The following is a 56,044-nucleotide window of genomic DNA, read 5'->3' as shown; positions in this document are numbered from 1 at the left end:
CTGCAGCTCGTCGCCGCCTTCCTCGAAAGCGACGGCGTCCGCGACCTGTTCGGCCACGGCGAAGGCCTCCCACGCGGCCGCCATGGCCTCGGACCGGTCCGTCGCGTCCAGGGCCGCGTCCAAGGGCTTCAGCACATGTGGCAGTGACACCCCGTCATCTCCCTCATCCCCCTGCCTCATTTGGTCAGGCAGCGATCGTCTCACTCGGTGAAGGCGACGCCGTACGCCCTGTGAACAACCACCCACTTTCGTGAACGCGCACGAGGAGCGGTGACGAACCGCCAGCCCTCTCAAGAGCCCTTCGGAAGGCGTACGACGACTGGCCGGCGATCTGTGGCCTTGGAATCAGTCAGTCCCGGTGCCACACCAGCGTGTAGCGCCAGAACAGCCTGCGGCGCAGTCGTGCACCCGGCAGTGTGCGCCGGGCCTCGTGGACGATCTCGGCGAAGCTCATGGTCGCTGGTCGGACCGGTGCCGTCATCGAGGCCGGCGGGCATGCCGTGCGGCCCTTGTTCTTGATCCAGCCCGTGGCGGCGTTCAGCGGAACGGCGGCGGCACCGAGCAGATGGTCGCTGACGGTTTGCGCACGCTAGACACCGACGACCACCAGAGTTCCTCCGGGTGCCAGGTGCCGGCGGAAGTGGGCGAGGGCGTCGGTGAACGGCAGGTGGTGAAGGGCGGCGACGCAGGTGATGACGTCGTAGGAAGCGGAGGGGATGCCGGTGAGCGCGTCCGCGGCGGTGAAGGTCACTGGGGTATCCGCAGGGGTCAGTTCCCGGGCCCGGGTGACGGTTGCCGGATCGGGGTCGATCGCGTCCACCGCCGCGGCGCGCGTGGCCAGGAGCCTGGCCAGGTCGCCGGTGCCGGAGCCGACGTCCAGGGCCGTGCGGAAGCTCCTGGGGAGCTGCCGCAAGATCCACCGGTGGTAGTGGGCGTTGTGGTCCCAGGGGTGGGCGGCGTTGAACCGGTCGAGTGCGTGCAGGAAGCGACGCGGCAGGGTCGTCATGCCGTGAGTCCATCAGGTCCGCGTCCGGAAGCCGATGCCGTCGGGACGGGGCCCGTCCCGACGGACGCCCGGACCGCAGACGGCCGCACCGTCTCCCCAGGGCAGCCCCTCCGGGCATGCCGACGGTCCGGGCCGCGATGACAGACGTCCGGAGCCCGTTTTCCCTGGGCCCGCGTTGATCAGGGGCAGAGGAGCGGCCCGTCCTGGTGAGGTCGCTTGCGGTTCGGGTGAGCCGATGCCGTTGCGGGACGGCGATCGTGGCCCACACGTGGTCGCCTGGGCCAACGGATCGACGTCGCTCGGGTCTTCATCAGCCATGACCGATATGCCGAAATCTGTAGAAGTTGCTGAGGGCATGCCCCTGTGACCATAGAATCCCAGGTCAAAGAGTCTGCTCCCCGCACCTGCGGGGATGGCCCCGGCATCGTGGCTTTCTTCTCCGGCCTGGGATCCTGCTCCCCGCATCCGCGGGGATGGCCCCGTCGACCAGCAGCCGAGGCCACACGACCCGTGCCCTATTTGCAGGCGGGCGAATGTGCGCTCCACGACCCAGGGCTGATTGGCGAGCCCGGAGCCGTACTCGGTGTCGCGGCGGGCGATCGGCGGCTTCACGCCGAGATTCCAGACGGCGGTACTTGTCGTGGTCGTAGCCACGGTCGCCCAGCACCGCGTCCGGGCGGTTCCGGGGCCGGCCACGTTTGCCCCGCACTGGCGGCACGGGCTCAAGGAGCGGGATCAGCTGGGTCCGTGGTCGAAGATGTCCAGGACCAGACCGTGACTGTGCCGAATACCGGGGTGGGCGACTGAGCGAGCGGATACGGTTCCCCCGTGATGAAAATTGCCCAGACCACCATGAAACGTACGGGAGCCCTCGTCGCGGCAGCCACCGTGGCCGCGCTTGTCATCCCCTCCCAGGCCCACGCCGCTGCCGTCGCCTGCGGCGGCGGGGTCTCGACGCAGAACATCAGCGCCCGGGGTTGTATTTCCGCCGAACGCTGGAAGGACGGGAAGATCTGGTGGCGCGACATCACCGCCCACGCTCTCCTCACCAACTCCCGTTCCCACGCCTCATGGGTCGAATACGAGGCGTACCTCCACGTGCAGGGGGACGGCGACGACTGGACGAAAATGGGCAGCGGCCGAACCATCGTGGAGCGGCGTTCCACGATCGGCCCGATCGCCATCGCCACCAACACCCGCCTCTGTGGGCCCGTCAAAATCACGATCCGTGTCCACGTGAGGCCGGCGGGGGGCGCCTGGTCGAACTGGTCCAGCGCGGCGACCTCGCAGTGCCAGACCTGACGCTGCCTGACCTCGCACACCGCAGCGCCCCCGCCTCCGCTGTGTCTCCTTGGTGTCGCTTCGGTACTCGGTCTCAGGCGTGCGGCAGTCGCCCATCAGCGAGCGAAGGGGGGCATCTCAGAGCCTTCCGCTTCTCCGCGGCCAAGGGCTTCGCGGAGGATGGCGTGGTCCTGGCCGTCGACTTTGCCGCCGTGGTGGTAGGCGTTGAAGGCTGCCAGGTCGGGCGGCAGAGTGTCTTTCTCCATCTGCCGGGAGAACCCCAGGACGCCTTCCGCGTTCTGTTCGCTGGCGAAGGCCCGTCGGATCGCAGACGGCCGCGCCGTCCCCCAGGGCAGTGCCCCACGCAAAGCTCCGGGCTACGACGGCAGGACGTCCGATGCCAGTGTTTCGGTGCTCGCGGTACGTCTTCGGGGGCACACGGATTGACGCGAGTCCACACCACCCGTGCCCTATTTGCCGGAATCCGTGCAAGTCGCTGAAACACGCCCTCGAGACCCATAGACTCCCAGGTCAAACAGTCTGCTCCCCGCACGTGCGGGGTTGCCGTCTCATGGTGACGAGGAGCTCAACCTGCTCTGCCGAGCCCCGCGCCTCGGTCAGCGCGCGGTACGGATCATCACGGTGAGGACCGGCGAGGCCGGTGACGGCTGGCTATGTCCGATGTCCTCGTACCCCCACGACCGGTAGAGCGCGTGGACCTTTCCGTCCCCGGCGGCCGGGTTGACCATGAGCGTGACGAAGGGCTCGTCGCGGGTGGCGAGGAGGGCGTCGTGGATGCGCCGGGCGGTGCCGGTCTTGCGCCAGGCCGGCCGGACGCCGATCTCCTTCAGGGCCACGGCCGGGCGCTCGGTGTACGTGTCGGCCGGAGCGGGGCTGGTGCGCTGCCAGTAGCGGTCGCCGTGTTCGATGGTGTTGCCGTAGGCGTAGCCGACCGGGTGTTCGTCCGCGTAGGCGAGGACGGCCGTGAAGCCCGGCTCGGTGCCGTGTCGGTCCAGGCGCTCGCCGAACGCGGTGACCGCGTAGTTCGGCAGGTGGAGGAGCGGGGCGCGCACATCGGCGTAGACGTCGAGGAGGTCGCCGCGGGCGGTGTCGAGGGTGGTGAACGTACGCAGTTCGATGGCGGGCGCCGTGCTCATGCGGCTCTACCTTCTGGGCCCCCGTCTTCCTGGGCCCGCGTTGATCAGTGGCAGAGAAGCGGTTCGTCCTAGTGAGGGTGCTTGCAGTTCGACAGATTGTCGTCACTCTGATCCCCGCCACCTATGCCCGATATGCCGAAATCTGCAGAAGTTGCTGAGAACACGCCTTTGCCACCATAGAATCCCAGGTCAAACAGTCTGCTCCCCGCACCCGCGGGGATGGTCCCGCCGCCTGATCGGCTGCCAGAAGCCGTGTCAGCTGCTCCCTGCACCCGCGGGGATGGTCCCTGGACACCGCCGGACAGCTCGCCGACCCCGCCCTGCTCAAGCAGATCAAGCAGATCAAGGAGGTCGAGCGCGGCCGGGTCGACGCGTACGCCGAGCGCCGGGGCTCCTCGGCCCGCTTCGTGCCGGGCGGCCGCGTCTGGGAGGTCCCGGCCGACCTCGCCCTCCCGTCGGCCACGCAGAACGCTCGACGAGAACGACGCCGCCACCCTCGTCCGCAACGGAGTCAAGGCCGTCTCCGAGGGCGCCAACATGCCGGCAACCCCCGAGGCCGTCCACCTCCTCCAGCAGGCCGGCGTCGCCTTCGGCCCCGGCGAGGCCGTCAATGTGGGCGGCGTCGCGGTCAGCGCCCTGGAGATGGCGCAGAGCCACGCCCGTACGTCCTGGACGGCGGGGCGCGTCGAGGACGAGCTGACGGCCATCATGAACGACATCCACACCACCTGCCACGAAACCGCCGCCCGCTACGACACCCCCGGCGACTACGTCACCGGCGCGAACATCGCGGGCTTCGAAGCGCAGCTGCGGTCCCGGCCGTACCGCTCGTGATACCGGCAAGCACCGGTCCACGTAGGGAACTCGGCGGGCCGGACCAGGCCCCGCCGGAGCGCCGCGGTGCGGATGCGACCGGTCCAGGGCCTGCCGTCGAGCACGCGGGCCGTCACGAGCGCACCGTCCGGCGGTACAGCCGCGCCCGGATCCGGTAGCGGAGGGAGGCGCGCTCCTCGCGCTCCTCGATGGCGTCGGCGAGCAGTTCCTCGAACTGGGTCATCCGCTCGCCGGCGAACCACTCGGACTGGTAGTCGTCACCGTGGCAGACCGGGCACACGTGATCGTGCCCGGCACACTCGAGCCACGACGCGCAGCCGGCCTCACCGCAGTCCGGCCGGGTGGGGTCCTCGCCGGTGTCGGAGCAGTACGGGCAGCGTGTGAGGCGGTAGTCGACGGGGGCGCCCGCGTGGAGGTCGGAGTGGAGCTGGGCTAGCGGTTGAAGGCGGGCAGGGCGAAGCGTGCGACGAGTGGGAAGCCGTCCTCCCGGGCGCTCTTGGCGTTCACCGAGTACACGACCGTCCGGGACAGGTCACGGGTCGCCGCCAGCACTGTGTGGTAGCCGGGCCGCGACCCCGTCTTGCCCCAGATCTCCGTCCCGTTGTGGACGAAGCGCTGCCAGGCCATGCCGTACGTCGCGCCCTCGATGTCCGGCACGGTGAACATCTGGTCCAGCAGCGGCCGCGGCACCACTCGGCCCCCGAACAGGGCGACCAGGAAACGCTCCAGGTCGGCGGTGGTGGAGATCATGTTCCCGGCCGCCCAGCGGTCGGACATGTTCCACTCCGTGACGTCGGTGGTGACACCGGCGACGTCCGCGTACGCCCGGTTGTGCGGGCCGTGGACGCGCGGGTCGGGTCCGGCCGGAAAGCCCGTGTGCCGCATGCCCAGCGGACGGAAGATCCGCACGTCGGCCTGGTGCTCGTAGCTGTCGCCGGTCACCTTCTCGATCAGCAGGCCGAGCACCGTGTAGTCGATGTTCTGGTACACCTGCCGCTCGCCCGGTGCGAAGGCCGGCCCCTTCGCGACGGCCGTGGCGACCACCCGCTCCGGTGTGAGGGTCCGGAACCGGTTCTCGTACATCTCCTCCGTGGTCGAGCCGAGGTGCGCACCCGGTCGCAGACCGCTCGTGTACGTCAGCAGGTGCCGCACCGTGGGCGGCTCGGTGAAGGAGGACGGCAGCAGACCGGGCAGATAGCGGGTGACCGGCGCGTCCAGGTCCACCCGGCCCTCCGCGACGAGTCGGAGCACGAGCGCGGCGGTGACCGTCTTCGTCGTCGACCCGGCCCGGAACCGCGCGTTCTCCCGCGCCGGCGCGCCCGTCCTCAGGTCGCGCACACCGGCGCTCCCCGTCCAGCGGCCCTTCCCGCCCACCCGGACCAGCGCCGCCGAGACGTCCCCGTCCGGGATGCCGACGAGCGCCCGCTCCAGCGCGGCGGTGTCGGGCCCGTCGGCGGCGGCTGCCGTGACGGACGGGAGCGGGGACTGCGGCCGGGCGGGGGCCGCCCCGGCGAGCGGGCCGAGGACCAGGGCCCCCAGCACCGCGGACACGAGCACGGTACGGGCGCGGGCGCGAGTACGAACGTTCATGGGCCGAAGCTCCTACGTTGCAGAGGGAGTTGCGTTGCCGGGACGCACTCCATCCTGGTGATCACGCACGCCCGCGAGATCCTCCACACAGAGGAGACCACCCCCGCATATCCGGCCCCGCCCCCTCGGGGGTCACCCTTAGGGCCCCAGCCCGAGCACAGGAGCCTCCTCATGAACCCTGGATCCGTCCTGCCCGTCCTGCCCGCCATGCCCGGCGCCGCTCCCGTTCCCGGCCTGGAATCCGCGTGGCGGTGGTCGCCGAACCCGATGTTCACCTTCACCGCAGCCCTTTCCACCGACGGCCGGCACAACCTGCAGGTCAACGTACGAGGCCCTTACGACGAGGCGCTCGTCACGGCACTGCTCGCCCACGCGCGCGCCCACGACGACACCTTCGTGGGGAAGGGGCGGCCCCTGGTGGCCATCGGCGGCTTCCACCACGACGGGACGGAGTTCGACACCGTGGGCGTGGCCGCCTCCGAGGTGCACGGCTACCACGCCACCGAGAACCCCGAGCTGTCCGCCGTCACCTACGCCGTCTTCCCCGCCCACGCCAGTGAGATCTCCGGCACGGAGAACGAGGAAGAAGCCTGGGGCAGGTTCCGCAAGATGCTTCAGCCGAACAAGCTCGGCCGTACCGAGGTGCCGTTCGTCAAGATGCGCTACGACAACACCCGTACCCAGAGCATGAGCAAGGGCGACGCCCGCGGCTTCGCACTCCTGGGCACGCTGGTGCGGGAACTGGAACTGCTCGACGGCGCTCCCGGCAGCTTCGTCGAGTGGGAGAACCGGCACGGCGCCGTCTGGCGGGCGCACAGCACCGACGCCGGACTCGAGCTGACGCATGGCGCGAAGCAGGAACCGGTGGACCCCGGCCAACTGCGGGCCACGGCCCGCACCAGTGTTCGATAACCCACTGATCTGCACGCCTTGTTCGCCGAAATCCGCAAAGTGACCGACATCGCGGCATCCGCAGGGATGGCGCTCAACAATGGTGCTCAACAAGGCGTCCCGTCTGTTGACCCCACCGCTCTTCCTGACCGTCTACGGGACGGACAGCGAGGTCAGACCGCTGGCAGGCGCAGCGAGCGCAGTCGTTCGGCGACGGTGAACGAGTCGAGACGCAGGGCGCTGATGTCGGCGATCAGGTCCCGCCAGGCCTCGAACTTGGTGTTCACCCGCTCCCCGTGCATCCCGAGGTACGCCACGGCCACGCCGAAGCCGTACAGCTCGTTGCGGGCGGGCAGCGGCCGGAGCACGACGCACTCCTCCAGCATCACCGCGGCACGCCAGAAGGCGTCCGGGTGGTGCTGGTCGTGGCGGGGCGGGTCGACCTTGTGCCGGGCGGCCAGGCCGACGAACACGGAGTAGTCGTTGACCGCGAGGTCGTCCAGCAGCTCAGCCTGGCGTTCCAGGAACCACCGGTAGTCGACGTAGTACTCGGCAGGCACAGGTCAGGCCGCCCGCGTGGCGGTCCGGGCCGGTGCGGGGCCACCGTATTCGGCGTCGAACGCGGCGACGGTTTCCGGGTCGCCGGTGACCTGCCGGAAGATCTCCGCGCCCTCGGCCAGCGCACGCTCGCGCCGCTTCTCCTCGGCGACCTGCGCAAGGTAGGTGTCCAGGGGAAGTCCCGCCGCGTCGGCCAGGGCCCGCAGCGCGTCCGCGGTGGTGTCGTCGATCTCGATGCCAGCCATGCCTCGAGTATGCCGCGCGAGACCACGCCCAGGCCAGCCACCTGGAAATACTGCGCTGACCTGCGGGTTTCCGAGCACTTCCATCGGCTCGACGTACCCTCACGATCTGGATGACGGCCCGCGACTTTCCCCGACGGCCCACCCAGCACGCCAGCGACTTTCAAAGGCGACGGTGGCTTGCGGTTGCCGCTGCGGCAGCTTCTACCGTCCTTGACAGGGCCGGAGAAACCGGCCCGGCGACGCGATCGTGAGGGAGACAGCGATGGACTGGCCTATCGCGGAGGTCGCTCGGATGTCGGGCGTGACCGCCCGGACCTTGCGGCACTACGACGAGGTCGGCCTGCTGCCGCCCGCCCGGATCGGGGCCAACGGCCACCGCTACTACGGGGAGCACCAGCTGCTGCGGCTGCAGCAGATTCTCGTACTGCGGGCGCTGGGCGTGGGGCTTCCCGAGGTCGGCCGGATCCTCGCCGAGCAGGTCGACGAGGTGGACGCCCTGCGCGGCCACCACCGGCGGCTGCTCGCCGAGCGGGACCGGCTCGACGCCCTGGCCGGCACCGTCTCCCGCACGATCGCCGAACTGGAACGCTCCAGAAAGGACGGCAACCCCGTGACCATCAACCGACCGGAGAACCTGTTCGGGGGCATCCAGCCCTCCCAGTACCAGGAGAGCCTGCACGACTTCCCCGAGCACGCCGAGGAAGTCGCCCGCACGGTCGCCGCGATGACCCCGCAGGACATCGAGGCCGGACAGCGCGAGCGCACGACGCAGATGATCCTGCTGGCCGACCTGATGGCCGCCGGCCACCCGGTCGACGCCGCGCCCGTGCAGGCCCAGATCGACGCCCAGTACCAGGCCATGACCGAACTGCGGCCCGTCTCCGCCGAGGAGTACCGCGCCGTCGGACGCTCCTGCGTGGACAACAGCGCCTGGCGCGCCGCGTACGAGGCGATCGCACCGGGCCTGGCCGCGTACCAGCGCGACGCCATCGAGGTGTACGCCACAACCCGGCTCAGCTGACTGCTTTCCGGGCTGCCCCGCGAGACCGGCCCGGAGAGTAGTGGGTTCGTCGCACCAACAGGCTCACCTCGCCCGGCCTATCAGTTGCCGAGCGAGGTGCTGCCCGTCATCGTCACCATCGGACCCAGGCCGAATGAGTGCCTCCCCACGAGCGAAGTGATCGCTGCTGGCACTCGGGAAAGGGGATGGAACTTACGCCGGGTCACAGCCATCCGTCAGAGGTCAGCGAGCGGCGACGTTGTCCGTGACCCCGGTCTCGGGGGCTGCCTCGGCGTCGGGTTGGCGGGGTGCGGTGTTCTTCGGGCCGCGCAGGGCGACGTAGGCGAGCAGGGCGGCCATGACGGCGGCGCCGACCCACATGGACTGCTGCCAGCCGTCGACGAAGGACTGCTGCGCGGCGTGGATCAGATCCTGGGCGTGGCGTCCTGTGCTGGGCGCGACCTCGATGGCGTTGGCGATGCCCTCGCGTGCGGTGTCCGCGGCCCCGTCGGGGACGCCGTCGAGCTTGCCGTCGATGGCGCTGCGGTAGCCGCTGGCCAGCAGCGCGCCGAGCATCGCGATACCGAGAGCGGTGCCGAACTCGCGGGTGACGTCGTTGAGCGCGGAGGCGACGCCCTGCTTGGCGCGGGGCAGGGAGCCGGTGATGGCCTCGGTGGAGGGCGTCATCGACAGGCCCATGCCGATACCCATGACGATCATGCCGGCCAGGAGGGACAGGTAGCCGCCGTCCACGGATACGAACATCGCCATCAGCGCCAGGCCGAGCGCGGACAGGGCGACGCCGACCGTCATGGTGGAGCGGGCGCCGACCCTGGCGGCCACCTTGGGGGCCAGGCCCGAGCCCGTCATCATCATGACGGCCATCGGCATCAGCGCCACGGTCGACAGCAGCCCCGACATGCCGAGCACAGCCTGGAAGAACGGGAAGAGGACCACGGCGATACCGGCCTGGACACCGAAGACGACCAGCAGGGTGATCGAGCCGCCGGCCAGGCCGCGCTCACGGAACAGGCGTACGTCCAACAGCGAGGCATCGCGGCGGCGCAGCTCCCAGGCCACGAAGGCGACGGCGGCGGCGACGCCGACGGCCAGGCTGACCAGCGTGATGGGGGCGGTCCAGCCGCGCTCGGGGCCTTCCTGCAGGACGAAGATGAGACCAGTCACGGCGGTGATGGAGAGCACCGCGCCAATCGTGTCGAAGGAATGGGCGGAGCGTTCGCGGGAGTTGGGCACCGACTTCAGTGTCATCGCCAGTGCCACGGCCCCCAGGACCACGGGCAGTACGAACAGCCAGCGCCAGTCGGCGACGTCGACCAGCAGGGCGGAGAGGAACATGCCCACGATGCCGCCGCCTCCGGCGACACCGGTCCACACACCGATCGCCTTGCCGCGTTCCTCCTCGGGGAAGGTGGAGGTGATGACGGCCAGGGTGATCGGCATGATCATCGCGGCGCTGACGCCGGCGGCCACGCGGGCCGCGATCATCACCCCGGTCGTCGGGGCGAGTCCCGCGAGGACGCCGGCGGCGCCGAAGATGACCAACCCCGCGATCAACATGGGCTTGCGGCCCAGGCGATCACCGATGGCGCCGAGCGGCAGCAGCAGCGCGGCCAGGGCGAGGGTGTAGCTGTTGATCATCCACAGGACGGCGCTCTGCGAGGCTCCGAACTCGACGGCCAGGTGGGTCTGGGCGACGCTCAGCCCCGACACCGAGGCGATGACAGCCATCAAAGCGATCGAGACGGTGATCAGGATCGCGCGCAGCTGACGCGCATCCGGTACACCCACTGCGCCGACCGGCGATTCCGGCGTCTGTGGAGGCTGATGGGTACTCATGGTGTCCTTCCAAAAAGGGCATGCGGAATCAGCGCCGGGACAAGACCGGTCGCCAGTTGGGTGTGGTGGGGACTTGCTCACCGCGCGGACCGCTGGATGGCGGCCGCGCGGTTGTTCGGCAGCGGACGTACGGGTCAGCCGGTGGCCTTCTGTGCGGCGGCGAGGGCGGCGTCGGTGTCCGCCGCGGCCAGCATCGCGTTGATGTGCGAGCCGGCCAGCGCCCCGGCCGCGGCGGCGGCGCCTACCTGGGCGGCCAGGTCGGTGGCGTTGCCCGCCACCCACACACCCGGGATCTCGGTGGTGCCGGCCATGGCGGAGGCGAAGCGGCGGCCCATGTTGTCGGGCAGGTCCTCCATGGGCAGCTTCAGCCCGTCCAGGCCCTCGGTGCGGGCCTCCATCCTTGTGGCGACGGCCAGGACCCGCCGCTCGACGAGGGTGCCGTCGGCCAGGCGGACGCCCACAAGGGTGCCGTCGGTGTCGTTGACGACTTCCCTCACGTCGGTCTCGACGACGCGGATGCCCCGGGCGGCGAAGCGGGCGCGGGTCTCGGAGTCCAGGTCTGTGCCGCGGGTGAAGTAGATCAGATCGCCCGTCAGCTGGCGGAACAGCCAGGCGTGGTGAACGGAGAGCGGACCGGTGGCGAGGATGCCGATGGGTTCGTCGCGCACCTCCCATCCGTGGCAGTAGGGGCAGTGCACCACGCTGTGGCCCCAGTGCTCGGCCAGGCCGGGCACCTCGGGCAGCACGTCGCGCAGGCCGCTGGCCACAAGGACCCGGCGCGCCGTCAGGGTGCGGCCGTCGGCCAGGGTGACGGTGAACCGCAGGTCACCGTCGGCCGAGGGGGCGGCGGGTTCGGCCGTGGTCACCTCCCCGAAGACGATCCGGCCGCCGTACTGGCGTACCTGCTCGCGTCCGCGCTGGAGGATCTGGGGCGGCGGGGTGCCGTCCAGGACGATGAAGCCGTGCATGGCTGCGGCGGGGGCGTTGCGCGGGGTGCCGCTGTCGATCACGACGACCGAGCGGCGTGAGCGGGCCAGCATCAGCGCGCCGTTCAGGCCCGCGGCACCGCCGCCGATCACCACCACGTCCACGGTGTCGGTGGGCAGTGCGTCGCTCTCGTGGTGGGAAGTCTGCGCAGACATGTCGCGCCCTTTCGTCGTACCTGGCCCCGTGCCGGACCACCTGTGTTCGACGGTAAGCCCACATTGCACCAAGGGCATACCATGTTGCCCATGACGCAAGAAGATGGGCAGCTGGACAGCCTCGTACGCAAACGGATCCGCGCCCTGCGCGTCGCGCAGGGCTGGTCCCTGGAGCAACTGGCCACCCGGGCCAACCTCAGCCAGTCCTCACTGAGCCGCATCGAGAACGGTCAGCGCCGACTCGCCCTGGACCAGCTCGTCACCCTCGCCCGCGCCCTGGACACCACCTTGGACCAGCTCGTGGAGAACGCCGCGGACGACGTCGTCATCAGCCCGACGATCGACGGCGCCCACGGGCTGATGCGCTGGCCCGTGAAGGGCGACCCCGGCATGACCGTGATGCGCCAGCGGATGACCGACCCGCCGCCCGACAACCCGGCCCGCATGCGTGCCCACCCCGGCCGCGAATGGCTCGTCGTACTGTCCGGCACCGCGATCCTGATGCTGGGCCACCGCCGCTTCCGCATCGAGACCAACCAGGCCGCCGAGTTCCCCACGATGATGCCGCACGCCATCGGGGCCGAGGGCGGCCCCTGCGAGATCTTGGGCATCTTCGACCGCGACGCCCGCCGCGGTCACCAGAAAGACGCCGACACCGACGACTCCGAAGCCGACTGCACAGGTGCCCAGGGTCCCTGTACCTAGCGGGCCGTGGTCGGGTACCTGGCGGGCCGTGGTCGGGTACCTGGCGGGCCGTGGTCGGGCCGGCGGCCCCGGCAAAGCGCGCGATCTTGCGTGCGGGGCAGCGCACCGAACCACCTCTTTGCCTTATGCGCAACGAGGCATGCGACAGGCGCATGACCTGCTTACGGTGGAGTCATGACCCACACTCATCAGCACACCCCCCACCACGGCAACGGCGGTCACCACGCCGGCCATGGCCATGGCGGACACCATGCGCACAGCGACGGCGGTCAGGCGGAGATCCTCGACCTGGATGCCGAGGTGCTCGCCGAGCACATGGCGTCGATCACCGCCTGGCTGCCGCTGAAGGACCAGCCGCGCCACATCGTGGACCTGGGCTGCGGCACCGGCGCGGGCACTTTCGCGCTCCTCGAACGCTTCCCCGATGCGCACATCACTGCCGTCGACACCTCCGCCGAGCACCTGAAGCTCCTGCGCGAGAAGGCATGCGCCCGTGGCATCCAGGAGCGCGTACGGACCGTGCAGGCCGACCTCGACCACGACGACTGGCCCGACCTCGGCCAGCCGGACCTGGTGTGGGCCTCGGCCTCGATGCACCACATGGCGAACCCCGAGCGCGCCCTGCGCAACGTCCGCGACCTGCTCGCCCCCGGCGGTCTGTTCGCCGTCGTCGAGCTCGCGGGCGTCCCCCGCTTCCTGCCCGCCCATGCCCCGGAGAACCGGCCCGGCCTCGAAGAGCGCGCCCATGCCGCGACCAACAGCTTCCACGCCGAGCGCGTTCCGCACCGCGGCGCCGACTGGGGGCCGATGCTGACCGCCGCCGGTTTCACCGTCGAGGACGATCGCACCCTCACTGTCAGCGTCGCAGGGGCGCGCAGCGAAGCGGTCGGCCGCTACGCCTACGGCATCTTGCAGCGCATCCGCAGCGTCGCCGCCCCCGCTCTCAGCCCCGAGGACCTCGCCGCACTGGACGAGCTACTGGACACCAGCAGCCCGAACAGCCTGCTGCTCCGCGAGGACCTCGCCGTACGCACCGAGCGCACCGTGTGGGCCGCCCGCCGCGCCTGATGGCAAGAACGCCCAGCATGACGCCGGAGCCGCGCTGACAACTCCCGACGGTGGTGGCGGCAGCGCGACACTTCGCTCGGGAGCCGTATCGGCTGCACTAGCTGGTCAGAAATGGTCAAGGGGCTCGGCGGCGTATGTCCCGTCCTCCAGCTGTACGTCGGTCAGTTCGAAGAGGCGCTGGCGGCCCCCCACCCAACGAGCGATCTTCGTTCCGCTGGGACGGGTGGTCTCGTACCCTACGGGCGCGCCATCGGCGCCCTCGGTGCGCAGCAGGGTGAAGTGGCGGACGCGGGGCGGCTCGGGCGGAGTGGCCCGCCTCCGCCGGTAGAGCCAGATACCGGTGATGGCAGTGACCAGGAGCATGAGAGTCAGCCCCTGGCCCAGGGCTGTGCCGAGAAGGTCCAGGCCCTGGTCGAGGGCGAGGGAGACGAGGACGGGCATGGTGGCGTCACTCCTGTGAGGCGGCGGTCAGGTCCGCCGGATGACGGACGGCGCCGACTTTCCCGGAGCGGGGTGTTAGCCGCGCAACCCCCTTTTGACCTGCCCGGTCTGTGCCGCTCACGCTCGCTCCCGGGTGTCGGGCCCGGCGTCGATTCCCTCCTCGAGCAACGCCCTCGGCACGTCGTCGGCGGCGCCCCAGCCGGGCGGCACGGCGAAGGCGGACGGCGCCTCTTCGCTCCACGGAGCGGGCGGCTCCGGTGATGTGGGGGCACCTGTGCTGCCGGTCGCCAGGGCGGCGATGGCGGAACGGAAGACGGGGACGTTCTCGCTCGCCATCTCGTAGGCGATGTTCTTGTGCCAGCTGGGGTTGTCCGGGTCCCACACCGGCGTGATGGGCGCGCTGATGCCCTCGGGCCACCAGCCCTCGCGCACACCGCGCGGGATGGCACGGGACAGGGCGACGGTCGGGCCGTTGAGCTTCCCGAGGGCGGCGCGCAGCCGGTCCGCTTCTATGTAGCCGTCGCCGTCGACGATGACCATCTCGGCGAACCGGCGGGCGCCGGCGGTCAGCGAGCGCAGATAGCGCGTGGCGCGCCCGACAGTCCAGTTGGTGTCGACGGTCGCGACGGTCAGCTCCGCGCGGTGCGCTGCGGCAAGCGCGACGAGCTTCTGGGCGAACTCCTCGTCCGCGCCCTCGATCGTGATCCTCACGGTGCCCCTCTGTCAGATTCTTACCTTGTTCTCCGGGTTCTCCATGGAGAGTACGGCCACCACCCCGATCTCCGCATGGAGAACCCGGAGCATCTGAACGGAAATCTGCACCCATCCAAGGGGGTGATACGAGGGCACGACAATGGTCCACACGTCGGATAACCTCTCCTTATCCGACGTCAGGCGTAATCGGGGGAGAGCCCCTTGACCACCACCACCGAGCACCCGTCAGAAGAGGCCGACTCACCCCCCGTACCGGTGAGGCGTGACCCCATCGTCGTCCAGTGGGCGCAGCGCCACGGCGTGGAGGTCGCCCAACGCCTCGCGGACGCGGAGGACTTCGCGGACGAGGTGCGGCGGCGACTGCGGCCGGCCAACACGACCGACACGTACGCGAAGGCGTGGAAGGTCTGGACGCGCTTCTGCGCAGCGCAGGGATTCCCCGAACTGGAGGCCACGCGCGGCGCCTTGGTGGCGTTCGTCGTCTGGCTGCTGGACCGAGGCCGGGCGGACGGGAAGGGCTACGCCCCGTCGTCGGCGAGCACGATCCTCGCCGGGACCGTCGTGGAGCTGCGCCGCCGTGGGGCTCAGGTGAACCGGGACGATCAGGCGCAGGCGCGGGCGACGCTGGAGGCGGCCGCCGTGGAGCTGCTGAAGGCGGGGGAGCGGCGCGGCCGGGGCCAGGCCGCCGCGGCCGAGGTCCCCGACCTGTACCGGGTGGCGAGGGTCTGCCCGGACACCCTCGCCGGAACCCGGGACAAGGCGCTCGTCCTGACCGGCTTCCACTACGCCTCGCGTGCGCAGGACCCCGCCGGCCTCCTCGCCGGGGACGTCGTCCTCACCCCGCGCGGCCTGGTCGTGTCGGTGCTCACCGGCAAGACCAAGCACAGCGTCCGCGACGCGAAGATCAACTATCAACAGGACCCCGAGGTCTGCCCGGTGGAGGCGTGGAAGGCGTACCGGACGCGTCTCGCCACCGACGCCGAGCCGCGCTGGTCGCAGCCCGACGCGCCCGCGTTCGTCGGCGTCGACCGCCACGGCAACGTCACCGGCGGCATGGTCCCCGACTCCGTCACCCGGGCCGTGAAGCGGATCAGCGTCCGCGCCGGCATCCCGCTCGCCTGGACCGGCCACTCCCTCCGCATCGGCCTGGCCACGACCGCCCGTAGGAAGGGCAAGGACGCCGTGGCCATCGCCGACCAGGGCGGGTGGGCCCGGCACTCCCGTTCCATGAACGGCTACTTCCAGCGGGTCGACGGCTGGGAGGACAACGCCACCGCCGGGCTCACCTGACCACCGGGCGGCGAACGGGAGAAGGACCGCTGACAAGACCGACAGCCCTCACCCAGTCGCTCCGCCGCGCTCCCCTTGGTGCTCCAGAAGGCGTACCCGTCACGCTCGTCGGCCTTGTCCTTGTTCGCCGGATCGGGAGATGTCAGCAGGTGCTGTACCAGTGGCCCTTCAACCGGTCAGAGGAGCGGATCCAGCCCGCGTATCCAGGGGCGGGGGATGCCGGTGGTGGGAAACGGGGTCCTCCACTGACCGGTGCCGTGGTAGAAGCTCACGGCCGTGTTGCCGACGTAGCCTTCAGGCACGGTGACCACGTCGCTCCAGCCGTCGCCGTCGATGTCTCCCGGGCCGATCATCTGGTACCCGCTCCAGCCACCGCTGATCCGTGTCCGGGGTGCGAAGGTGCCGTCGCCCTTGCCCAGGTAGAGCCACAGCACGCCGGACTTGTCCTGCGCGACGAGGTCGCCGGCGGGGGCGCCCGCCAGGTTGCCGGTGGCGGTCAACTGGTTGTAGATGCTCCAGCCGCCGCCGACCCTCTCGCGTGCGGCGAAGGTGCCGTCGCCCTTGCTGGGATAGAGCCACAGCACGCCGGTCTTGTCCGTGGCCAGGAGGTCGTTCCGGCCGTCGCCGGTCAGATCGGAACCGCTGGTGAGCTTGTCATAGATCTTCCATCCGCCACCGACGCGCTTGCGTGGGGTGAGGGTGCCGTCGCCCTTGCCCTCGTAAGACCACAGGACGCCGGCGTTGTCGCGGGCGACGAGACCGGTGGCGGCGGGGACGATCCTGTCGTAGATGTTCCACCCGCCGCCGATCCGGGTCCGGAGCGGCGTGTCGTCGGACGTCAGGTGCCGGAGATGCCCGACGTCGTACAGAGACAGAACACCGGTCGAGGAGCGGCTGAAGATGTCCGGCGAGCCATTGTCGTCGAAGTCGTGCGGCCGGGGTGCGCGGGTGACGGTGAACGAACCGGTGCGCTCAAGGGCCGGGCCGATGCCGTTGGCGGGTTCGGCCCTCATCGTCCACGTGTACGCGCCCCGGTACGCCGGGAACTCGCCGAGGAAGCCGTCCCAGTTCAGGCGGAACTCCGTCGTGTTCGGCTCGGGTGACCATGCCGAGACGGTGTCGGACCTGCCCGTGGCGGTGTGAACGAGCTTCAGGTGGACACGCGCGTTGGGGCGGCTGAGCGTCCAGGCGGCCGGTACGTGCCCGTCGGCCTGGTCGAGATCGATCACGCCGGACGGCGCAAGGGGCTCGGACAGGCCGGTGACGGCGGTGGGGACTCCGGTGGTCGCCAGGACGGACACGGTGGGCCGGCCGCCGTCCGGGCCGGGTGTGATCCGGTACACCCCCTCGCCGTGTTCGACCGTGCCACCGGTGGCGATCAGACCCCCGTCGGCGGTCGGGACGAAGGAGGTGGCGTGCGCGAGGAGCTCGACGGTCTCGCCCGTCGTCAACGATCGGGCGGTCGGCGCGGGCCGAACCTCCGGGCCCGGGGCGGTGAAGGCATAAGGATCGGCGTCCACGGCCCAGTCGCCCGCCAGGCCGAACACCGGCGTGGACCCGTTCGACCTCCCCTGCCACGCGCTGCGGCTGACTTCCCGGGAACCTCGCCGGGTCACAGCCAGGACCGCCTTTCCGGCGGCGTCCCGCTCCTGCCAGACCACGTGGGTCCGCGACCCGCTCACCGGACGGATCTCATTCTTGTTGTTCAAAACGTCATACGTCGCTGTCACCGAAGTCGAGGCCAGGTCCACCACCGCCAGCCGCTGCTCCCCTACACCGTCCGTGGGTTTGAAACCGTGGAGCAGCAACGTGTCCGGGTCCGAGTTCGCCGAGGCCCGCCACACCATGCCCTGGGGCAGGCCGGTCAGCATCCGGTCCACGACCCGACCTTGGGCGTCCTCGTCGAGCAGGTGCAGTTCCCACTGGTTGTCCACGCGTTTCGAGGTGACGAGCGTGGTCCCCTGATAGCGGAGGACGCGGTAGTCCTCGCCGAGGTCGTAGGAGACCAACTCCTCGCCCGTGGCCATGTCCAGGAACGTGTGCGTGGTGCCGTCGGTCCGCACGACGGTGTCCGTGCCCGCGTTCGCCCCGTATGGCCCACCCGGCAGTGTGGTCCGGGTGCCGTCGTACCGCGTCCACGTGTAGACGTCGCTCTCGCCGTCCTTGTGACGCGACAAAAAGCCTGTGGGGCCGCCGGAGAGGGCGACCGTGCCGGGCGGCACGGAGGTCGCCTGCTGCTGGGTCGTGGCGGGTGCCGTCACTGCCGGGCCGGCCGCGAGGGCCGGGGCGGTCAGACCTCCGGCCGTCACAGCGAGGACGACGGCAGCGGCAACGCCGAGGCGCTGACCGGCGGAGCTGAGGTGGTTCAAGGGGAGTCCTCCCGGATTCTGTGGCCGGCGCGTCCAAGCACCGTGATCACAGCGACTCGTGACAACCGTTCAAGGTTGTACGGTCGTTCGGAACTAGCAATCGCGTCCGTCAGGCGGCGAGTCCGGCTTGCATGGTCGGGCGATACCACCTCGTCCTGACCATCGGGTGGGGCGCGGGCGCCCGCAGCTCCCCGCACCTGCGGGGGACGATTCCCCCACGGCGTCAACGCCTACGAGTAGGGCACCCGCTGCCTGTGGAAGGCGTAGCGAGCCCGCCTCGCCACCCGAGATCGATCCGCACTGGTCGCGGTCCGCCGCGCCCGGGTTCGTCGGCGCCGACCAGCACCGACGGCATGGTCCCCGACTCCGTCACCCGGGCCGTGAAGCCGAACAGCGCAGTACCGCATCCTGCTCGCCTGGTCCCTCCGTGTCGGCCTGGCCACCGGGTGTGAGTAGGCGGGGTACAGGAAATCCCAGTGAGAACGATCATGGTCTCGGCATGAGGGTGCTGACGCGGTTCTCGAACTCGCGCCGGGCCGAGACCGCCGGAGTCCCGGAGCGAGCTGACTGAAGCGCCGCCCAGGGGAGCCGCTTCGGACCGGGTCCCGCCTGGACATGCGCCGGATTGCCGCAGTTCCTATGCCGCCTGGTCCCAGCTGTCCCGGAGAGGATCCTCCTCCGGGGCGTCTCGGGTGGCCTTTTCGCGGGCGCGGAGGATGGCCCAGGCCGGAACGGATGCGGCCGTGAGGTACCAGGGCAGCGGCCACAGCACGTGCCACATCATGCCTCGCGGGGCGAGGACCAGATCGGTGGCGGCGGTGGTCATGCCGGCGGCGAGGCTCCAGCACAGCAGGCGGCCGGCCCACTGGACGGCGAGAGTGGGCCGGTGCGCGGGGGAGTGGCGGCAGGCGGGACGGGAGCAGGGCACGCGTCTGCCAGGTGGGCTCATCGCAGGACGTCCTTCAACAGCAGGGGCGGTTGCCGCGGGCTGGGGGACCACGCATGCCGGATGGGGCAAGTGTGCATTTCGCGGGCCGGTGGGCGCAGTCAACGCCCTCTCTAGGTAGTTGTCGTAAGACAAATAAATTATCAACCATAACACCATGAAGTGGCCAGGAAAGCTGAGCAATGCGGGTAGAAGGTGCAATTCATCTACACGGAATCTGGCCTGAAACGATCGGTGGTGATGCTTGCCGAGCACTCAAACGCGCCGAGCAGCAGGCTTTCGGACGACTCACAGAGGCTCCTGCTGCCCCGAGGCATGCGAGATGGCGCCGATAAAAAACGTTTTGCGGGCCTACGGGGGCCCGGAGGCCACTGAAGTGGCGGGGCTGATTCCGGCTGTCATCGGACGGCGGTTACCGGGCAGGCCGCGTCGACTTGTGTGCTTCTTGTGACACGTTGTGTGCCGCTGGTGACCGCTGGGGTCACCGGTCCTGACTTCCTGTGGGGGGAAGCTGATGCACTCGCGTGCTGCACGCACGCCGTTTTGGCGTGCCCGGAGAACACACAGAACCGCCCTCGTCTCAGCGATCACCACGGCCGCCGTGATGATCGCCGCCGCTCCCGGCCTGGCGGCGACGCCGAAGCCCAAGCTGCCGGAGCCGGAGAGTCCGTGGACGAAGCCGACCAAGGTGGAGGCTCCCGCGACGCCGGCCGGTTCGATCAAGGCGCCCGACACGGAGGCCGAAGCCAAGCCGTCGGCGGAGGTCGCGGCCTGGCGGGCGGCGCAGAAGGCCCGTGCCACGGGCGGGGAGCCGGACAAGGGCTCGGCGTCCCGCTCGGCGGCTGCCGCCGCGGCGACCGACTACCTGCCCGAGGGTCAGGGCGACATGCCCTGGCACCAGATCCTCGACACCCGCCTGAACGACGCCCTGGTCGCGCGGGTGAACGTCTCCAACGGCAACCTGATGCTCGCCGCCACCGACTTCGACATCGCCGGCGTCGGCCAGAAGCTCCAACTGGCCCGCACCTACAACTCCCTCGAAGCCCCGTGGGGCAAGGTGTCGCAGCGCTGGTGGCAGGGATACGAACGCTACCTCCAGATCACCGACGGCGAGGTGAACGCCTTCGACGCCACCGGCAGCCTGCTGCGCTTCACCGCCAACGCCAGCGGTGGCTACACCACCCCGTCCGGCTACTCGAAGGACCTGAAGAAGAACGCGGACGGCACCTACACCCTCACCGACCGCAAGTCCGGCACCAAGGACACCTACAACCAGCACGGCACCCTCACCAAGGTCACGGACAAGAACAAGGGCACGATCACCGTCGACCAGCACGACGAAGGCGCCGAACACAAGGGCTTCAAGCTCACCGAGACCCGCTCCGGCCGCTGGATCGACCTGGTCAAGACCTACCCGAACCAGTGGCAGGCCAAGGACCACACCGGCCGCACCGCCGTCCTCGACCTCGACACGGCCGGCAACCTCGCCAAGGTCACCGACACCTCCGGCAAGGCCACCGCCTACGAGTACGACTCCTCCCGCCGGGTGACGAAGGTGACCACCCCCGAGGGCACCGTCACTCTCTTCACGTACGACAGCCACAACCGCGTCACCTCCCTGCAACGCGCCACCGGCACGTCGGGTGGCGGTCACACGGGCCCGACCTGGCGCTACGACTACAGCGCGGCCACCCCGGCGGACGCGGGGACGACGACGGTCACCGACTCCGACGGCGACGAGACCATCTACACACACAACGCCGACGGCGAGGTCACCAAGGTCACCGACCCTCTCGGCCACTCCCGCCACTCCACCTACAAGAACCACCTCACCCAGACCGCCGTCGACGCGATGGGCACCGGCACGGACGGCACCGGCGGCAACACCACCACCTACGGCTGGGACGACCGCAACAACGCCGTCTCCCAGAAGCTGCCGATGGGCGCGACGGCATCCGTGACGGCGTACCAGACGATCGCGGGCACCGACCTGCCCAACGACTTCACCACCGCGGACGGCCGCAAGGACTCCTTCACGTACGACGCCAACGGCAACACGCTGTCGGTGACCACGTCGGGCACCGCCGGTGCCACGCGTGAGTACACCTACAACGAGGCCACCCCGAAGTGCGGCGGTTTCGAGGGCCAGCGCTGCACGGCCGAGGACGGCAACGGCAAGATCACCTCCTTCACCTACGACACCAACGGCAATCTGATCAAGGTGAAGCCGCCGGCGCCGCTGGGGGAGACCACCTACACCTACGACGCGCTGGGCCGGGTGGAAACGGTCAAGGACGGCCGCGGCATCACCACCGTCTACACCTACGACACCCGCGACCGTGTCCGCGAAGTCTCTTCCACCAACTCCACCGTCACCTACACCTACGACGGCGACGGCAACGTCAAGTCCCGCACCGACGCCTCCGGCACCACGAAGTGGGACTACGACAAGCTCAACCGCGAGAGCGTGCGCACCCTGCAGAACGGCGCCCAGACCGCGCTCGCCTACACCCCCGGCGGCGACGTCGACTTCTACACCGACCCGACCGGGAAGAGCGACTACAGCTGGGACAAGGCCGGCCGCCTCGACTACCTCACCGCCCCGGACGGCAAGAAGACCGACTTCGACTACAACAACAACGACAAGCGCACCAAGACCGTCTACCCCGGCGGCACCACCCAGTCGGTCACCATCGACAAGAACGGCCGCCCGCAGGCCATCAAAACCACCTCCGGCACGACCACACTGATCGACCTCACCTACAGCTACGCCAGTGCGGGCAAGGACACCACCAAGATCCGCACCCGCACCGACAACGCCACCAAGTACAAGACCACCTACACCTACGACTCCCAGGACCGCCTCACCTACGCCCTGGAAGCCGACTCCACAGCCGCGCGGAAGGCATCGTGGCTGTACTGCTGGGACGACGCCGGCAACCTCAAGAGCCAGGACGGCAGCAAGAACGTCTGCCCCGGCGGCACCACGTACACCCACAACGACGCCAGCGAGGTGACCGGCAAGAACGGCTCCACCACCGGCTGGTCTTACGACAAGCTCGGCAACGAAACCGCCGCCGCCAGCAGCACCGCCCGCACCGGCGAGTCCTGGACGGACTACAGCCAGCTGGCCGGCATCACCGCAGGCGGCAAGACCTACGACCTGGTCCACGCGGGCACCAGCAACGCCGAACGCACCAAGCTCGGCTCCACCTGGTTCCACCACACCGCCCTCGGCCTGGCGTCCACGACCACGAACGGCGTCGACACCGGATTCATCCGCGAACCGGCGGGCACGCTGAACTCCATGACGGCTGGGGGGAAGTCCTACTACTACCTCACCGACGCCACGGGCAACGTCCTCGGCCTCGTCGACGACGCGGGCAAGCGCACCCACACCTACGCCTACGGCCCCACCGGCCTGCCGCGCGGCACCACCACCGAAGCAGCCCCCCAGCCCTACCGCTTCGCCGGCGCCTACGCCGACCCGACGGGCCTGTACAAGATGGGCCACCGCTACTACGACCCGTCCCTCGGCCGCTTCACCCAGCCCGACCCGTCGGGGCAGGAAACCAACCCCTACCTCTACGCCGCTGGCGACCCCATCAATAACAGTGACCCGTCGGGACTTCTCAGTCTCGGCGAGGGACTTGGGCTGGCTGGCACAGTCGTAGGTTTGGCTGCCTTGGCTCCCGTTTCAGCGCCTGTGGCGATAGGTGCCACGGCGGCTTCCGTGGGATTGACAGTGGCGGGGTCCATTGCTTCAGGAAACTCCGCTAGTGAGACGGCAGCGGTCGGCATATTCAGTGCCGCAACAGGTGGTGTCGGTGCGGCTATGAAGTTGGCGGGCGCAGCGGGAAAGACCGCGGCAGCAGTTGACGTCGGTTATGCGGTCGGCGGTTACCTGGGAGGCGTCGGAATCACTGGCTCGTGGCTCTAGGAGAAAAATGAACACCGCAACATCCGGAATCGGATTCGATAATCCAGTGGCGACTTGGATCCTGGGAGGTTTCGTCCTGGTCGCTGCCATACTGTTGGCGTATTGGAGCTACAAGAGAGAAAAGAAGTAGCGAGGTAGGGCGCCTGCCCGACGTTCATTCGAACGGAGGTCGGGCGCCCTCACTGTGTCGACAAGCGCTACCACACCAACGCGATCGATGATGGCCTCAGTTTCGTTGACGACACCGGCAAGCCCACCCACGCTACGCCTATGGCCTCCCGGCCTGCCCCGCGGCACCACGACCGAAGCCGCCCCCCAGCCGTACCGGTACGCGGGCGCGTACGCAGACCCGACCGGCCTGTACAAGATGGGCCACCGCTACTACGACCCGTCTCTCAGCCGCTTCACCCAGCCTGACCCGTCGGGGCAGGAATCCAACCCCTACCTCTATGCCGGCGGAGACCCTGTCAACATGACCGACCCGAGCGGCCTCGACACGGAGACGTGCGTCAAAGACACAGCGCTACTGGTGGGCGGTACTTTGGGGGCTGGGGGTGCCGCCGCGGCCAGTCCTTTCACCGCGGGCTCCAGTCTTGGCCTTGCGGGTGCGTCCATCGGCGCCGTGGTCTCGGGTTACAACGTTACTCAGTCCTGCCCTAGCTGGGTATCGAGGGGCGGGTATGGCGCAGTGGAAGAACTTGCCGATACTCCTGCTGGTGGACTCCTTGGAGGTCTCCTGCCGTGAGTGCAAGGTCGTATCTATTCTTGGCGTCGCTCGTCTGTCTCCTGGTCGCTCTAGTGGTCTCCGTCATGTCGGAGAACGTGGCCTACGCCGTCGTGAGCGGGGTTGGTGCGGTCATTGTGCTGATCGCGCTGATCCGCATGGATCGAAGTAGATAGCTGTCGGCACAGGTAGTGCCCAGGCCGCCTCACGAGCAGGTGAGGCAGCCAGCGCTTCCTTGCAGCGCGCGCCTGGGGGCGCGGCCCGGCGGTTGGGCGACGGGCTCGTAGGTGACGCTCTGCTCCGGGCAGCCGCTCGCTGCGTCCTGCAGGGCTGCCGCTTCGTCTCGTCCGCGTTCAGGTTCCAGTGCAGCTTCGTGGCCACCCACTCGGTGATGTACCGGCAGTGCACCTCGGCGGCCGGCGGCAGCCACTGGGCCGGGTTTGTCATACGTCGCTGTCACCGAAGCCGAGGCCAGGTCCACCACTGCCAGCCGCTGCTCCCATACACCGTCCGTGTGCTTGAAACCGGGACGCGGTTAAGAGGGTCGGAAAGAAGTCCATGGCAACCGCCGTCGGTGGAGGCGTCACCGGCTGCATCGCGTCCCTGGCCACCGGCTGCGTGGCGGGCGCAACAGTCGGCGGCTTCGCCGGTGCCGTAGGCGGGGCCGTGCAAGGGACCTATGAGGAACTGCAATGATCCGCAGAGGCGAGGAGTAACGCAGTGCTGGACAGCAAGGCCCTGACCAGGCTCGTAGTCGGCATCATTCTCCTGATCCTTACAGGCCCCTTAGTACTACCGCAGATCGACTGGGACACGGCTGACATGGTCTGGCTCGCCATATGGGGAGGAGTTGCCGGGCTACTCGCCTACCCCGTCGCGGCACTGTGGCATAGACTCACCGCCAATCGGTGAGGACCGAACCGGTCCTCATCTCGCGCAAGGCCCCGGCGAGCACGCCCCACCGCTTCGCGGGCGCGTACGCCGACCCGACCGGCCTGTATCGGTCTCATCCGCGAACCGGCGGGCACGCTGAACTCCATGACGACGGGGGGAAGTCCTACCCTTGCTGCCCTTGGCCTCGGCGGCGCGCAGTCCGTCGTACGTCAGCTCGCGCTGGAGTTCGCCGGCGGCGGCGAGGGTCTGCACCATGAACTTCACGGTGGACAGCAGTTCTCCGGTGCGCGGGTGGCGGGCGGTGAGGTCCATCGCGGAGAACGCGCCGTCGTGGATGCGCAGCGCGAGACGGTCGCGGTGCAGTACGTCGAGCACGTCGAGGATGTGCTGGTTGCCGCGCACGAGGCGGAACATCTCGGAGATGTGCACGGTGTCGCCCGGCCGCGCGTACGTCAGCAGCTCGCGGAACTTCGGGCGCTGGAGCGGGTGGAGACGGCTGGAGGTACCCGGCTCCTCCTCGAAGACGATCGGGTCCTCGATCCCGGCCTCGGCCAGGACGAGGTCCTGCCAGGCGGTCGACTGCTGGTCCGTCGAGACCCGCTTGTAGACCAGGTTCGCCACCGAGGGGCCCTTTCCGTGCGGAGGATCGGACCCTATCTGTCGTCAAACCCTGTCAGCAATCACCATCGGATCTGATTGGATTCACACCGCCGCGAACCCCCAATCTTCCCGGGTTCATTGGACGCGTCAGCCGCCTGTCGGCAAACGTTCGTTTGATGACAGGAAGCCGGATGCGGTCCGGCCTCCTGGGGCCATCGAAACCCTACGCGGGGCCCGGGGGCAGGTGGACGGTCATGATCAGGTGGCAGGTCTGGGTGCCCGTGCCGCGGTAGGTGTGAGTGGTGTCGGCGTCGAAGGTGGCGGTCTGTCCGGCGGCCACGGGGTACTCGGTGCCGTCGACGACGAGGACCATCTCGCCGGCGGTGACGCTGACGGTCTCGGTCACGCCTGCCTGGTGGGGGTGGCTGGGGTATTCCTCGCCGGGTTCCAGGGTCCAGCGCCAGACCTCGGTGGCCGCCGGTCCGCCGGTGGTCAGCATGAGCCGGGCCTCGCTGCCGCGCTCGCCCTTCCACAGGGGCATGACGGCGTCGGCGCTGACCACCCTCACCCGCTGTTCAAGACTGCCCTCCATCAGCGCGGAGACGGAGACGCCGAGGGTGTCGGCGAGGCGGACCAGGGTGGCGAAGTTGGGGTTGCCCTGGGCTTTCTCCAGCCCGACCAGGGCGCCCTTACTGACCTTGGCGCGGCGGCCGAGCTCATCCAGGGAGAGTCCCGCGCGGGTGCGGGCCGTACGGACGTTGTGCGCAAGCGTCCGCAGTGCGGCCTCGGTCTCGGCCATCGGTTTCGTCCCTCCAGCAGCAGGTCGGTGTGCTGCACCCCTCGGTCGTTCGGTTGACGACCTACGGTCGGTGCGCTGTACGGTGTAGTCGTTCCATTGATAGTAAGGGATGTACGTACCGTGATCGCTCTCCTGCTGGCCCTGGGCAGCTCCCTGGCCTACGGGTGCGCCGACTTCCTGGGCGGCCTGGGCGCCCGCAAGGCCCATGTCCTGCGGACCGTGATGATCGCCGCGCCGGCCTCGCTCACCGTCGAGCTGCTGCTGTGGCCCTTCCTCGGCGCCTCCTTCGCTCCGGCCACCCTCGCCTGGGGCGCAGCCTCCGGCGTGGCGTCGGCCGCCGCGTTCGCCTTGCTCTACAAGACCCTGGCGATCGGCCCGATGAACGTGCTGTCGCCGATCACCGCGCTGGTCTCGGCGATGCTGCCGGTCGGCGTCGGCCTGCTGCAGGGCGAGCACCTGGGCCTGGCCGGGCTGATCGGCCTGCCGCTGGCCCTGGCCGCCGTGGTGCTGGTCAGCGCCGGGCACGGCGCGAAGTCGGCGCGGCCGTCGCGCACCGCGCTGCTGCTGGCCTTCGGCGCCGGGGCCGCGATCGCCCTGCAGTTGGTCTTCCTGCACCAGGCGCCCTCCGACAGCGGTGTCGGTCCGCTGATCGTCGGCCGTGCCGTGTCCTCCGCCTCACCCTGGCCGCGGCCGGCGTGATGTTCCGGCGCCTGGGCCCGGAGAAGCCCGCGTATGCGATCTCGGCGACGGCCGGCGTGCTTGATTCGGTGGCCAACCTGCTGTTCCTGCTCGCCGCCCGCAGCGGCGACCTGGCCGTCGTCGCCGTGATCACCGCCCTGTACCCGGCCGGCACCGTCCTGCTCGCCCGCAGTGTCCTGGCCGAGCGCATCCACCGCGGCCAGCTGATCGGTCTGGGCACCGCCGCCGTCGCCGTCAGCCTCCTCGCCCTCACCTGACCGCACACCACTCCCGGAACGGACCCTCCGATGACCACTGTCTTTCGCCTCGCCCCCGATGTCGCCGGCGCCTTCCCCGACACCCTCATCGCCGTCGTCACCGCCACCGGTCTGCGCGGCCGCGAACCGTGGCCGGCCACGACCGCCGCGCTGGAGGAACTGGAGGCCCGGCTCGCCGACGGCTCCTGGTCCCCGGCCGACGAGAACGACCCGCGCATCGAGGCGTGGCATGCCGTATACCGCGCCTTCGGCACCAATCCCCGCCGCATCCGGCCCAGCGTCGACGCGCTGGGCCGCCGCCTGGCGAAGAAGGGCTCGCTGCCCCGGATCAACCCGGCCGTCGACTCCTACAACGCCGTCTCCGTCCGCCACGGCCTGCCCGCCGGCGCTTTCGACCTCGACCAGGTCACCGGCGTCGTCGAGATCCGCTACGCCGACGGCAGCGAGAGCTTCACCCCGCTCGGCGAGCCCGGCACCGTCGAGACGCCCAAGCCCGGCGAGGTCATCTACACCGACACCACCGACGTGCTCACCCGGCACTGGAACCACCGCGACGCCCACCGCACCCGCGTCACCGAGGACTCCACCCGCGTCGCCTTCGTCCTGGAGACCGTCGCCGCCGCCCGCGACGAGCAGCTGCTCAAGACCGCGGCCGGCGACCTGCAGGCCCTTCTGCAGCCGCACTGCGACAGCAGCACCGTGCACTACCTCAGCCCGGCCCACCCCGACGCCACCGCCTGACCACCCCGGCCCGCCCAGCACGGCGGCGGGGCCACAGCCCGCCGCCGAAGGTCCGCCCCTCGCTCCCTCTTTGGAGGCCAGTCTTGTTCACCGGCCTGAGCGCCTTCCCGCTCACTCCCATCCCCGGCAACGGCAACGTCGACGAGAAGGCGTACGCCGCGCTGGTCCAGCGGCTCGCCGCCGCCGGCGTCGACTCCATCGGCGCGCTGGGCTCCACCGGCTCCTACGCCTACCTGTCCCTTGAGGAACGTGCCCGCGTCGCCCGCCTCGCGGTCGAGCACGCCGACGGCGTGCCGGTCATCGTCGGCATCGGCGCCCTGCGCACCCGCCAGATCCTCCAGGCCGCCGAGGACGCGCAGAACGCCGGGGCCTCCGCCGTCCTGCTGGCGCCGGTGTCCTACCAGCCGCTGACCGAGGAGGACGTCTTCGGCCTGTTCGAGGAGGTCACCGCGAACCTGTCGGTCCCGCTGGTGATCTACGACAACCCCGGCACCACGCACTTCACCTTCACCGACGAGCTCTACACCCGCCTGGCCTGGCTGCCGCAGGTCGCCTCCATCAAGATCCCCGCCCTTCCCGCCGATCCCGAGCAGGCCCGGGCTCGTGTCGAGCACCTGCGCCGGCTCCTGCCCGAGACGGTGACCATCGGTATCAGCGGAGACGCGGCCGCGGCCCGGGGGCTGAACGCGGGATGCGACGCCTGGTACTCGGTGATCGGCGGCACCTTCCCCCAGCCGGCTCTCGCCCTCACCCGCGCGGCACAGGCCGGCCGGCACGAGCAGGCCGAGCAGGAGTCACAGCGGCTCCAGCCCCTGTGGGACCTGTTCGTCCAGCACGGAGGCTCCCTGCGTGTCATCGCCGCGGCCGCAGCCCACCTGGGCCTGACCGCCCACCGCAACCTCCCGCTGCCGCTGCGCGGCCTGGACGCCAAGGAACGCGCCCACCTCGCTACGGTGATCGAGCAGCTCCAGCTCCACACCTGACACCTTGCCGTCGCCCTCCCCACCTGCGGGAGGGCGACGGCGCACCGGACTTCCTTCCGCCCTCATTTCCCGCAGGAGAACGCGCGGCCATGCGCCCACGCACCGACCAGTCCGTCGACGAGCCCGGCTGGGGCCCGCTGGCCCGCTACATCATCGCGGCGACGCTGGCCCGCACCTCCGACGGCGGCGCGGTCGTGGCCATCGTGCTGATGGTCACCGCCGGCGGCGGGCCGGGATGGCTGGCCGGCGCCCTGGGCGCCTGCATCACCGCCCCCCATCTGCTCGGCCCCTTCGTCGCCCGCAGCCTGGACACCGCCCGCGACGGCCGTACCGTCATCGCCGCAGCCTCCCTCGCCCACGGCACCGCCCTGGCCGCCGCCGTCCTGCTCTACCCCCACACCCACCCCGCCGTCCCCGCCGCCCTGCTGGTCGTCTCCGGCCTGTTCGGGCCCCTGCTCACCGGAGGCATCAGCAGCCGTCTGCCCGCCATCGCCGGACACGGCCAGCGACGCCAGCGCCGGGCCCAGGGCTGGGACGTGGCCACCTACGGCATCAGCGGCACCGTCGGCCCCACCCTCGTCGCCGCCCTCGCCGCCTGGGCCTCACCCGCCACCGCCGTCCTCACCCTGGCCGCCGGCTGCTTCATCGCCGCCGCCGTCATCCGCTTCCTGCCCTACGCCCCGGCCCCCGGCAAGGCCGCGGACGTCCCCCGCCCCCTCCGCACCCTCACCGGCATCCTCGCCTCCGGGCCCCTGCGCCGCACGCTGTATCTGACCGTGACCGTCGCCTTCAGCGTCGCCGCCCTGCCCATCGCCGCCGTCGCCGGCACTTCCGCCCTCGGCGTCAGCGCCTCCGCGGCCGGACTCCTGACCGCCGCCTACGGCCTGGGGAACCTTGCCGGATCTGCAGGCGTCATGATCCGGCCCTCCCGCGCGGAAGCAGACCGGCTCACCACCCGCCTCGCCGCCGTCGTCGGCGCCACCCTCCTGCTGACCACCCTCGCCCCCTCCTTCCCGCTCGCCCTCGCCGCCTACGCCGCCGCCGGCATCGCCAACGCCTACTTCTTCGCCGCCACCCTCGCCGCCCGCAGCGAATACGCCCCTGACAACGCACGCGGACAGATCTTCGTCTGGGTCGGCGCCCTGAAGATCACCGCAGGATCCGCCGGAACAGCAGCCGCCGGCGCCCTCATCGGCATCAGCCTGCTCCTCCCCCTCCTCCTGGCCACCGGCCTCACCCTCGCCGCCGCTCTGCTCTCCTCCGCCGAACGCCACCACCGCCGACGCGGCCCGCACCCTGACCTCCCACTGCCCAAGGCGCCGCGGAGCGAACAGACGTCCAGGGCTCCGGGCACCGGCAGGACCGGCGGTCGCGCGTCGACCTGACGGCCTGAAAATGTCCTGCCGAGACTGCAGACACCAGCACCGGTTTCCCGACCCGTTCCCACTCAGAACCCGAAGACCCCGACCCTCGCCGCCCCGCTGCGGGACGAGCCCGAAGGCATCGCCCAACCGCCGAACGGCACGTCCTCACACCTCGTCTTCGCCGTCCTCGACGGCGTCAGGATCCCGGAAGGGACGCAGGCCCTGACCGGGACCGCTGGCGGTGATGTTGAACAGGTAGCGGCCCAGGAAATTGATGTGCCGGTCCTTGAGAGGGGACAGGCGCGCGACGTCCTCGTCCAGCTCCGGCGCGTCCGGGTCACACAGCGCGCGCAAGGCGCCGGCGGCCGAAAGGGAGGCGGACGATGCTGATTGCCCGCCTCGGCGTCGTCATCCACGGCGCCGGCTGAGGCGCTCGGGTCACACCGGCGCAACGGCCGTCTCGCCGCCGGGCGCACGCGGCCCAGGGACCGTCGCGACCCGGATGAGGTCGAGGTCGAGGCGGCTGTTCATGTCCAGCTCGAACCGGCCGTACGGATTGACGTGCGTCCAGAACAGCGGGGACAGGGCCCGCCGGTCGGCGTCGGTGAGGGCTTCGGCCCACTTCTCGTCGGCGAGGACCTGCTGCATCAGCAGCGTGTTGACGTGCACCAACGCGGACTGGAGCAGGTGGAGGGCGAGCATGGACACCTCCTGCGATTCCTTGTCCTGCCCGGCCAGATCGCCGTCCTTGCCGTAGAAGAGGTCCTTGTTCGCGCTGTTCCAGTTCTCCACCACCTGGAGCCCTTCGTGGATCTCCTGGCGCAGTTCGACGTCGGCGAGGTAGTCGCACACGAACGCCGTCCGTACTGCCCGGCCGAGTTCCTCGATCGCCTGGTAGGTGGGGTGCTTGGGGCCGCCACGGGTGAAGCGGCGCAGGACCTGCTCGGCCTCGGCGGTGCCCAGGCGCAGGGCGGTGGTGTACTTCACGATCTGGTCGTACTGCTGGCGGATCAGGTCCCAGTTGATCGTCCTGATGGACAGCACCGGCGCCAGGTGCGGCCAGGCGTCGTCTTCTCCGGCGGCCGGCCGGTAGAGCCGGGCGGAGCCGATGTTCTTCAGGCGGGGCATCAGCTTGAAGTCCAGCATGTGCGCGAAGGCGAACCCGACGATGGAGGCGCCGTGGGTGTCGGTGTACTGCCGGTCGACGTCCATGTCGGTGCAGTGCCGCAGCACGCCCTCGATCATCGAGGCGACCTCGGAGGCCGAACAGCTCTTGAGCTGGGAGTAGATGCACACCGACTTCCGCTCCACGTGCCAGTAGATCATCACGCCGGGCCCGCGGTAGCGCTGGTACCACTCGGTCATCAGGTTCGAGGACCAGGAGCCGAACTTGCGGCTGTCGGACGCGCACGCGGTGCCGGTGCCCCACCACATCTCGTCGCGGGCGGTGAAGGTGGCGTTGACCAGCTTCACCAGCGCGGCGCGCATGTTGGCCCGGTTGACGAACAGGTGCCGCACCCGCCGCAGCGTCGCCTCGGACTCACCGTGCTTGCCGGTCACCGCGACCCGCTTGATGCCCATGTTGGTCCCCAGGGCGAACAGCACGAGCAGCAGGCGGCGCCGCAGCACGTCCTTGGACAGGTTCTCGCGGGTGGCCACCGAGGTGAACTCGGCGATGAAGTCCGTGTCGAACTCGGCGTACTTCAGGATGTCCAGCAGGTCGATGGTGCCCCACCGGCGCTCGATCTCCCCCTTGATGGCGACCAGGGATTCCGGCTCGTCCTGCTTGCCGCGTGGGGAGACCCGGATCCACGGCTCGCCGTGCTTCTTGACGATCGCCACACCGCCCGTGGTGCCCTGCGCCAGAGCCGCCTCGAAGCGGTCCAGCGACGTGCGGAGCCTGCTCTGGAGCGCGGTGATGAACTCGCCGGCGTCCTGCGGCTGGCCCAGGGCGGCGTAGTGAACGTCCCGGTTGTCCTCGAAGTCCGCGGGCAGGTCGTCCTCCGGGTTCCGCCACCGGCTGGCGCCCACCACCCAGATCTCCCGCCGCCGCAACGCGTCCCGCAGCGCCTCGAGCACGCACAGCTCGTACGGGATGCGCTCGACGCGACCCTTGTCGTCGACGACCGCCGCCCGCCACTGCTCGGGCACCACATCGTCGAGCGGCACCGTCTCCGCCGCGTCGAAGAAGGCGCCCTCCTTCAGCGGCTGCTCCAGGTACCGCTGGAGCAGGTCGATCGCGTCCATCACCGGCCGGTAGGCGGTGTTGTTGCACTTCAGCTCCAACGCCTTCAGCAGCGGCGCGAGCATCCGCCGCCAGTGCGCCGAGTACGACGACCGCAGCACCGTCCGCACCCGGGCCTTGTAGCGGGCCTCGTTCGCCGCGGCCTCCGCCGCCAGCGCCTTGAGCGTCTTCTCCCCGCCGACCACCGGGAAGATCACCCGTCGCACGATGCCCGACGGCTCCGACAACGCCGCCTCCGCGACCCGCAGCAGCATCGCCTCCTTCCCGCGGACCTTCTTCAGCTCCGCCCCCAGCTCCTTGTCGACCTTCCGCTCCGCCCGCGTGTTGATCTTCAGCACGAGCTGGATGAACAGGTCCACCAGCGAGTCGGTGATCTCCGTCTGCCGCACATGGCACAACGTCGCCAGCAGCGTCAGACGCCGCGGCGGCGTCATCCGCTCCAGGTTCGCCGGGTACTCCTTCGACGCCCGCACCCGCCATGCGTCGACCAGCTTCTCCGACACATCCGCGAACAGGTCCGCGGGCAGCTCCAGGCGCCGCACCCGCTCCAGCTTGTTCACCTCAGCCAGGAGGCTCTCCAGACCCGGGGCGCCCGGGTCCGTCTTCAGCTCGGCGAAGTGCGAGCGCCCACCACCCGCCACAGCGGCGCCGCCGCCGTCCGCGTCCTGGCCGCCGTCACCCGCGATCAAGTCCTCCAGGCGGAAGCGGGTCGCGTGGCTGAGCCGGTCCAGCGTGCCGCGGCAAAACCGCTTCTCGAAGTCCTTGACCGCCTTGCCGACCAGCCGCCGCACCTGCCCCGGGGCCGGCGGTTCGATGTGGTCGTTGCGGCACCAGGCCACCACCGCGGCGGCGAGCCGGTCGCGGGACAGCTCTACCGGGCACAGCTCGGTCGCCAGCCAGGCGGCCAACCGGTCCTGGTCCTCCTCGGTGTTCGCCCGGAACCCGTACGCCGCCCGGATCTCCTTGCGATGCCGCTTGATCCGGTCGCCCTGCCAGTCGTAGGCGCCCCACGCCTCGGCGGGGACCTTCACCTGCTGGGCCACGTACTGCACCGCGGCGGCCGGCACCTCCCGGGCCGACTCCGGGAACCTGGCCTCCACCTCGAAGAACTTCAGCAGCAGCGAGAACCCGAGCCTGGTCGCCCCGGACTTGTTCCGCACCCGCTTCATGTCGTCTTCGAGCAGCGTCCAGACCTCGATCAGATCCTCCGGCTCCCAGTCCTGCCGCACCCGCGCCCCTCCGCCCCACCCGCGATCACTCGTTCAGCTCAACGAGACGACCGACGAGGAGAAACGACGCCCCGCACCGTTACGCAGGGCTACACGCCACCTGGCCGTAGCTATACGAGCACAGGGCCGTATGCCATGAGTGAATTCCTCAGGAGATGGAGGGGGGAGCAGAGACTTGGTGCGGTTGGGCGCACTACGACGCTATCCCTCGCCACTGACAACGAGCGCTGCAACTGATCCCCCAGACAACGGAGTTGGATCTGTACAGGCAGGTAGGACTGGCGCCGGATCGCCGCCGTCCTCGATGGCCGCGGGCATCCAGCCGAAGCGCGGGGCCCGCCGGCGCCCGGACACCTTCCGTCGGATGTCCACCGGCGCCACCGACCGGCCGTCAAGGCCCCAACACGCAGTCGTCGGCTGCTCCACCCGATGCGGCCCCGGACTGTTTGTCACCGCCCGGTCTCTGATAGTCATATCGCTGGGGACGGGCGTACGCCCGTAGCGGCGTCCCGCGGGGCGTCGCGAGGGAGGGAAAGCACATGAGCACCACCACACGCGACGACGTCATCGCCCTCGAGCAGCAGGCGGTGGACCACGCGTACGCCTGCTACGAGGCGCGGCTGGCCGAGATGAGCGGAACGGGGGCCGCCACGGCGTCGGCCACCGGCAAGGACGGCATCGCCAACAAGAAGGACGCGGAGCAGCGGGCGGCGGCCTACGGCAGCCTCGGGGGCGAGTCGCTGGTCTTCGCCCGCGTCGACGCGCCGGAGGAGCCCGGCGGAGAGCCTCGGCCCTGGTATGTCGGCCGACGTCCCGTCTCCGACGTCCGGACCCGCGACACCGTCGTCGTGCTCTGGACCAGCGGTATGGCCACCAAGTGGCTGGAGGCGCAGCAGGATGCGCCGGGCGACGTCGTTCTGCGGCGTCGGCTGCGCTGCGCGGAGCGTGTCGTCGAGGACTACTCCGATGAGATCGCCGTACCCGGAGCACTCTCCGCCACCGCCCCCGAGGACGTCCCCGACGCAGCTCCCGAGGCCGTCCCCGACGTGGGCCTCGTTCCCACGCCGAGGCCCGCCGCCGACGACCTCCCGACGCCCGGGCGGCCGCGCACCGCGAAGCGCGGGGAACGCGGGGAGCGGGAGCGTCCGCCGGCCCGCACTCCTTCCGACATCGCCCGTATCCAGCGCCGCAGGCCCCCGCGGCCGGACGACTTCCTCCTGCGCGAGCTGCAGCGTTCGCGTGGCGGCCGGATGCGGGACATCGTGGAGACCATCCGCCGTGACCAGATGGCCCTGGTCACGGGTTCGCCGACCGACATCCTCGTCGTGCAGGGCGGGCCGGGCACCGGCAAGTCCGCCGTCGGCCTGCACCGTGTGACCTGGCTGGTCAACAACGAGCACTTCACGGCCTCGGACATCCTCGTCATCGGCCCCCACCAGCGCTTCCTCGACTACGTCGGCCACGTGCTGCCCACTCTGGGCACCCGCGACGTCAACGCCGTCCAACTGACCCGCCTGTGGGAGGGCGAGACCCTCGGCACCGACACCCCGCGGGCGCGGCTGGTGAAGTCCGACGAGCGCATGGCGGCCGTCCTGCGCCGGCGGGTCGAGCGCGAGTGCCGCCCCGAAGCCCTGGACGCCCTCCTCACCGCTCCCTCCTTCGAGGGCGACGAACCGGCCTTCACCGTCACCGCCGGCAGCACCACCCTGCGCGTGCCGCGCTCCGAGGTCCTCGCCCTCCTGGACGAGGCGCGCGGCGGTGACGGCGCCCACCGCGAGCGCCGCGACCGCTTCCGCAACCAACTCGTCGACCGCCTCCTGGCCGAACTCGTCGCCGTCGCCCCGCGCCGCGGCGCGGACGGCACGATCCGCCGCAGCCTGGAACGCAACCGCAAGGTCGAACGCCTCCTGGACCGCGTCTGGCCCTCACCCGGCGCCCTGGAGGCCCTGCGCAGCCTCTACGACTCGCCCGACCTGCTGCGCGCCTGCGGCGCCGACGTCCTCGACGACGCGGAGCAGGCCGCCCTGCACCGCCCCCGCGCCGCCACCGCCGACGGCGATGCGTGGACCCTCGACGACCTGGTCCTGCTCGAGGAACTCCGGTACCTCATCACCGGCGAGACCCCTCGCCGTTACGGCCACATCGTCGTCGACGAGGCCCAGGACCTGACCCCCATGCAGGCCCGCACCCTGCGCCGGCGCGTCGCTCGGGGCGGTTCCATGACCGTCCTCGGCGACCTCGCCCAGGCCACCGGACCGCGCACGCACACCGACTGGGAGGAACTGGGCACGCTGCTGTCCGACCACGGCGACTGGCGCGTGGCCGAACTGAACACCAGCTACCGCGTGCCCGCCGAGATCATGGAGTTCGTCGCGCCGCTGGCCCGCACGGTCGCTCCCTCGCTGCCGTACCCGCAGGCGGTGCGCGAAGCCGGCGAAGGCGCCGTACGCACCATCGAGACCGAGCCGTGGCGGCTCCTGGATGACACCGTCGCCCAGGCCGTCCGACTCCTCGGCAGCAGTGACGGGCACACGCTGCGCTCGGTGGCCGTCATCGTCCCCGACGACTCCGGCTGGCTCGACGAGATCGCCCGCCACCTCGACGAGGCGGACGGCCTCACGCAGCAGGAACGCGAGGCGGTGTCCGTACTGGCCGCCGCCCAGGCCAAGGGCATGGAGTACGACCACGTCCTCGTGGTGGAACCCGCCACCATCGCCGCTCGCGGCCCCGCCGGCCTGCGCCAGCTCTACATCGCGCTGACCCGCAGCACCCAGACCCTGACCGTCCTGCACACCGCACCGCTCCCGGAGGCCCTCACGAACCCCGGCACCGCGGACCCCGCGGAACAGCAGCCCACCGGCATCGCCCCAGACACCGGCGAGGTCGCCGGCCATGCCGCCGGACCGGCCACCTCGGCGGGGAACGCCCCCGGGATCGGCACCGACATCAGGGTCCGCGTCGTCGGCCACACCACCGGCGGCAACTACAAGGTCGAGGCGGTCTCGCCCACCACCGACCGCCCGCTGCTCCTGGCCGTACGCCACGGCTCCGCCCCTCCCGAGACCGGGGCGGAGATGGACGCCTGGGTCCTGCGCCACACCTCCAACGTCACCTTCGTCACCGTCGACGAGCGTGGACGCAGGCCCATCTCGCCCACCATGGCCGAGCGGTACGTGGACGCGCTCACCGTCGTCGGAGAACTGGCCGACGGCAACGTCCCGTCCGACGCCCGGGCCAGGTTCTCCGAACTCAAGGGCATGGCCAACCGCTGCCTGCGCCTGGACCAGCACGACTGGCTGGACGTCTGGCGCGTCCTCGGCTCCCCGGACCGGGACCGCCTGGCACTCCTGCGGGACCTCGCCGCGAACACCAACCGCACGCTCGCCTCGGACACCCCAGACCTGGACCGGTTCCGGGCCGAACTCCAGCGCAGTGGCTGGGCCGAGGCCCTGGCCGAGGCGCGCCGGACGCTGGAACAGCGTCTCGCGGCGAAGGCCACAAGCCGTCCGGCGAACGAGAACCGGGCCCCGGAGGAGCCCGCCGACACGCGATCCGTCGAGCCCACACCGCCCGGGCGGACCGAGCCGCCCACATCGCCACAGCAGCCCGGGCTGCCCAACCAGCCCGAGCAGCCCGAGCCGGAGGAAAACCAACCCATGCCCAGCACCACCGCCGGCACCGCCGTCCCGACGGCCGCCCCGGCGTCCGAACCGGCAGCCGGGCCGAGCACGGACCTGCTCCGGTTCCTGGAGACCTCGGCCGCGACCGACCGCACCTGCAAAACCCATGAGGCCGTGCGCTTCGAACTGATGGCGGCCCTCCTGCGGGCCGACCGGCAGCCGAAGGCCGACTCACCGGTCGTCGACGTCACCTGCACCACCGAACACGGCCACTTCCTCTACGAGGTCCTGGGCACCGGTCTGTCCACGTACCCCGACCTCCGCTCGGGAGCAGCCCGCCTCCGCGAGGTCAACCACACACTGCCGACGGCCGCCGACCACCTCTACCTGGTGCTGTCCCAACCGCCCGCCGACGACTGGTCGCCCGCCGCCGTCCACGCCGTCTTCGGCGTCCACGTCCTGTGGCGCACCCAGCAGGGCTGGGGCGGACAGGACACCGAAACCGCCCTCGGCCTCGCTCCCGGCCAGTCCTGACCTCACCACCGGCCAGGAGTGTTCCGTCCCGCACGCTCGGGCCGGGACGCGCCCGACGGTTTCCCGAGCCGTGAACACCACGCCGCCCCCAACCCGCGGGAGGCGGCCGTGACCAGACCGGCAGCCCACACCCGCGCTCGGTCCGCCTCACCCGGTCCCTGGCTCTTCCGGTACGACGAGCCGAACGTGCTGTTCGGCATGAGCCAGCGGGACCTGAACAAGCTCGGGTGAACGGCGGCTCCTGCCCCGGGCCTCGTTGCCGGGGGCGAGGGCCCACCGGATCACGCCGGTTCCCTCTCGGCCTGGGCGCACCTGGCGGAGCAGTCTGAGCCGGCACGTTCGCCACCGGCGAGAGGAGCAGCGGGCCTCCACGGCCTTCCGGGACGTCGCGGGCAACGCGTACCTGGATGACGTGTGTACCCAGGTGGCCGGGACCTGCTGAGACAAGATGAACACCATTGTCGGCTCGGCGCGCGACCTGCGGAAGGCGATGAACGCCGAGAAGGGCGTGGGCGCAGACTTCTGGACGGAAGCGTACGCGCTGATCGACATCATGGAGAAGGGACTCGCCGCCGGCGAGGACCAGGGCGCCCCCGCCGGCGCCGCGACGATCCCGGAAATGACGAACCGGGATGACGTCTTCGGCTCGGCCCACGACCTGGTGGACTGGCTCGACGCCCACCCGATCAAGTAGCCGTTGCCGACTACGCCGCCGCGGTGTCGGCGTACATCGCGAAGAACATGCAGCGTATCCAGGGAAGCGGTAGGCACCTGCCCCTCGAAGGCGGCCGGGGTGCGTCACACGGCGGGCCGGCCGGTGCGGAACGCGGTCATCAGAAGCGTGTCAGCGGCGCGCGGTCCAGCCCCGCCGGGCAGGGTCTCAGCGCTGATCCGGGTGAAGCCGGCCTCATCGAGCAGCTTGGTCCACACCTGTTCCTGGAGGACCCAGCGGTGCATGGTGGCTGCCGCTCCGTCCGGGGTCCTCGCGCCGATCTCGGTGGGCTGCACGTCAGGGTGGGCGGGTTCACCGTCGAGATGGTGGGCGAGGGTCGAGAACACGAGGCGGCCACCCGGGCGCAGGGCACTGGCGGCTGCCGGCAGCAGCTTGCGCGGCTCGGCGAAGTCGACGGCTCCGAAGACGCTGTAGAGCACGTCGTAGGTGCCGGCCACCGCGTGCAGGTGCCGGGTCACGTCGGAGCGGACCAGGCGCAGCCGGGAGGCGAGGTGCCTGTACAGGTCGTCGGCCATCGCGTGCTGGGCGGGCGAGGCGTCGACGGCGGTGATGCGGGTCGGCTGGTGGTGGACGGCCAGGTGGGCGGCGTGCCGGGCCGCGCCGGCGCCGAGGTCGCCGACGCTGCGGCCGGTGATGTCGCCGAGGACTTCGGCTCCGGGGCCGCTGGCCTGGCCCCAGCTCCAGGAGAAGTGGGCGGGCACGGTGCGGTCGGTGGCGTGACGAGTGCGGCCGTAGTGGTGCCAGAGGTCTGCGGTGGGGATCACCCCGCCCATCGTGGCGGGCGGCGCCGCCGGGCGGGCCGGTTCGAGGGAATTTCACCCGACGAAATGGATGAACAGGCGGCCCGGAACGGGGCGTTCTACGAGGCGCCCTCGCGGGCGGAGCTGGAGCGGCCGGCTCGGCGAGGTCGCCGCGATCGAGGCCGGCCTCGCCGCCGCCGAGCAGAGACTCGCCACCATGCGCGACCTCGCTGCCCGGCGCACCACCATCCACCTCGGCATGCCCGATTTCCGCAACAGCGCCGGACGTCTTGAGGCCGAGCAGTGACAGCGATGCCGCCTCGCATCAGTACCGTCGGTCCAAAGCCTCAACGAGGCTGCGAAGTTCGCGCGACCGGCGGCGGGACATCGCCAGCATCACCGCTTCGAGGAACTCGCGAGCCTGCCACGGGTCACTGCAACAGGCCCACTCGGTGCAGCCACCGCTCTCGTACTCCCACAACCGTCGATTCGGCTGGCGGACAAAGCTCCGCCAGCGCACCATCGCCGACCCGATCGAGCCCGGCCACAGGTACTTTTTCTGACGCTCGATCCGTCGAACCTCGGCGAGTGCTGCCGAGGAGAGGCCACGGATGGCCGTGATGTCGTCATGCGTCCGGCGCCGGCGCGGCAACTCGGCCCGGACGTGCCCAGGCCGCCTACGAGGCATGGGCCTTTCTGTTGATCATCATGCTGGTCATCTTCCCATCTGCGGGCGCTACGCGACCAGCTCGGGCTGAGCCGCAACGTTCCGCGCGGCTCGGACACCCTGCAGATCGCGCCTACAGATCTCCCTCGAGCCCAGCAGCGGAAGGCGGTGCGACCTCGATGATCACTGCCGTGCCGACAACCGGCCTGCCTTCGTGCATGGTGATCACGTCGCCAGGCTGGACAGCGCGCCACTGTTCGGGGCTGAGTGGTGCCAAACGGACCGTCGCGCTTTCTCCCGGCGCCAGGCCGGGTGCACCCTCCACCCACAGTCGCGCAACGTTCACTGCCTGCCCGCCATCGGGTGCCCGGTTGCCGATGTCCCAAAGCGGCCGCAGCTGCCCCTGCCCGGAGAAGGCGGTCTGACGTCCGCCCTCCTTCGTGCTCAGCAGGCTCAGCCTGGCCCGGAGGGTGCCGTGCTGCATCTCCCCGGCCCGCCACTCGCACCAGTCAGCGCTGTGCTCCAGCATCATCTGGCGGGCTGCCTCCTCGAGTAGCAACCAGAATCGCAAGGGAACCGGCTGCTCGTCCGCAATCTCCATCAGGAGGTCGAGGACCAGCTCCCACTCCTGGTGCCGTTGACAGTCGCGCACGTCGTCAACCGACACACCGTTTTCAGCCCGGGCACCCTCGGGGAGTAGATCAGTCGCTCGCCGAAGGAGCGTGAAGGCATCGTCCATGAGGAACATGTTCCAAGGCCCCAGTGACGTCCTCAGCGGGCACCCTTGCGAGAACCGGCTCGGCGACACGCCCGGAAGGCCGCCGATCCTCAAGAAAATCGGCCGCTACTCTCAGCGACCTATCGGCAGACAGACGGCCCCAAGCGGTCTAACTGCCAAGTTCGGATAAGACCAGATCGGGGCGCTCGGCCTGGTCCTGAACGCTCTCGTGCTGTTCAACACCCGTACATGGACGCCGCGGTGAACCAGCTTCGAGCGGACGGGTTCGAGGTGCACGAGGAGGATGTGGCCGCCTCTCACCGTTCGTCCGGCATCACATCAACGTGCTCGGCAGGTACTCCTTCCAGAACCCGACCTGCCCGGCGGACTGCGACCCCTTCGTGCCCTGGACGCCGCTGACGAGTGAGCCACGCCAGAGCCGTCCCGGCCGTCGTCTTCTTGCCCACGGAGCCCGCGCTCGTTGACAGCCCCAGGGCACAGCCAGCCGGGGACATCGCTGCGACTTGACCTTACCCTCAAGGGCAAGGTTTAGCGTTCTTCGAGGTGAGAGGCATGCAGATCAGCGAGCTGGCCCGCCGGGCCGGCGTGACGACGAAAGCGGTTCGCTACTACGAGTCGCTGGGGCTGCTCACGCCCGCGCGGCTGCCCAACGGCTACCGGGACTACGACGAGCACGACGTACGACTCACGCAGGAGATCCGGGCGCTCGGCAGTCTCGGGATCCCCGTTGAGCGCACGCGCCCGTTCCTGGAGTGCCTCACGGCCGGCCATCGGCACGCCGACGACTGTCCGGCCTCGCTGGCCGGATACCGGAAGGCGATCGACGAGCTCAACCAGCGGATCGAGGGGCTCACCGCCCGTCGGGCGGTGCTGGTCGCGCATCTGCAGCGAGCCGCTCACCGCGGCAGTCGCGTCTCACCGGCCAACGAAGGAGAGGACCTGATGACTGACTACACGAGCTTGCCCGCCGACCTGCCCGTCCCCGAGGACGACGGCGCGGCTGCTCATCTGCCCGGCATGAAGATGCCGCACCGGGAACTCCAGGGCACCGGCGGCACGACCGTCCGTCTCGACGCGCTCGGGGCGGGCCGCACGGTGATCTACATCTACCCGCTCACCGGACGCCCGGGCGTCGACCTGCCCGACGGCTGGGACTCCATCCCCGGCGCGCGCGGCTGCACCCCCGAGGCGTGCGGCTTCCGCGACCACTACCAGGACCTCCTCGCCGCCGGAGCGGACGCGGTGTTCGGCCTCTCCAGCCAGGAGACCGACTACCAGAGCGAGTTCGCCGAGCGGCTCCACCTGCCGTTCCAGATGCTCTCCGACCCCGCACGGAACCTGGCACAGCAGCTCGACCTGCCCACCTTCGAGACCGCGAGCGGGCTGATGCTCTACAAGCGGCTGACCCTGATCATTCGCGACGGCGTGGTCGAGCACGTCTTCTATCCGATCTTCCCCCCGAACGAGCACGCCGACCAGGTCCTGGCCTGGCTGAGGGACAACCCCCTGTAGAGGCCGGCGTGCAGCGCCTGCTGTCGCCGGGCGCGAACAGGCCGGTGATCTCGGCGATCGCCTCCACCGACAGACGGAAGTACCGGCGCACATTCTCCAGCTTCTCCAGCACGAAATCCTCCCGGGCCTGCCCGCGACGCCGGGCCTTGCTCGGGATTCCGGTGGGCAGAGAACGACCGGCGATACTTCAAGCCGTCCGCCGAGGCGATTGCCGGGGTCACGAGCTTGCCGGGCGCGCGGCGACAGCCGCCTCTGATCGGGGTCGGGAAACGGCGGTCATGCCGCTGCGCTCGCTTCATTCAGCTCTCTCAGCGAGGCGCCGGACCTGGTCGGCGGATATGTCGGTGGTCCACTCCCAGCCGGGCTTGGCCGTTGGGCCGACTCGCGGGTCGCTGGGGACACGGCCCGCACGCACGGCAAGGACGTACGCCCGATCCTGCTCGATCCGTGCGCGCATCCCATCGGCTCCGCAGACTGATCCGTGGCCGGGAACCATGACATCGACATCGCCTGCGACGTCCCCGAGCAGGCGCAGTCCGACGAGGTACTCCCCGAGGGGGTCATTGGTGTCGTTCAACTCGTCGAGGTTCGGGACAAGGACGTCGGAAAGCATGTCGCCCGCGACGAGGACCCCGCGCTCTGCGACCAGCACCGCCGCATGGCCCGGGGCATGCGCCGGGTGCTCGACGATCTGGGCTCGAGGGCCGTTCCAGGGAATCTGTGCCACTCCGGCCGGCAGACCCGTGATGAGGCCATACAGGTCCAGCGGTGTCTCCTCGGCGATCTCCGGCGGCAACCCCTCGGCGACGTGCGCCTTCCAGTCCGGATCCGCCCGCACCTCTCGCATACGCGCTGCGCAGCGGGCGGTGCCGTACCGGGGCGCGTCGCCATACTCGGGGTGCCAGAGCACGTGATCCCAGTCAGGATGCGTCGCGAAGCCCGCCACCACGCTGTGGCCCAGCTCGCGAAGGTCGTCCGCGAGGCAGGTCATTTCGGCTTCGGTGAGCCCGGGGTCGATGAGCAGCACGCCGGTCGGGCCCTGCACTACGACGGCATTGTTCTCGAGCAACTCGCTCTGGTGGGTCAGCACACCCTCCGCGACCTGTTCCAGCATTGCACTCCTTCTGTGGGTGGCCGTGCCGGTGCGAGAACACCCGCTACACACATAGACGAAACAGCCGACCGAAAATCATCGCCGTAACCCACACCATGGTGATCGTCCGCCCGGACACCTGCTCTTCTTCCACGGCAGACCGCAGGGGCAACTGCTGCGGCCCCGAGATATGCACCGGGCCACCCCGCAGCCCGGTCCAGCTCCGGCACCTGCGCCCTCGGCGGCCGGTTCAACAGCGCGTCCCAAACGGCCCGCTGCCCGCCACCAGCGTGCTGGACTCCTCGGGGAACTGGCGTCAGTTGATTACGCGAGCCCACCAGTATCAACCCCCAGCTTGGCGCGGGCCCGCTCCAACTGCTCCACGGTGATGGCCCCGGAGTCCGGCAGGCCTGCCTCCACCCATGCCGTCTGCGCGCGGGGGAGGGAGCCGCCGGCGTCGTCGGTGAGGATCTTCTTCGCGAGGTTCACGGCGATGGCTCCGTCGCCCAGGTCCATGAGATGGGCGAGCATGCGGACCTGCTTGGTGGCGGAGGCTTTCTCGTTGTACCGGAATACCAGCACCCATCGGCCCTGCAGGGCGCGGGCTCGCTCGATGAGGTAGCGGCCGCGGTCGGTCTCCTGCTGCTCGGTGCGGATGTGCTCGGTGTCTCCCGCCGGGTTGCGCAGGGTCAGCAGGCCCCGTCGGCTGGACTCCTCGATCTCCACGTTCTCCAGGAATGCGAACGAACCGCGAGGCGCTGTCGAGGCGACTGATGTCCTGCGCGGCCTGGTTCGCGGTCAGGTGCAGGTCGACGGTGAGTGCGTGCACGCGGCGGCCCCACGCGGGTTCCTCACCGGGCGGGCAGGGCCCGGCGGCGTGAGCGGCGGCGGTGACGAGGCTGTAGTCCGCGTCCCCATCATGGCGTCCGCCGCCGACAGACCGTTCGGCCCGGCGCCTTCAGGGCCCGCCGGAACCGCAGGAGGCCGCCACTGATGTACCGGGTGAAGGAGTCACGCGTGGAAAGGACGTGTTCTGCCACGTCCGTGATACGGCTCTTGCCCCTCACGTGATGTCAGGCTGCACATTCGTTGCCGTGGAGGATCACTCTCGGCGGGCGGCGTGGAGCGGCTGCGGGAGGTGCTGGCCTACCGGCGGCCGGATTTCGGTCTGAGGGAGGTTGCGGAACTGGTCGTAGGAACAGGGCGTGGCCGCAGGCGCCGAGGGCGTGGTCGGTGACGGCGTTGACGACGTAGGTGTCGACGATGCCGCCGTTTGCGGCCAGGGCTTGGTGCTGGTTAGCACGATCCTTCAACCGTCCGGGACCAACCGCAACTGAATCCTCCCCAGCCCTGTCGTCGATCGCCGAGCCAGGAATCACCTGTACGACCTCAGCCCCGAACCAGCCCGCCACGGCGGCGGGTGAGCCGACCGTCCAGGTGCGCGCGTGTGCCACCCGAGCCACAGACTGGACCAGCCACGCCTTCCTGTTGCCATGTCAGCTCGACCCTGGTCAACCCGCGCTTTGCCGAGGACCCGTGCACGACACGCCCGACGCCCGACGTGAGTGAGGGCCGAGACAACCTCGGTCAGGACGCGGGACCTTGGGCACTTTCATGCATGTAGAGAGCGCAACCCCGAGAACGCCTCTGACCTGCGAAAACGCGCTAGGCGATCCGACTCCAGGATCGGGTATGCCGATCCTGGAGTCGGCATACCCGATTCCAGAGTCGGATCATCCCGACTCCAGGATCGGATCAACCCGATTGCAGAGTCGGATTGACCCGATCCCAGGATCGGATCAGTTAGCTATGTGCTAACTCGCACTCCTGCTCACTTCGCACACCGATCCGACTGTGCAGTGGGATCGCTTAGCAATGTGGTAATTCTCTTCCTGGCAAGTGATCCGTTCCCCGAGCCTGATCTCTTGCCGTCCCCATACCGACTTTGCTGGGACGGCCCTCACATGACAGAGCAGGCGCGAAAGATCCTCGCCCTGGTCGATCAGGACGCCGGAGAGTTCGAGGAGGTACACCGCGCCAACTACGCGTTCGACGGAGCTCACATCAACGTGGGCATCCGCAAGGGGCGGTAACTCGCCTCGGCGGTCTCGGGTCTGACCGACCGGGAGTTTCGCGTCCTCGTCTGGTACTGGTTCGCCACCGAGACGAGCGAGGAAGCCGTCATGCGCGCGGGCTCCGCCATCGCTGCGGAGTTGGGCATGAGCGCGGATGCTCTGTCCAGAGCAGTGAAGGTTCTCAAGCAGGCTCGGCTGCTTGTCGAGGCGGGCGGCTTGGGGCGGACCACCTTCTACAGGTGCACGCCCTACCTTGCATTCATCGGTACCGGCTTCGCTCACCGCGAAGCCGTGAAGGACTGGAACCCTCCGGAGACCAAGGTGCGCGAGCCCCGTAATCGTCGGCGTGGGAAGAAGGGCGAGGCCTGATGAGGATTCATGACGCGGCAGATGTGCAGTACCTGTTGAAGAAGACCGGGCGCGTCCTCAGCCCGAACCAGCGCATCGTCGTCATGCTCTACGCGTCATCCGAGCAGCGTCCTGACGGGACGGTGATGATCAAAGCCAGCACGCTGGCCGCCACCGCGGGGATGACACCGCCGGTGCTCTCGCGCACCCGCAAGGAGCTGCTCGAGGTCGGCTGGCTGGAGGTGACGGGCAGCGTGGGCAGCGTCAAGCACTACCGGCTGTCCCCGGCGCTTTTCGAGGACCGCGGCCAGGCCGGGCGTCATCTGCGAGCTGTCGGCAGCTGAAGGCGGATCTGAACGCCTCGTCGTGAAGCGATCCGACTCCGGAGTCGGATCGCTTCACGACGAGTGGAGCTACAGGAACCGGCCACGGCTCCGCTGAGCCTCAGCAAGTATCACGGCGTGATAATCCATCGTCCGTCACGTTGCCCCGACGGACGCCCGGCTCCCAAGCGCCTCCCTCGACACGTCCTCCGGCTCGTCGCTACTTCCCATCCGCTCACGGATAGAGACCGGAGGAGCCGCGGCCTCCATCCTGTGATCCCCCGAGCTGTTGTCATCCCCACAGTCAAGGGATGACTCACTGGATGGGCAGTGACGTCGGTGCGCGGCGATCGTGTGGCAGGCACGGAGGCAGTCCGCCTCCAGCACGCCTTCTCCGCCACCGCCGTCAACGTCATCCGCCTCGACGCCCACTGGAACCCCGGCCAACCATCCTTCACACCGCGGACCAGCAGACTCACCCGCCTCAGCCACCAACTCGCAGCCGAACGCCGCAGGGTGCGGCTCCGGCTCCGGGGCCGAGGAATACTCGGCTGCATCTGAGGTTGGCCCGCTCATAGGATCGTCGTTCGAGGCGTTGGCATGGCGTTGTGCCGACAGTTGGCACTCGACGGACTGAGGATGCGTGGTGCAATGGGCAGCCGACTCGCAGCAATCTTCTTCGACGCGCACCAACCCGCGCGTCTGACGCATTTCTGGTCCGGTGTCCTGGGCTTGGAGAAAACCGAAGAATTTTACGACGGCATCGCCTTGCCGTCCGGGAATGACGCCGGCTACCACCTCGGCTTCCGTCCCTCTCAGGCGCAGAAGACCGCCCAGAACCGGCTGCACTTCGACCTGACCAGCTCCTCCCTGGAGGACCAGCAGGGGACCGTGGCCAGGGCGCTCGACCTCGGCGCGCAGCACGCCGACGTCGGCCAGGGGCCGGACGCGTCCCATGTGGTGCTCGCCGACCCTGAGGGCAACGAGTTCTGTGTCATCGAGCCGGGCAACAACTTCCTCGCCGGCTGTGGCTTCATCGGAGCGCTCGCCTGCGATGGTTCGCAGGCCGTGGGCTACTTCTGGAGTGAGGCGCTGGGCTGGCCACTGGTCTGGGACCAGGACGAGGAGACCGCCATTCAGTCACCGAACGGCGGTACGAAGATCACGTGGGGAGGTCCGCCGTTGATGTCGGACCCTGGCAAGGACCTACACTTCGACCTCGCGCCGGACGGCGATCAGCAAGCGGAGGTCGAGCGCCTGCTCTCCCTCGGGGCGAAGCGTCTCGACTCCGCCCACGGTGAGGACGGCGCAGTGCTACTGGCCGACCCCGACGGGAATGAGTTCCGCGTGCTCACGCGCCGGTGAAGCCGGCGCCGACACCCAGCCGAATCGAGCAGCAGAGTCGCGGTTCCGCCCAAAGACATCGTCGGAGGAGGGCCCGCGCCGGCCCATCTCTGCGGACACGACGTCCACACCACCGTGGCTATCGGCGTTGCGCAGGTCCTGGCGCGGCTGCGGCGGCAACTGCCCCCGTCATGACGTACCGACTCACCGCTCGCGCCGCCCGGCGACGCCGGCGAGCCCATGCCGAGCGGATGCTGGGGCGAATGGTGCACCTGCGCCGCCGCCTCGCCTTTGGAGGGTCGGGCTCGGAGAGTCGAACCGGGGCTCCGGGGCCCGTCAACTCGAAGGTCTGCTTCGCCGCAGTCCCTGCCACCACCGCCGCCGCGCAGGTCGACTGGCCGCCGGGCCCAGCTGACGACGGGATGGTGCTTTGTCCTCCATCGTCCTCGGCAGGAACAGCTCCAGCCGCACCCGCTCGGCGGCCACCACCTCCTGCTGCTCGTTGTACCTGACGGTCAGGGAGAGGTCGTGGATGGCGGAGCGGTCCGAGGCGATCGTGACGAGGAAGCGGTCGGCCTCACCGCTCTGCACGAACTGGGAGAGGGGTACCACGACCTTGTAGTCGGCGCCGGTGGAGGGAAGGACCGTTGAGTACCGGTGAGCGGGCGGCAGATAGCCCCCGATCCTGGGCCCGCCGTCGTCGGTCAGGTCCAGGCGGCCCCGTACCAGGTTCGCCGCACGGACCAGAGCGCCGTCCGGGCCCGGGTGGGTGTATTCGAGCCGTCCCAGGACGAAGGCCTCGCCCCGCTCGGCGAAGGGGCCGAGGGCGGCGTTCAGCAGCGCCTGGCTGTGGGGCGAATACCGCGCCGGGCCGACGAGGCTGCTGACTGCCGCCGGGTCGGCGCCGCAGGACCGTAGCGCTTCAGTCACCGGCCAATGCGCGCGGTGTCGCCCTTCCCGCCCCCTGCTCCGGATGAGATCGGTGGAGCGCAGTACGAACGGACCACCGACCGGCCGGGCCGACGTGCCCGGGGTGGCGTAGAGCGAGAAGGAGAGGGTGCAGTCCTCCAACTGTCCCCAGCCGTCGTTCCGGAGAGCGATGGCCATGTCTTTGAAGAGGATGGTCGGGACAGCCCGCAGGTCCGGCTCGGAGGACCTGACCTGGAGGACCGCCTCGTGGAGCAGCACCGCTTCCGTGGTGTTGTTGACCACCTTGACGTCCAGGACCGGCCACCGGTGGGACCCGGGACGGCCTTCCAGCAGTCTGCCCGCTCGCAGGCGGCCCAGGTAGTCGTCGGCCGGGCGGATCTCTCTGTTCTGCACCTGCCCCGACATCTCGTAGGACATCGCGAACGCGGGGGCTCCGTCGCGGGTGACGCCCAGGACCACGGTCGGCCGGGCGCGCTTGGACGGGTCGGGTGCGAGGTGAATGCCGCCGTGGACCGTGGTGGCGTTGATGGTGACGGGGCTGGTGTTCCCGGAGCGGTTCAGCCCTGCGTCCGCTCCGGCGGGGTAGGGGAGTTGATCGTGGCGCCCCCGTTGATCACCCCGGCCGCGATCGAGCCCGGCATGCTGTGGAATGTGACGTCCCCGCCCACCGACAGGCCGCCGTCACCGCTGGAGGTTCCACTGCCACCGGGCAGGGCGCCGGCCAGCAGTGCCCTCAACTCCTCCGCCGCCCGCTCGCGCTGGGCGGCGTCCTGCACCGCCCCCAGAGCGGCCTCGAACCGGGCCCTCCAGAGGGCCTCGTGGTGCGCGGCTACCTCTGTGAGTTGGTCGGGCGCTGCCTGCCCGAGCGACAGTGCGGTCTCGTCGAGGAGTGCGAGCTCGCCAGGCACCCGCGACTCGTCCGAGCGGCCGAACCATCCGGCGACCCGTTCCCTGGTCCCGGCCCACGCATCGGTGGCAGCGGCCTGTACCACCGCCGCACCTCCGGCTGCGGCCAACGCCGCCAGAGCCTCCGTCAGCATCGTTCCCCCTCCGAGTCGTTCAATCGACTGCGTACAGACGGATCATAGGACGGCTCGCTCCACCAACTTCCTCTTTGCACTTGCTGGTTGATGGCCGGGGGCCCAGCCACATTCGGTCGGGGAGACGGTCACCAGGCAGGACGGCGGCGCCAAGCCGTTCCGACCTGATCCACAGCCCGCGCCGAACGTGGTGCCGAGGGGGCCCTCGGCCTGGCGTCGGCGTCAGACCTTTATGTCAGGAGTTGCGAGGGGATACCAGGCCGGATTCGTAGGCGAGGACCACGAGCTGGGCCCGGTCCCGGGCATGGAGCTTGGCCATTGCCCGGTTGATGTGGGTTTTCGCGGTCAGCGGGCTGATCACCATGCGGCCCGCGATCTCCTCGTTGGACAGGCCCTGCGCGACCAGGACGACGGCCTCGCGTTCCCGGCTGGTCAGCTCTTCCAGCCCCGTGCCGGCGCCTGTGCCGGTGTGGAGCGGCTGGGTGACGTACCGGTTGATCAACTTGCGGGTGATCGACGGTGCCAGCAGGGCGTCGCCGCGCGCGGCGACACGTACGGCGTGCAGGAAGTCTGCTGGCACGATGTCCTTGACGAGGAACCCCGCGGCGCCGGCTCGCAGCGCGTCGAAGACGTACTCGTCCAGGCCGTAGTTGGTCAGGATGACGACGTGCATCCCGGCCAGGGCCGGGTCCGCAGCGATGCGCCGGGTCGCCTCGATGCCGTCGACGACCGGCATCTGGATGTCGATGAGCGCGATGTCGGGCAGGTGCTCTTTGGCGCGCTCCAGGGCCTCCTGCCCGTTGGCGGCCTCGGCCACCACCTCGATGTCGTCCTCGAGGTCGAGGAGTGCGCGGAATCCGCTGCGGATGAGCGGCTGGTCGTCGACCAGCAGGACACGGATCACGACGCCGACGCCCGTTCAACGGGAAGTTCGGCCTGGACGGTGAAGCCGCCTTCGCTGCGCGGTGCTGCCCGCAGGTGGCCTCCGAGGGCGGTGATCCGTTCGCGCATCCCGAGCAGCCCGATGCCGGGCTCCGGCGCCGTGTCCGGCCTGGCCCTGCCGTCGTCATCGACCCGGAGGGCGAGGGCGTCCGGCCGGTAGTCGATGCGGACCGACGCCGTAGTGGCGGCGGCGTGCCGGGCGATGTTGGTCAACGATTCCTGGACGATCCGGTAGGCGGTCCGGCCCACCGCGGCCGGCACGTCGTGCCGGTGTCCCTCGATCGTCAGCGTCGCCACCAGACCGCTCTTGCCGACCCGCTCCACCAACTCCGGGATGTGGTCGAGCCCGTGGGGTGGGGTCGTATCGTCGTCGCGCAGCGCCTCCAGCGTCGCGCGCAGTTCTCGGGCCGCCTCACGCCCGGCCTCCCGGATCGCCAGCAGAGCCTCCGGCACCTGTTCACCCCGCTTGCGGGCCACGTGGACGGCGGCTTCGGACTGCACCTTGATGACGGAGATCTGGTGGGTGAGCGAATCGTGCAGCTCCCGCGCGATGTGCAGCCGCTCTTCGTCGGCGCGGCGCCGCGCGGTCTCCTCACGCGTGCGCTCGGCTTCGTCCGCCCGCCGCTCGGCCTGCCGCAGTGCCTCCCCCGCGGCGCCGGCCGCGATCAGCCAGGCGATTTCGAGGGCGCTCCGGGCCTGCGCGAACGCCTCCCCCGTGTCCCGCAGGCCCGAGACCAGGGCCGCGAGGGGCAGGGCGGCGAGCACGGTCACGCTCGCCGCCACCGTGATGGCCCGGTGTCCCGCCCGCATGGCGGCGTACACCGCGAACAGGTAGGCGACGGCGGGTACGTCGAAACCGGCTGCCTGGTAGCCGACCGCGCACAGCCCAGTGATGGCCAGGACGAGCACCGGAGCCCGGGGGCCGGCGGCCAGCGCCAGGCCGCCAGCCGTGAGAAGCGCGTAGCCGAGCAGGTCAAGGCCCGTGGCGGAGTGCTGCCCGGACAGCCCGGTGAGCAGGAGCGTCGCTGCCACACCGACGGCGATCGCCCAGTCTCTGACACCGGTGCGAACACGGAACCGTCCTATGCCCATGCGCGCACCCTAGCCCGGCGCTGTCGCGGGGCGAGTCCCGCTCACGGACGAGCCGACAGCTACCGCGCACGCAGTACTTTCGCGGCTCCTGCGGCCTCCGCGGTAGCCGGATGCGCCGTCGGCGGCAGGGCGAAGTGCCTGCGTCCGCTGGATGACCGGCGGTGGGTCCGGCGGACATGATCGGCGACGTTCAGTCGTACGAGGAGAAGGAGCACCTCCATGTCCGTTCGCCGCCTGCTCGCCACTGCCGTGGCCGCCCTGCTCGGAGGTCTCGGTCTCGCCGCACCGGCGGCCGCACAGGCCTCGGTCCAGCCGGTCGCGGCCGGTGTCTACGACTTCAGTTTCGGGCGACTCGGGGCCACCACGGGCGCACTGGTAGGGCTGGCCGCCGTGGCCATCGCCGGATGGGCGCTGGCCCGCCCCGCCGGTCGTCTCGGCACTGCCAACGGGTCACTCGGGGGCATGCTGGCCATGGCGGCGGGGCTGATGAGCATGGCCCTCGGTGTGCTGGTCGCGGCCACTGCCGACGGTGGTCTCGGCACGGGCAACGGGCTGGGCGGGGCCTACGTGGCCATGCTGGTGGGGCTGATCGCCACGGCCCTCGGTGCGATGGCCGTGGCCCGCTCGCGCCGCACCGGCTGACTGCAGCGGATGCGAACGCGCGTCCAGGTATGCCTGAGGGCCGATCAGGTGCCGCCGACTACCGCTGTTCACGACGAGCTGTCCGCACTACCCCGACTTCTCCCCGGACGAGCATGCCATCGGCGTCGGCGTCGGCGTCGGCGTGCGGGCGATGGCGGGCTGGATCGCGGGAGGGCGCCGGTCGGAGCGGCGGAATTCAAGTAAATCCCTTCGAGACACCGCTCGACATCGTGGCACCATGCATCGCATGACGACGAACCGAAAGGCCCATGCCGCGTAGACGGCCAGGGCGGATCCGCGCCGGCACCCCCGGCAGTCAACCGGCAACAGGCGCGGTGCCAGTTGTCGACGGCCTGTCTTCGCGTGCCCTGTCCGAGATCACCCGTCTCGAACACACCCGCAACTACCTGCGGCCCGGCGATGTCAGCGCGGCTTTGGGCCTGTGGAGGAAGTACGTCCACCAGCCCGAGCGGGATCTGTGGCACGACTACGAGTGGGGCAACGTGCACTGGTACTGCTGCGGTGACCCTCTCAAAGCCCGAGCCCTCCTCGACACCGTGATGCGGGCCCTGTCCCCCCGTAGCGCCCGCGAACTCCGAATGATCGTCAACCGGTCGGACGCTGTCTGGGACCGTCCGTCCCCGCCCTATGACGTGGACGGCAGATAGCGAGCAAGCTCAGAAGAGGCCGGTGCGTACGTACTCCGTGACGTTCTCCAAGATCTCGCGCAGCCACGGGGCGCGGGCGGCCGGCAGTCGGGCCAGGGTGTGCCGGAAGACTCCCGGGTCGATCCGGAACAGGCAGCAGGGGCGCGGTGACGGTGGGTCGTCCCGGAGGGTCTCGCCGGGCAGGACTTCCGGCGAGGGGTCGGCGGGCAGGTGTGGTGGTGACGAGGAGGATGGCGAAGAAGCTTGCCGAGCACAAGATGCTCCTGGTGGCCGATGTGATCGGCCGGACCATCAAGTACCGGGTGACGCCGCAAATCGTCTCCAGTCTCTCCGGACGGGAACAATCCGAAGAGGCAGCCGCCTACCATCTGCCGACCCTGCCGGGCCGTCCGGCGCAGCGACGAAGGGGCTGATCATGGCACGCAACAGTCCGTACCCAGAGCTTGAAGCCCTGCAAGCGCGTATAAGCGATCTCTCTCATCTGAAGCAGAACGTGCTGATGACCTACGCGATCCTGGGCGGCCTGGGCGGCAGCGTGGAGCGCACCGCGGCCGAGCTGGCCGAGCTGATCGGCGTACCGGCTCCGCACTTTTCCCGGGCACGACGGGAGCTGGAAGCAGCCGGCTACCTGGAGTGCACGCACACCATGGGCCAGGTGAAGTTCTTCCGCCTGGGTGAAGCGGCGACCGCGCGTCAGGTCGTGGTCCCCTTGCTGAACCGGCCGACCGGCTGAGCAGCCACGCCAGTTGCCAGTCACGAGAGGCGCGAGAGACTCAACGGTCTCTCGCGCCTCTCGCGTCTCTCGCGTCGTTCGGGCTGTGCGTGTCGTCTGCCTGAGCCCCGCAGTCAGGTCAGGACGTGAAGTGATCCGACTCCAGAGTCGGATCGTTTCTCCGCGAGAGAACCGGTAGGAGCATCACGGATCCGCTGCGGCAGGCGATTATCACGGCGTGGCGCTGACCGGCCTCGCAGCCCGCTCCTATTGCTGGAGCTCCATGACGTCGGCGACCACGCAGCTGACGTTGTCGGGGCCGCCGATGCCGTTGGCGAGGGCGATGAGTGCGCGGACCGCCTGCTCGGGTTCGCTGACACCGGTGAGCACTCGGCGGATCTCCTCGACCGGCGCGACGGTGGACAGGCCGTCGGAGCAGAGCAGGTAGCGGTCTCCCTGCTGGGCGTCGTGCAGACGCGTGTCGGGCGTGGAGTCGGCTCCTTGGCCCAGGGCGCGTATCAGAAGGGACCGCTGGGGGTGGGAGGCGGCTTCCTCCGGGCTGAGGCGCCCCTCGTCGACCATCGACTGCACCATGGTGTGGTCGTGGGTGATCTGGAACAGCTCTCCATTCCGCAGAAGGTAGACGCGGGAGTCGCCGATGTGGACGAGGGCCAGCTGCGATCCGGTCCAGAGCATCGCGGTGAGCGTGGTTCCGGCCCCTGCGGAAGACGGCCCGGCTCCGGAGATGCCGTGCACGGCCTGCTTGGCCTGGTCGACCGCCTCCTCAAGGGCGTTGAGGAGATTGCCCGCCGGGATGCCGTCGGTCACGAGGCTCTTGAACGCGTCGACAGCGGCGGCGCTTGCCGGGGCACCTCCGCTGCCGTATCCGTCCGCGACGGCGAGCAGGCGAGGGCCTGCGTAGGCGGTGTCCTGATTGCTCTCGCGGACGAGGCCGGTTTCGGAAAGGGCGGCGTAGCGGATGCCCAAGGGCTTGGTGGTCGCAGACATGGCAGGGTCCTTCCAGGAGAGGTGGTCGATGAGGAAGGTGGCCAGGTCCCGCCGTGCGGCGGTGTCGGCTTCGACCTGGGCCCAGAACGCACGGACCTCTTCGGCCGCCGGCCCGGCCGCCAGGCCGCAGACCCGCTGGATGCGGGCGAGAGGCATGCCGAGCCGTCGCAGCCAGGCAACCAGCCGGGCCTGATCCAGTTGCTCCGGTGCGTAGAGGCGGTAGCCGGTCACCGGGTCGACGCGAGCGGGAGCCAGCAGGCCGAGCTCGTCGTACAGACGCAGCGCCTTCGGTGACAGCCGGGACGCCTTCGCGAACGTCCCGATGGTCAGCAACTCCATGCTCGTCCCCTCCTCATGCCGGGCACGTCGCCCGGCCCTCCTGATGCTGTGGGCTCCCCCAAGGTGAAGGTCAACCGAGGCTCCGGGCGGTCCGGCCGACGGGCTGCCCAGGACCTAGCCGGAGCTGTCCGGGCGATCACGCGTCCCGTTAGGGTGAGTCGGCGGAGGGACGTGATGGGTGCTGTGGAGATGACTCGCGCGGAGGCGGTCGCGCTCGTGCAGCGGATCATGGAAGCGGATTACGCCTCTGACGACGAGGTGGACGGCTGGTTGGACAGGCTCGACAGAGCCCTGACATGTCCGTCCGGTTATGTCAGCGACTTGATCTTCTGGCCGCCGGAGCGGGAGCTTTCGGCTGATGAGGTAGTCGTTCAGGCCCTGGCGTACCGGCCGACCGCCTTGTGAGGTCGGGACTCAGCCCCGAAGCCAGATGAGTAGAGCCGCGGTGGTTGCGGTGCCGAGGAAGACGTAGCCGCGCTCGTCATAGCGGGTGGCCACGGCCCGGGACTGCTTCAGCCTGTTGATCGCTCGTTCGACGGTGTTGCGCTTCTTGTACCGCCCTTCGTCGAAGCCGGGTGGCCGTCCGCCGCGTGAGCCTTTGCGCAGGCGGGCAGCCTGGCTATCGGTCTTCTCTGGGATCGTGTGCCGGATGCTTCGGCGCCGCAGGTACTCGCGGCACGGGCCGTTGCTGTATCCCTTGTCGGCCGCGGGACTGTCGGGCTTCGTGCGGGGCCGTCCCGAACCGACGCGCGGAACCCGGATCTTGGCCAACACTGCTTGGAACTGAGTGCAGTCCGCCCGCTGTCCGCCAGTGACGACCAAAGACAGCGGGTGGCAGCGGCCGTCGGCGCTCAAGTGGAGTTTGCTGGTGAACCCGCCCCGCGAGCGGCCCAGGCCCTCGCCTCCTGCACCACCTCCACCAGCCGGGCGAGCAGGCTTTGCCACGGTGTTTCGCCCTGATGTTCTGCCGCTTCGGCCCCATGCCCGCAACAACGACCCAGGCACAGAGCGGTCACATGGTCGCCCGGACAGCTACTAACTGATCATTTCAGAATGAGGTGCGGAGTCGTCTCAAGCAGATGATGCTGCAGGCGAGTTGGAGCAGTCCGAGGTGGAGGTCGGCTCGTATCTCGTAGCGGGGTCCGCAGGCGTTTGAACTGGTGGAGCCAGGCGAAGGTTCGCTCGACGACCCAGCGGGTCTTGCCCAGGCCGGATCCGTGGGCGGTGCCCTTGCGGGCGATCTTCGGCGTGATGCCGCGAGCGCGGAGGAGCCGTCGGTACTTGTCGTAGTCGTAGCCGCGGTCGGCGAACAGCCGCCGTGGTTGGTGACGTGGCCTGCCCACCAGGCCGCGGATGCGGGGAATCGCGTCCAGT

The 56,044-nt window shown here is 69.9% G+C and carries 51 protein-coding genes and 7 pseudogenes (1 of these 58 cut by a window edge); 29 read left to right on the top strand and 29 right to left on the bottom strand.

Features of this window, described 5'->3' with window-relative positions:
• The 3 genes and pseudogenes from ACFIF2_RS26660 to ACFIF2_RS26650 all read right to left on the bottom strand — a co-directional run.
• On the bottom strand, window positions 1–150 hold the start of the coding sequence (locus ACFIF2_RS26660) for a hypothetical protein (protein ID WP_395575776.1). Its footprint begins 267 nt before the window's first position; 150 of the gene's 417 nt are visible here — the first part of the coding sequence; it begins with the start codon at window positions 148–150; its stop codon lies off the left edge, out of view.
• Between the two features lie 199 nt (window positions 151–349).
• Window positions 350–1,006: pseudogene (locus ACFIF2_RS26655) on the bottom strand (class I SAM-dependent methyltransferase).
• A 522-nt stretch (window positions 1,007–1,528) separates the two neighbouring features.
• Window positions 1,529–1,754: pseudogene (locus ACFIF2_RS26650) on the bottom strand (transposase); the annotation flags it as partial.
• 104 nt (window positions 1,755–1,858) lie between these two features.
• Between ACFIF2_RS26650 and ACFIF2_RS26645 the strand changes: the two are divergent.
• Entirely contained in the window at window positions 1,859–2,308 is a 450-nt protein-coding gene (locus ACFIF2_RS26645; RefSeq protein ID WP_395575775.1) for a hypothetical protein, read from the top strand.
• A gap of 596 nt (window positions 2,309–2,904) precedes the next feature.
• Here the strand turns inward: ACFIF2_RS26645 and ACFIF2_RS26640 are convergent.
• Window positions 2,905–3,444: a GNAT family N-acetyltransferase gene (locus tag ACFIF2_RS26640; RefSeq protein ID WP_395575774.1), complete on the bottom strand. Its 540-nt coding sequence runs from the start codon at window positions 3,442–3,444 to the stop codon at window positions 2,905–2,907.
• A gap of 329 nt (window positions 3,445–3,773) precedes the next feature.
• Here ACFIF2_RS26640 and ACFIF2_RS26635 point away from each other — a divergent pair.
• A pseudogene (locus ACFIF2_RS26635) lies at window positions 3,774–4,278 on the top strand (glutamate dehydrogenase); the annotation flags it as partial.
• 112 nt (window positions 4,279–4,390) lie between these two features.
• Here ACFIF2_RS26635 and ACFIF2_RS26630 read toward each other — a convergent pair.
• Together ACFIF2_RS26630 and ACFIF2_RS26625 are read right to left on the bottom strand one after the other, a co-directional pair.
• Window positions 4,391–4,558, bottom strand: coding sequence for a hypothetical protein (locus tag ACFIF2_RS26630; protein WP_395575773.1), 168 nt, complete (start codon window positions 4,556–4,558; stop codon window positions 4,391–4,393).
• Between the two features lie 152 nt (window positions 4,559–4,710).
• Window positions 4,711–5,868, bottom strand: a complete 1,158-nt coding sequence (locus ACFIF2_RS26625; protein WP_395575772.1) for a serine hydrolase domain-containing protein — start codon at window positions 5,866–5,868, stop codon at window positions 4,711–4,713.
• A 171-nt stretch (window positions 5,869–6,039) separates the two neighbouring features.
• Between ACFIF2_RS26625 and ACFIF2_RS26620 the strand changes: the two genes are divergently transcribed.
• Entirely contained in the window at window positions 6,040–6,780 is a 741-nt protein-coding gene (locus tag ACFIF2_RS26620) for a hypothetical protein (RefSeq protein ID WP_395575771.1), read from the top strand.
• Between the two features lie 152 nt (window positions 6,781–6,932).
• On the opposite strand, the gene ACFIF2_RS26615 is transcribed toward ACFIF2_RS26620, so the two are convergent.
• Window positions 6,933–7,319, bottom strand: a complete 387-nt coding sequence (locus ACFIF2_RS26615) for a toxin Doc (protein ID WP_395575770.1) — start codon at window positions 7,317–7,319, stop codon at window positions 6,933–6,935.
• Between the two features lie 3 nt (window positions 7,320–7,322).
• Window positions 7,323–7,562: an antitoxin MazE7 gene (locus ACFIF2_RS26610; RefSeq protein WP_395575769.1), complete on the bottom strand. Its 240-nt coding sequence runs from the start codon at window positions 7,560–7,562 to the stop codon at window positions 7,323–7,325.
• Between the two features lie 262 nt (window positions 7,563–7,824).
• Here ACFIF2_RS26610 and ACFIF2_RS26605 point away from each other — a divergent pair, with 262 nt between their 5' ends.
• Window positions 7,825–8,583, top strand: a complete 759-nt coding sequence (locus tag ACFIF2_RS26605) for a MerR family transcriptional regulator (protein WP_395575768.1) — start codon at window positions 7,825–7,827, stop codon at window positions 8,581–8,583.
• A 222-nt stretch (window positions 8,584–8,805) separates the two neighbouring features.
• Here ACFIF2_RS26605 and ACFIF2_RS26600 read toward each other — a convergent pair whose 3' ends face one another.
• Both ACFIF2_RS26600 and ACFIF2_RS26595 read right to left on the bottom strand, forming a co-directional pair.
• Complete coding sequence (locus ACFIF2_RS26600; protein ID WP_395575767.1) at window positions 8,806–10,419, bottom strand: MFS transporter; 1,614 nt, start codon at window positions 10,417–10,419, stop codon at window positions 8,806–8,808.
• A gap of 134 nt (window positions 10,420–10,553) precedes the next feature.
• Window positions 10,554–11,561 carry an NAD(P)/FAD-dependent oxidoreductase gene (locus tag ACFIF2_RS26595; protein WP_395575766.1) on the bottom strand — a complete coding sequence of 336 codons (1,008 nt, stop codon included), beginning with the start codon at window positions 11,559–11,561 and terminating at the stop codon, window positions 10,554–10,556.
• A 90-nt stretch (window positions 11,562–11,651) separates the two neighbouring features.
• Between ACFIF2_RS26595 and ACFIF2_RS26590 the strand changes: the two genes are divergently transcribed.
• Window positions 11,652–12,266: a helix-turn-helix domain-containing protein gene (locus ACFIF2_RS26590; RefSeq protein WP_395575765.1), complete on the top strand. Its 615-nt coding sequence runs from the start codon at window positions 11,652–11,654 to the stop codon at window positions 12,264–12,266.
• A gap of 174 nt (window positions 12,267–12,440) precedes the next feature.
• A complete protein-coding gene (locus ACFIF2_RS26585) occupies window positions 12,441–13,334 on the top strand; it encodes a class I SAM-dependent methyltransferase (RefSeq protein WP_395575764.1) in 894 nt (297 codons plus the stop codon).
• A gap of 105 nt (window positions 13,335–13,439) precedes the next feature.
• Here the strand turns inward: ACFIF2_RS26585 and ACFIF2_RS26580 are convergent, their stop codons facing one another.
• Window positions 13,440–13,775: a hypothetical protein gene (locus ACFIF2_RS26580; RefSeq protein WP_395575763.1), complete on the bottom strand. Its 336-nt coding sequence runs from the start codon at window positions 13,773–13,775 to the stop codon at window positions 13,440–13,442.
• Window positions 13,776–13,892: 117 nt separating this feature from the next.
• The gene (locus ACFIF2_RS26575) at window positions 13,893–14,486 is read right to left on the bottom strand and encodes a hypothetical protein (protein ID WP_395575762.1); all 594 of its coding nucleotides are present in this window, start codon (window positions 14,484–14,486) and stop codon (window positions 13,893–13,895) included.
• Window positions 14,487–14,690: 204 nt separating this feature from the next.
• Between ACFIF2_RS26575 and ACFIF2_RS26570 the strand changes: the two genes are divergently transcribed.
• Entirely contained in the window at window positions 14,691–15,779 is a 1,089-nt protein-coding gene (locus ACFIF2_RS26570) for an integrase (protein WP_395575761.1), read from the top strand.
• Between the two features lie 176 nt (window positions 15,780–15,955).
• On the opposite strand, the gene ACFIF2_RS26565 is transcribed toward ACFIF2_RS26570, so the two are convergent.
• Window positions 15,956–18,148 (bottom strand): FG-GAP repeat domain-containing protein, encoded by a 2,193-nt coding sequence (locus tag ACFIF2_RS26565; protein WP_395575760.1) that lies wholly within the window; start codon window positions 18,146–18,148, stop codon window positions 15,956–15,958.
• 637 nt (window positions 18,149–18,785) lie between these two features.
• The gene (locus tag ACFIF2_RS26560; RefSeq protein WP_395575759.1) at window positions 18,786–19,097 is read right to left on the bottom strand and encodes a hypothetical protein; all 312 of its coding nucleotides are present in this window, start codon (window positions 19,095–19,097) and stop codon (window positions 18,786–18,788) included.
• Between the two features lie 601 nt (window positions 19,098–19,698).
• On the opposite strand from ACFIF2_RS26560, the gene ACFIF2_RS26555 reads away from it, so the two are divergent.
• The 3 genes from ACFIF2_RS26555 (at window position 19,699) to ACFIF2_RS26545 (ending at window position 24,670) form a co-directional block, all read left to right on the top strand.
• Complete coding sequence (locus ACFIF2_RS26555) at window positions 19,699–23,034, top strand: RHS repeat-associated core domain-containing protein (RefSeq protein WP_395575878.1); 3,336 nt, start codon at window positions 19,699–19,701, stop codon at window positions 23,032–23,034.
• Between the two features lie 217 nt (window positions 23,035–23,251).
• The gene (locus ACFIF2_RS26550; protein ID WP_395575758.1) at window positions 23,252–23,779 is read left to right on the top strand and encodes an RHS repeat-associated core domain-containing protein; all 528 of its coding nucleotides are present in this window, start codon (window positions 23,252–23,254) and stop codon (window positions 23,777–23,779) included.
• A 699-nt stretch (window positions 23,780–24,478) separates the two neighbouring features.
• Window positions 24,479–24,670 (top strand): hypothetical protein, encoded by a 192-nt coding sequence (locus ACFIF2_RS26545; protein ID WP_395575757.1) that lies wholly within the window; start codon window positions 24,479–24,481, stop codon window positions 24,668–24,670.
• A gap of 15 nt (window positions 24,671–24,685) precedes the next feature.
• Here ACFIF2_RS26545 and ACFIF2_RS26540 read toward each other — a convergent pair whose 3' ends face one another.
• Together ACFIF2_RS26540 and ACFIF2_RS26535 are read right to left on the bottom strand one after the other, a co-directional pair.
• Window positions 24,686–25,273 carry a recombinase family protein gene (locus ACFIF2_RS26540; RefSeq protein ID WP_395575756.1) on the bottom strand — a complete coding sequence of 196 codons (588 nt, stop codon included), beginning with the start codon at window positions 25,271–25,273 and terminating at the stop codon, window positions 24,686–24,688.
• A gap of 202 nt (window positions 25,274–25,475) precedes the next feature.
• Complete coding sequence (locus ACFIF2_RS26535) at window positions 25,476–26,051, bottom strand: helix-turn-helix domain-containing protein (protein WP_395575755.1); 576 nt, start codon at window positions 26,049–26,051, stop codon at window positions 25,476–25,478.
• 120 nt (window positions 26,052–26,171) lie between these two features.
• Between ACFIF2_RS26535 and ACFIF2_RS26530 the strand changes: the two are divergent.
• From ACFIF2_RS26530 to ACFIF2_RS26515, 4 genes and pseudogenes are all read left to right on the top strand, one after another.
• Window positions 26,172–27,007: pseudogene (locus ACFIF2_RS26530) on the top strand (EamA family transporter).
• Between the two features lie 30 nt (window positions 27,008–27,037).
• Window positions 27,038–27,748 carry a B3/4 domain-containing protein gene (locus ACFIF2_RS26525; RefSeq protein WP_395575754.1) on the top strand — a complete coding sequence of 237 codons (711 nt, stop codon included), beginning with the start codon at window positions 27,038–27,040 and terminating at the stop codon, window positions 27,746–27,748.
• Window positions 27,749–27,831: 83 nt separating this feature from the next.
• Window positions 27,832–28,731, top strand: a complete 900-nt coding sequence (locus ACFIF2_RS26520) for a dihydrodipicolinate synthase family protein (protein ID WP_395575753.1) — start codon at window positions 27,832–27,834, stop codon at window positions 28,729–28,731.
• Window positions 28,732–28,820: 89 nt separating this feature from the next.
• Window positions 28,821–30,116: an MFS transporter gene (locus ACFIF2_RS26515; RefSeq protein ID WP_395575752.1), complete on the top strand. Its 1,296-nt coding sequence runs from the start codon at window positions 28,821–28,823 to the stop codon at window positions 30,114–30,116.
• 144 nt (window positions 30,117–30,260) lie between these two features.
• On the opposite strand, the gene ACFIF2_RS26510 is transcribed toward ACFIF2_RS26515, so the two are convergent.
• Window positions 30,261–30,449: a hypothetical protein gene (locus ACFIF2_RS26510; RefSeq protein ID WP_395575883.1), complete on the bottom strand. Its 189-nt coding sequence runs from the start codon at window positions 30,447–30,449 to the stop codon at window positions 30,261–30,263.
• Between the two features lie 84 nt (window positions 30,450–30,533).
• The gene (locus tag ACFIF2_RS26505) at window positions 30,534–33,569 is read right to left on the bottom strand and encodes a Tn3 family transposase (RefSeq protein WP_395575751.1); all 3,036 of its coding nucleotides are present in this window, start codon (window positions 33,567–33,569) and stop codon (window positions 30,534–30,536) included.
• Window positions 33,570–34,108: 539 nt separating this feature from the next.
• Between ACFIF2_RS26505 and ACFIF2_RS26500 the strand changes: the two genes are divergently transcribed.
• The 3 genes from ACFIF2_RS26500 (at window position 34,109) to ACFIF2_RS26490 (ending at window position 38,417) form a co-directional block, all read left to right on the top strand.
• Window positions 34,109–37,723: an ATP-dependent DNA helicase gene (locus ACFIF2_RS26500; RefSeq protein ID WP_395575750.1), complete on the top strand. Its 3,615-nt coding sequence runs from the start codon at window positions 34,109–34,111 to the stop codon at window positions 37,721–37,723.
• 108 nt (window positions 37,724–37,831) lie between these two features.
• Window positions 37,832–37,954: a hypothetical protein gene (locus ACFIF2_RS26495; RefSeq protein ID WP_395575749.1), complete on the top strand. Its 123-nt coding sequence runs from the start codon at window positions 37,832–37,834 to the stop codon at window positions 37,952–37,954.
• 217 nt (window positions 37,955–38,171) lie between these two features.
• The gene (locus tag ACFIF2_RS26490) at window positions 38,172–38,417 is read left to right on the top strand and encodes a hypothetical protein (RefSeq protein ID WP_395575748.1); all 246 of its coding nucleotides are present in this window, start codon (window positions 38,172–38,174) and stop codon (window positions 38,415–38,417) included.
• A gap of 104 nt (window positions 38,418–38,521) precedes the next feature.
• On the opposite strand, the gene ACFIF2_RS26485 is transcribed toward ACFIF2_RS26490, so the two are convergent.
• Together ACFIF2_RS26485 and ACFIF2_RS26480 are read right to left on the bottom strand one after the other, a co-directional pair.
• Window positions 38,522–39,229 carry a class I SAM-dependent methyltransferase gene (locus ACFIF2_RS26485; protein ID WP_395575747.1) on the bottom strand — a complete coding sequence of 236 codons (708 nt, stop codon included), beginning with the start codon at window positions 39,227–39,229 and terminating at the stop codon, window positions 38,522–38,524.
• A 767-nt stretch (window positions 39,230–39,996) separates the two neighbouring features.
• On the bottom strand, window positions 39,997–40,602 hold the full coding sequence (locus ACFIF2_RS26480) for a hypothetical protein (RefSeq protein WP_395575746.1): 606 nt from the start codon (window positions 40,600–40,602) through the stop codon (window positions 39,997–39,999).
• 169 nt (window positions 40,603–40,771) lie between these two features.
• Here ACFIF2_RS26480 and ACFIF2_RS26475 point away from each other — a divergent pair.
• Together ACFIF2_RS26475 and ACFIF2_RS26470 are read left to right on the top strand one after the other, a co-directional pair.
• Window positions 40,772–41,008 (top strand): annotated as a pseudogene (locus ACFIF2_RS26475) (Tn3 family transposase); the annotation flags it as partial.
• A gap of 146 nt (window positions 41,009–41,154) precedes the next feature.
• A complete protein-coding gene (locus tag ACFIF2_RS26470; protein WP_395575745.1) occupies window positions 41,155–42,114 on the top strand; it encodes a redoxin family protein in 960 nt (319 codons plus the stop codon).
• A gap of 295 nt (window positions 42,115–42,409) precedes the next feature.
• On the opposite strand, the gene ACFIF2_RS26465 is transcribed toward ACFIF2_RS26470, so the two are convergent.
• Together ACFIF2_RS26465 and ACFIF2_RS26460 are read right to left on the bottom strand one after the other, a co-directional pair.
• Complete coding sequence (locus tag ACFIF2_RS26465; RefSeq protein WP_395575744.1) at window positions 42,410–43,228, bottom strand: MBL fold metallo-hydrolase; 819 nt, start codon at window positions 43,226–43,228, stop codon at window positions 42,410–42,412.
• A gap of 303 nt (window positions 43,229–43,531) precedes the next feature.
• Window positions 43,532–43,933: a hypothetical protein gene (locus ACFIF2_RS26460; protein WP_395575743.1), complete on the bottom strand. Its 402-nt coding sequence runs from the start codon at window positions 43,931–43,933 to the stop codon at window positions 43,532–43,534.
• A 1,238-nt stretch (window positions 43,934–45,171) separates the two neighbouring features.
• Here ACFIF2_RS26460 and ACFIF2_RS26455 point away from each other — a divergent pair.
• The 5 genes and pseudogenes from ACFIF2_RS26455 to ACFIF2_RS26435 form a co-directional block, all read left to right on the top strand.
• On the top strand, window positions 45,172–45,300 hold the full coding sequence (locus tag ACFIF2_RS26455; RefSeq protein WP_395575742.1) for a hypothetical protein: 129 nt from the start codon (window positions 45,172–45,174) through the stop codon (window positions 45,298–45,300).
• Between the two features lie 90 nt (window positions 45,301–45,390).
• Window positions 45,391–45,651: a hypothetical protein gene (locus ACFIF2_RS26450; RefSeq protein ID WP_395575741.1), complete on the top strand. Its 261-nt coding sequence runs from the start codon at window positions 45,391–45,393 to the stop codon at window positions 45,649–45,651.
• Window positions 45,651–45,974, top strand: a complete 324-nt coding sequence (locus ACFIF2_RS26445) for a replication initiation protein, RepL2 (protein ID WP_395575740.1) — start codon at window positions 45,651–45,653, stop codon at window positions 45,972–45,974. The genes ACFIF2_RS26450 and ACFIF2_RS26445 overlap by 1 nt, the downstream gene beginning before the upstream one ends.
• A gap of 630 nt (window positions 45,975–46,604) precedes the next feature.
• Window positions 46,605–47,318, top strand: coding sequence for a VOC family protein (locus tag ACFIF2_RS26440; protein WP_395575739.1), 714 nt, complete (start codon window positions 46,605–46,607; stop codon window positions 47,316–47,318).
• 39 nt (window positions 47,319–47,357) lie between these two features.
• Window positions 47,358–47,480, top strand: a pseudogene (locus ACFIF2_RS26435) (amidohydrolase); the annotation flags it as partial.
• A 153-nt stretch (window positions 47,481–47,633) separates the two neighbouring features.
• Here ACFIF2_RS26435 and ACFIF2_RS26430 read toward each other — a convergent pair.
• The 4 genes from ACFIF2_RS26430 to ACFIF2_RS26415 form a co-directional block, all read right to left on the bottom strand.
• A complete protein-coding gene (locus ACFIF2_RS26430; RefSeq protein WP_395575738.1) occupies window positions 47,634–48,644 on the bottom strand; it encodes a hypothetical protein in 1,011 nt (336 codons plus the stop codon).
• A gap of 140 nt (window positions 48,645–48,784) precedes the next feature.
• Entirely contained in the window at window positions 48,785–49,267 is a 483-nt protein-coding gene (locus ACFIF2_RS26425) for a hypothetical protein (protein ID WP_395575737.1), read from the bottom strand.
• A 235-nt stretch (window positions 49,268–49,502) separates the two neighbouring features.
• Window positions 49,503–50,171: a response regulator gene (locus tag ACFIF2_RS26420; RefSeq protein WP_395575736.1), complete on the bottom strand. Its 669-nt coding sequence runs from the start codon at window positions 50,169–50,171 to the stop codon at window positions 49,503–49,505.
• Entirely contained in the window at window positions 50,168–51,301 is a 1,134-nt protein-coding gene (locus ACFIF2_RS26415) for a sensor histidine kinase (protein WP_395575735.1), read from the bottom strand. Before ACFIF2_RS26415 ends, ACFIF2_RS26420 begins: the two co-directional genes overlap by 4 nt.
• A 219-nt stretch (window positions 51,302–51,520) precedes the next feature.
• Between ACFIF2_RS26415 and ACFIF2_RS26410 the strand changes: the two genes are divergently transcribed.
• From ACFIF2_RS26410 to ACFIF2_RS26395, 4 genes are all read left to right on the top strand, one after another.
• The gene (locus ACFIF2_RS26410) at window positions 51,521–51,943 is read left to right on the top strand and encodes a DUF6223 family protein (protein ID WP_395575734.1); all 423 of its coding nucleotides are present in this window, start codon (window positions 51,521–51,523) and stop codon (window positions 51,941–51,943) included.
• A gap of 335 nt (window positions 51,944–52,278) precedes the next feature.
• Window positions 52,279–52,611: a hypothetical protein gene (locus ACFIF2_RS26405; protein WP_395575733.1), complete on the top strand. Its 333-nt coding sequence runs from the start codon at window positions 52,279–52,281 to the stop codon at window positions 52,609–52,611.
• Between the two features lie 230 nt (window positions 52,612–52,841).
• Entirely contained in the window at window positions 52,842–53,024 is a 183-nt protein-coding gene (locus ACFIF2_RS26400) for a hypothetical protein (protein WP_395575732.1), read from the top strand.
• Between the two features lie 2 nt (window positions 53,025–53,026).
• Window positions 53,027–53,344 (top strand): hypothetical protein, encoded by a 318-nt coding sequence (locus ACFIF2_RS26395; RefSeq protein WP_395575731.1) that lies wholly within the window; start codon window positions 53,027–53,029, stop codon window positions 53,342–53,344.
• Window positions 53,345–53,590: 246 nt separating this feature from the next.
• Here the strand turns inward: ACFIF2_RS26395 and ACFIF2_RS26390 are convergent, their stop codons facing one another.
• The gene (locus ACFIF2_RS26390; RefSeq protein WP_395575730.1) at window positions 53,591–54,670 is read right to left on the bottom strand and encodes a MerR family transcriptional regulator; all 1,080 of its coding nucleotides are present in this window, start codon (window positions 54,668–54,670) and stop codon (window positions 53,591–53,593) included.
• 174 nt (window positions 54,671–54,844) lie between these two features.
• On the opposite strand from ACFIF2_RS26390, the gene ACFIF2_RS26385 reads away from it, so the two are divergent.
• The gene (locus ACFIF2_RS26385; protein ID WP_395575729.1) at window positions 54,845–55,075 is read left to right on the top strand and encodes a bacteriocin immunity protein; all 231 of its coding nucleotides are present in this window, start codon (window positions 54,845–54,847) and stop codon (window positions 55,073–55,075) included.
• A 9-nt stretch (window positions 55,076–55,084) separates the two neighbouring features.
• Here ACFIF2_RS26385 and ACFIF2_RS26380 read toward each other — a convergent pair whose 3' ends face one another.
• Entirely contained in the window at window positions 55,085–55,615 is a 531-nt protein-coding gene (locus ACFIF2_RS26380) for an IS5 family transposase (protein ID WP_395575728.1), read from the bottom strand.
• Between the two features lie 103 nt (window positions 55,616–55,718).
• Window positions 55,719–56,044, bottom strand: a pseudogene (locus ACFIF2_RS26375) (transposase); the annotation flags it as partial.

This window comes from Streptomyces sp. BK79 (assembly GCF_044142145.1).
Lineage (GTDB): Bacteria > Actinomycetota > Actinomycetes > Streptomycetales > Streptomycetaceae > Streptomyces.
This window is presented reverse-complemented; position numbering and strand designations above follow the sequence as displayed.

Coding starts and splice junctions, on each gene's coding strand:
- ACFIF2_RS26605 (WP_395575768.1), top strand. CDS start 7,825: ATGGACTGGCCTATCGCGGAGGTCGCTCGGATGTCGGGCGTGACCGCC.
- ACFIF2_RS26480 (WP_395575746.1), bottom strand. CDS start 40,602: ATGGACGATGCCTTCACGCTCCTTCGGCGAGCGACTGATCTACTCCCC.
- ACFIF2_RS26600 (WP_395575767.1), bottom strand. CDS start 10,419: ATGAGTACCCATCAGCCTCCACAGACGCCGGAATCGCCGGTCGGCGCA.
- ACFIF2_RS26415 (WP_395575735.1), bottom strand. CDS start 51,301: ATGGGCATAGGACGGTTCCGTGTTCGCACCGGTGTCAGAGACTGGGCG.
- ACFIF2_RS26400 (WP_395575732.1), top strand. CDS start 52,842: ATGGCGAAGAAGCTTGCCGAGCACAAGATGCTCCTGGTGGCCGATGTG.
- ACFIF2_RS26610 (WP_395575769.1), bottom strand. CDS start 7,562: ATGGCTGGCATCGAGATCGACGACACCACCGCGGACGCGCTGCGGGCC.
- ACFIF2_RS26580 (WP_395575763.1), bottom strand. CDS start 13,775: ATGCCCGTCCTCGTCTCCCTCGCCCTCGACCAGGGCCTGGACCTTCTC.
- ACFIF2_RS26425 (WP_395575737.1), bottom strand. CDS start 49,267: ATGCTGACGGAGGCTCTGGCGGCGTTGGCCGCAGCCGGAGGTGCGGCG.
- ACFIF2_RS26515 (WP_395575752.1), top strand. CDS start 28,821: ATGCGCCCACGCACCGACCAGTCCGTCGACGAGCCCGGCTGGGGCCCG.
- ACFIF2_RS26395 (WP_395575731.1), top strand. CDS start 53,027: ATGGCACGCAACAGTCCGTACCCAGAGCTTGAAGCCCTGCAAGCGCGT.
- ACFIF2_RS26525 (WP_395575754.1), top strand. CDS start 27,038: ATGACCACTGTCTTTCGCCTCGCCCCCGATGTCGCCGGCGCCTTCCCC.
- ACFIF2_RS26470 (WP_395575745.1), top strand. CDS start 41,155: ATGCAGATCAGCGAGCTGGCCCGCCGGGCCGGCGTGACGACGAAAGCG.
- ACFIF2_RS26560 (WP_395575759.1), bottom strand. CDS start 19,097: ATGAGCCCACCTGGCAGACGCGTGCCCTGCTCCCGTCCCGCCTGCCGC.
- ACFIF2_RS26535 (WP_395575755.1), bottom strand. CDS start 26,051: ATGGCCGAGACCGAGGCCGCACTGCGGACGCTTGCGCACAACGTCCGT.
- ACFIF2_RS26450 (WP_395575741.1), top strand. CDS start 45,391: ATGCGCGCGGGCTCCGCCATCGCTGCGGAGTTGGGCATGAGCGCGGAT.
- ACFIF2_RS26385 (WP_395575729.1), top strand. CDS start 54,845: ATGGGTGCTGTGGAGATGACTCGCGCGGAGGCGGTCGCGCTCGTGCAG.
- ACFIF2_RS26465 (WP_395575744.1), bottom strand. CDS start 43,228: ATGCTGGAACAGGTCGCGGAGGGTGTGCTGACCCACCAGAGCGAGTTG.
- ACFIF2_RS26645 (WP_395575775.1), top strand. CDS start 1,859: ATGAAACGTACGGGAGCCCTCGTCGCGGCAGCCACCGTGGCCGCGCTT.
- ACFIF2_RS26590 (WP_395575765.1), top strand. CDS start 11,652: ATGACGCAAGAAGATGGGCAGCTGGACAGCCTCGTACGCAAACGGATC.
- ACFIF2_RS26410 (WP_395575734.1), top strand. CDS start 51,521: ATGTCCGTTCGCCGCCTGCTCGCCACTGCCGTGGCCGCCCTGCTCGGA.
- ACFIF2_RS26550 (WP_395575758.1), top strand. CDS start 23,252: ATGATGGCCTCAGTTTCGTTGACGACACCGGCAAGCCCACCCACGCTA.
- ACFIF2_RS26595 (WP_395575766.1), bottom strand. CDS start 11,561: ATGTCTGCGCAGACTTCCCACCACGAGAGCGACGCACTGCCCACCGAC.
- ACFIF2_RS26390 (WP_395575730.1), bottom strand. CDS start 54,670: ATGGAGTTGCTGACCATCGGGACGTTCGCGAAGGCGTCCCGGCTGTCA.
- ACFIF2_RS26430 (WP_395575738.1), bottom strand. CDS start 48,644: ATGTCCTACGAGATGTCGGGGCAGGTGCAGAACAGAGAGATCCGCCCG.
- ACFIF2_RS26620 (WP_395575771.1), top strand. CDS start 6,040: ATGAACCCTGGATCCGTCCTGCCCGTCCTGCCCGCCATGCCCGGCGCC.
- ACFIF2_RS26625 (WP_395575772.1), bottom strand. CDS start 5,868: ATGAACGTTCGTACTCGCGCCCGCGCCCGTACCGTGCTCGTGTCCGCG.
- ACFIF2_RS26440 (WP_395575739.1), top strand. CDS start 46,605: ATGGGCAGCCGACTCGCAGCAATCTTCTTCGACGCGCACCAACCCGCG.
- ACFIF2_RS26555 (WP_395575878.1), top strand. CDS start 19,699: ATGATCGCCGCCGCTCCCGGCCTGGCGGCGACGCCGAAGCCCAAGCTG.
- ACFIF2_RS26585 (WP_395575764.1), top strand. CDS start 12,441: ATGACCCACACTCATCAGCACACCCCCCACCACGGCAACGGCGGTCAC.
- ACFIF2_RS26490 (WP_395575748.1), top strand. CDS start 38,172: ATGAACACCATTGTCGGCTCGGCGCGCGACCTGCGGAAGGCGATGAAC.
- ACFIF2_RS26485 (WP_395575747.1), bottom strand. CDS start 39,229: ATGGGCGGGGTGATCCCCACCGCAGACCTCTGGCACCACTACGGCCGC.
- ACFIF2_RS26640 (WP_395575774.1), bottom strand. CDS start 3,444: ATGAGCACGGCGCCCGCCATCGAACTGCGTACGTTCACCACCCTCGAC.
- ACFIF2_RS26455 (WP_395575742.1), top strand. CDS start 45,172: ATGACAGAGCAGGCGCGAAAGATCCTCGCCCTGGTCGATCAGGACGCC.
- ACFIF2_RS26500 (WP_395575750.1), top strand. CDS start 34,109: ATGAGCACCACCACACGCGACGACGTCATCGCCCTCGAGCAGCAGGCG.
- ACFIF2_RS26445 (WP_395575740.1), top strand. CDS start 45,651: ATGAGGATTCATGACGCGGCAGATGTGCAGTACCTGTTGAAGAAGACC.